Source organism: Streptomyces sp. AK010, from assembly GCF_014207295.1.
Taxonomy (GTDB): Bacteria; Actinomycetota; Actinomycetes; order Streptomycetales; family Streptomycetaceae; genus Streptomyces; species Streptomyces massasporeus.
Genome location: NZ_JACHCX010000002.1, coordinates 542118 through 583569, shown reverse-complemented (window position 1 = coordinate 583569; position 41452 = coordinate 542118). Strand labels below are relative to the sequence as shown.

Below are 41452 nucleotides of genomic sequence, written 5' to 3'. Positions count from 1 at the left end.
GCCCCGGGACGAGCGAGCAGGTCGCCCCGATCGCCCTCAGCACAGCAGGCCACCAGAGGAGCGAACAGGTCACCACGACCACCCGCGGCACAGCAAGCCCCGGGACGAGCGAGCAGGTCGCCCCGATCGCCCTCAGCACAGCAGGCCACCAGAGGAGCGAACAGGTCACCACGACCACCCGCGGCACAGCAGGCCCCGGGACGAGCGAGCAGGTCGCCCCGATCGCCCTCAGCACAGCAGGCCACCAGAGGAGCGAACAGGTCACCACGACCACCCGCGGCACAGCAGGCCCGGACGACCCGCGGCACGGTAGGCGCCGGACGACCCAGGACACAGCAGGCGCCGGCCGAGCCGGGAGCCGCTCCCCCGTTCGGCCCATCCCCACCCTCCTCCCGCCCTCCATCCGCGCCATGGTCGTAGGAGCAGTGCGCGCGGGGCGTTCCTACGTCAGGAGGGGTGGTTGCTGCCGTGGGCTACAGGGTCGGTCCTGGCATGGGGGCTTCCGCCAGCGGGCGTGGCCTGGTGCGGCGGCGTCGGCGGAGGTGGGTGCGGATCACGGCGTTCGGGGCCACGACCCTCCTCGTGGCGGCCGTCGGGGTCGGCTGGGCCGTCTACGCCAAGCTCAGCGGGAACATCACCCCCGACGAGGCCGCCGCCGCCGAGCTCGCGAAGTACGACAAGGAGCGGCCCACCTCCCTGGTCAAGGACGCGCGGAACATCCTGCTGATCGGGTCGGACTCACGCGAGGGGCGCGACAACGCCCGCTACGGGCGGGACTCCGGCACCGAGCGGTCCGACACCACGATCCTGCTGCACCTGTCCGCGGGCCGGGGCAGCGCCACCGCCGTCTCCCTGCCCCGGGACCTGATGGTGGACCTGCCGGGCTGCCGCCGCCCGGACGGGACCCGCAGCGCGCCCCGGTTCGCCATGTTCAACCAGGCCTTCCAGCTGGGCGGATCGGCCTGCACGATCCGGACCGTGGAGAAGCTGACCGACGTCCGCGTCGACCATCACGTCGTCGTCGACTTCCACGGCTTCAAGGAGATGGTCGACGCGGTCGACGGCGTGGAGGTGTGCCTGCGGGAGCCGATCGACGACCGGGCCGCCAAGCTGCGGCTGCCCGCCGGGCGCGTGACGCTGAACGGCGAGCAGGCCCTCGGCTACGTCCGCGCCCGCAAGACCCTCGGCGACGGCAGTGACACCGAGCGGATGGAACGGCAGCAGCGATTCCTCGGGGCACTCGTCAACAAGGTGCGCAGCAATGACGTCCTGCTGAATCCGGCGAAGCTGTATCCCGTGCTGGACGCCGCCACGTCGTCTCTCACCACCGACCCGGAACTGGCCAGCTTGCGCGGTTTGTACGAGCTCGTGCGCGGCCTGCGCGACATCCCCATGGAACAAGTGCAATTCCTGACCGTCCCCCGGGAGTCGTATGCGTACGACACCAATCGCGACCAACTCGTGGAGCCCGCGGCGGAGAGGCTCTTCGAGCGGCTGCGGACGGACACGCCGGTGGTCGTCGAGGGCGGCGGCCTGCAACGTCACGCCCCGTTGAGGCTCCCCGACACGCGTGACGGGTCGTACGGGGATTCGTTTCCGGGCCCTTATCGCGGGCCCGCCGTCACCGTTTCTCCTCCACCGACGTTTCGGGGGAACACGGCAGCCGAGGACACCTGTGAGTAAAGCGGGCACCAAGGCCACTCCAAGGCAATGAGCTTCCCACCCAGGAAATGAGCGAATTGCCCAGGTGTAGGGACGTGGAATGCGTCACCGTCGTCGCCCGGCGCGGAATGGGGCGGTTAGTGTGAGCGATCCGGTGCGCCCGGCCCCGAGGGACGGTCCCGAGGTCGCGCACCGAGTGACCGAGACCCGAGCGCCTTGGAGGGGAAGGCGCCGCGTGCCCCGACGGAGGAATCAGGCAACCGTGGACGCGCAAGGCCGTGGGCGGGCGGACGACATCGATCCCGCAGACCAGTGGGTGCTCAACCCGGACACCGGCGATTACGAACTGCGACTGGGGCATTCCGCCCCGCAGTCGGGCGTCCCCGCGCGCCGCAGGCCACGCCCCTCCGAGGAGGCCCCGCCGGCGCGCGGCCGCACGGACGCGCCCGGCCGGTCACGACCCGAGACTCCCGGCCGCGCGGTGCCGCCGCCACGCAGGCGCCGCGGGGCGCCGGACGAGCCGCTGCCGGGACGGCGTGGACGGCGTCCGGCGAAGAATGCCTCGAAGAGCAAGAAGGTCCTGCTGTGGACCGGCGGCACGATGGCGTTCGTGCTGGTCGCCGGTGCGGGCGCCGCGTACCTCTACATCGAGCACCTGAACGACAACATCGCGTCCGTCTCCGACGACGGCGCGAGCACCGGTGGCTTCAGCAAGGACAAGGCCATCAACATCCTGCTGATCGGCACCGACAAGCGCACCGGCAAGGGCAACGGCAGCTACGGCGACGCCGGCAGTGTCGGGCACGCCGACACCACGATCCTGCTGCACGTCTCCAAGGACCGTTCGAACGCGACGGCGCTGAGCATCCCGCGTGACCTGATCACCGACGTGCCGGACTGCCCGACGACGCAGGAGGACGGCACGCAGAAGGTCATCCCCGGCACGCAGCAGGTCCGCTTCAACACGAGCCTCGGCCAGGACGGCCGTACGCCCAGCTGCACCATGCGGACCGTGACCGAGCTGACCGGGGTCAAGCCGGACAACTTCATGGTCGCGGACTTCAACGCGGTCAAGACGCTGACCACCGCGGTCGGCGGGGTCGAGGTCTGTGTGGGCAAGGACCTCGACGACCCGGACTCGCACCTCAAGCTGTCCAAGGGCACCCACACCATCGAGGGCGAGCAGGCCCTGGCCTTCGTCCGCACCCGGCACGCCGTGGGCTTCGGCGGCGACCTGAGCCGGATCGGGCTGCAGCAGCAGTTCCTGAGCGCGCTGATGCGCAAGCTGAAGTCCAACGACACCCTCACCAGCCCGTCGAAGATGCTGGACCTGGCCGAGGCGGGCACCAAGGCGCTGACCGTGGACTCGCAGCTGGACAGCATCGGCAAGCTGAAGGACCTCGGTCTGGAGCTGGGCAAGCTCAACACCAAGAACCTGACGTTCACCACCGTTCCGGTCATCGACAACCCGGCCGAGAAGGTGAAGTCCACGGTCGTGCTGAACGAGTCGACGGCCCCGCAGGTCTTCGACATGATCAGGAACGATGTCTCCTTCACCGCCGTCAAGGAGCAGAAGAAGAAGGAGGCCGCCGCGGTCGCCGCCCGGCTGAAGGGCACCAAGGCCCCCGCCTCCGAGGTGCGGGTGCGTATCCTCAACGGCGGTGCCGTCGCGGGCAGCGCGCAGGAGACGCTGAGCTGGCTGCAGAACGAGGAGGGCGTGACCAAGTCGGAGAACGCCGGCAACGCGCCCGCCTCGCTGGCGAAGACCACCCTCGAGTACGCGCCGGACCAGGCCGACCAGGCCCGCCGTCTCGCCGACCTCATGGGCCTGTCCGGGTCCGCGATGAAGCCGGGCGAGAGCGTGACCAACGACCAGGGGCTGCCCGCGATGACGCTCACCCTCGGCAAGGACTTCGAGGGGGCGGGGGTCTCCCTCACCACACCATCAAAGGCGCCGGAGGGCGTGCAGAAGTCCACCGCCGACAAGGTGGAGTGCGCCAAGTGACGTGAATTTCCTTCGTGTTCGCCGAGGTTCCTTCAAACAAATGGGCGGGATTGCCCAGTTGTAAGAACATGGAATTCCTCACCCACGTCGCTTGACGCCGAAGTGTGCGGATAGTGTGTGCGATCCAGTGCTCTCACCCATGAGCTCCGTCCTGGGGGCGTGCACTGCTTGACCAGCACCGTGCGTCTTCCGGGGGAGGGCGCCGCGTGGCCCGACGGAGGAATCAGGCAACCGTGGACGCGCAAGGCCGTGGGCGGGCGGACGACATCGACCCCGCAGACCAGTGGGTACTGAACCCGGACACCGGCGAATACGAACTGCGACTGGCCCCTTCCGCAGCGCAGTCGTCCGTACCCGGCCCCCGTGGTTCCGGTGGCCGCGGCCCGGCCGTAAGAGCCGGCGCGGCCCGTACCGGCCGGACCGCCCCCGCAAGCCGTTCCGGCGCGGCGGCTCCCGGTGACGATGCCCCTTCCCCGCGCAGACGCACCGGCGCCCCGGCCGAGGCGGCCGCGGGGCGCCGCGGGCGCCGTCCGGCGCCGAAGAAGGGGAAGGGCAAGAAGGTCCTGATGTGGACCGGCGGCTCCCTGGCCTTCGTGCTCGTCGGGACGAGCGCGGCCGCGTACCTCTACTACGAGCACCTCAACGACAACATCACGTCCGTCTCCGACGACGGCGCCGGCACCGGCGGGTTCAGCAAGGACCGTGCCATCAACATCCTGCTGGTCGGCACGGACAAGCGCACCGGCAGGGGCAACGAGGGCTACGGCGACAAGGACAGCGCCGGGCACGCGGACACCACGCTCGTCCTGCACGTGTCCAAGGACCGGTCGAACGCGACGGTGCTGAGCATCCCGCGCGACCTCATCACCGACATCCCGGACTGCCCGACGACGCAGGAGGACGGCTCGGAGAAGGTCATCCCGGGCCAGCAGCGCACGCGCTTCAACAACAGCCTCGGGCAGGAGGAGCGGACGCCGAGCTGCACCATGCGCACGATCACCGAGCTGACCGGGCTGAAGATGGACCACTTCATGGTGGCCGACTTCAACGCGGTCAAGACGCTGACCAGCGCGGTGGGCGGAGTCGACGTCTGTCTGGCCAAGGACATCAAGGACCCCGACTCCAAGCTCGACCTGCCCAAGGGCGAGCACACGATCGAGGGCGAGGAGGCGCTGGCCTTCGTCCGCACCCGGCACTCCGTGGGCTTCGGCGGCGACCTGAGCCGGATCGAGCTGCAACAGCAGTTCCTGGGCTCGATGATGCGCAAGCTGAAGTCCGACGACACCCTGACCAACCCTTCGAAGATGATCAAGCTGGCGGAGGCGGGTACCAAGGCGCTGACCGTCGACTCCCAGATCAGCACGATCAAGAACCTGGCCGATCTCGGGGCGGAGCTGGGCAAGTTCGACACGAAGAACCTCACGTTCGCCACCGTGCCCGTCGTCGACAACCCGGCGGAGAAGATCAAGGCCACGGTGGTCCTGAAGGAGCCTCAGGCCCAGCAGTTGTTCGCGATGGTCCGGGAGGACGTGTCGCTGACCGAGGTGAAGCAGGAGAAGAAGAAGGAGAAGGCCGCCGAGGCCGCCCGGCTGAAGGGCACCAAGGCACCGGCCTCCGAGGTGCGGGTGCGGATCCTCAACGGCGGAGCCGTCGCCGGCAGCGCCCAGGAGACCCTCAGCTGGCTGCAGGTCCAGGAAGGCGTGACCAAGTCCGAGAACGCGGGCAACGCCGAGCAGCCGCTGGCGAAGACCACACTGGAGTACGGGCCCGACGAGGCGGACCAGGCGCGTCGGCTCGCGGAGATCATGGGCCTGTCGGGGGCTGCGCTCAAACCGGGCAAGAGCGTGACCAACTCCCAGGGCGTCCCCGCGATGACGCTGACCCTGGGCAAGGACTTCGAGGGTGCGGGCGTGCCGCTCACGACTCCGGAGAAGGTGCCGGACGACGTGCAGAAGGCCACGGCCGACAAGGTCGAGTGCGCGAAGTGACCTGAGCGTCCCGTTCTGCGTCTCACAGGTGGACGGAACATGCCCGGACGAATCGGCCGGGTGTACATCCGACCGGGCATGTCAGTGGTCCAACCAGGAGCGGGGACGACCGTGCTCCGGCGGAGCGGCGGGGGAACCCGGGGTCCGGACGGACACGGGTCACCCGTGATCCGAACACGACGCGGGGCGGTCCCGTGGGTCGGCCGTAGGGGTGGGAGGCAGGGGTATGGCGCAGAGTGACGTGCGCGGAGGCAGCACACGGCGCGATTCGGGCGGCCTGGCCCAGGACGAGCGTCCGGGGACGGCTGCGCCCGCCGGGGGCGGGGACGAGGGGGGCGGGGGCGGCCACGGCGGACGGCGTGGCGGTGGCCGCCGGATATTGCGCTGGTCCGCGATCGTGCTGTCGGTCCTGATACTCGGGACGGCCGGCGCCGGATACCTCTACTACCGCCATCTCAACGGCAACATCGACAAGGGCAAGCGCAACGCCGGCGAGTCCGACGTCACGAAGACCGGGCCCAACGCGGACGGCCAGACCCCGCTCAACATCCTGCTGATCGGTTCCGACAGCCGGAACTCCGCGGAGAACGTCAAGCTCGGCGGCGGCCGGGACATCGTCGGCAGCAAGCCCCTGGCGGACGTGCAGATGCTCCTGCACGTCTCGGCGGACCGCGCGAGCGCGTCCGTGGTGAGCATCCCGCGGGACACCCGGGTGGACATCCCGAAGTGCATCGACCCCGACACCGGTGAGACCTACCCGGCCAAGAACACGATCATTAACGAGACGCTCCAGCGCGGCGGCCCGGGCTGCACCCTCGCCACCTGGCAGAACCTGACCGGCGTGTACATCGACCACTGGATGATGGTCGACTTCGCCGGAGTGGTGGACATGGCGGACGCGATCGGCGGCGTCCCGGTCTGCGTCGACCAGAACGTGTGGGACCGGCCGCTGCCCGGCCAGCGCGGCGGCTCGGGGCTGAAGATGAAGGCCGGCACGCACAAGGTGCAGGGCAAGCAGGCGTTGCAGTGGCTGCGCACCCGTCATGCCTGGGGCAGTGACCCGCTGCGCGCCAAGGCGCAGCACATGTACATGAACGCGATGATCCGGACGCTGAAGGAGCAGAACGTCTTCACCGACACCGGCCGTCTGATGGGCCTGGCCGAGTCGGGCACCAAGGCGCTGAAGGTGTCCGAGGAGATCGGCACGGTCAAGGAGCTGTACGACGTCGCCATGCAGCTGAAGTCCGTCCCGACCAACCGCATCACGATGACGACGATGCCGTGGATCGAGGACCCCCTGGACCGCAACCACCTCGTGCCCAAGCCCGAGGACGCCGACAAGATGTGGGCGATGCTCCGCGACGACGTCTCCTTCGACAAGGCCGGGAAGGCGCGCGCGGTCGCCGCGGCCGCGGGTTCGTCCCCGGCGTCGGTGAAGGCCACGGGGCCCGCCGCCGCGCCGGCCGCGGGGCTGTCGGTCTCCGTCGTCAACGGGACGGCCAGTGACGAGCAGGCCGCCGTTCCGCAGCGGGCCGCCGCGATCGTGGCCGCGCTGCAGCAGGAGGGCTTCACCCGGGCCGTCGCCTCCGGGCAGCAGGACCCGCACGCCCGGACCCAGGTGACGTACCCGAAGAGCACCGGGGAGCAGGGCCGGGCCAACGCGCTGTCGGTGGCGGAGGCGGTCGGCATCCCGAGCGGCCAGGTGCGGGCCACGGACGACGTGACCACCACGCTGACCATCGGCAGCGACTGGCGGGAGGGCACGACCTACCCGAAGCAGAAGGCTCCCGAGGCGGGCGACCTGCCCGATTCCGCGGACGCGCTGAGCGCGGACAAGAAGGAGTGCATGGACGTGTACCGGCCCTACCGGTGGTGACGACGTCCGCTGCATGAAGCGGGGCCCGCCGTCCTCCCGGACGGCGGGCCCCGCTTCGCAGGCGCGGGCCGGTCAGCGGCGCAGGGCCTCCGCCGGCTGGATGCGGCTGGCGCGCCAGGCCGGGTAGAGGCCGGCGAGCACCCCGGTGGCGAGGCCGACCAGGGGGGCGGTCACCACGACGACTACTTCATCACTTCGGGCAACGGCCAGAACCAGGCCGTCGGCGACAACGCCGCCTCCCTGTTCTGCAACATGGGGCCGCTGTTCACCTGTAGGACCTACTTCAACGCCGGCTACTCCGGCTACTCGTTCAAGACCCTCGGCGGCAAGCGCGTCAGCCTGCCGACCTGGCTGAAGAACAACAGCGCCTCCAGCGAGTCCTACTGCTCCGGCGGCTGCAGCGGCCCCGGCTGCTGATCACCGCGCGGCCGCGGGCCACGCACACCGTGGGTCCCCTTCCCGGTCGGGAAGGGGACCCACGGCCACGTCACGTCCTGTCAGATCAGCTCGCGGCGGCGTCCGCCCGCACGGCGGGGCGCCGGGAGGCGATGACCTTCCGCGCCAGCGCCCGCGGGCTGGTCAGGAAGCCCCAGCCCCACGACATGTGCATCGTGGCCAGCGCCACGGGGATCTGCAGCCGCGCCCTCAGCGGCAGGCCCTTGCCCGCCGGGAGCGAGCCGAGCAGGATCGCCGCGAGATAACCGCCGGGCACGACGAAGCCCCACGGCGTCAGCAGGGCGCCCACCAGGATCCCGGCCCCGATCGCGCACACGGCGGCCGGCGGGGCGAGGTAGCGCAGGTTGATCGAGCCCTCGTGGAAGCGGGCGACCACGTGCCGCCAGCGGCCGTAGTCCTTGTACTGCTTGGCCAGCGCCTTCATGCTCGGCCGCGGCCGGTACGACACCTTCAGCTCGGGCGAGAACCAGATCAGGCCGCCGGCCTCACGGATGCGGAAGTTCAGCTCCCAGTCCTGGGCGCGGATGAACTCCACGTTGTAGCCGCCCTGCTGCTCCAGCGCCTCGCGCCGGAACACACCGAGGTAGACGGTCTCGGCCGGGCCGGCCTGGCCGCCGGTGTGGAAGGCGGCGTTGCCGACCCCGATCTTCGAGGTCATCGCGGCGGCGACCGCGTGCTCCCAGTCGTTCTCGCCCTCGGCGTGCATGATGCCGCCGACGTTCTGCGCGCCGGTCTCCTCCAGGAGCCGTACGGCGGTCGCGATGTAGTTCGGCGAGAGCATGCCGTGCCCGTCGACGCGGACGACGATCGGATGCCGGGAGGCGTTGATCGCCGCGTTCAGCGCCGCGGGCGTACGGCCGGTGGGGTTGGGGACGGTGTGGATACGCGCGTCTTCGGCCACGAGCTCGGCGGCGATCTCGTCCGTGCGGTCCGTGGACGGACCGAGGGCGATCACGACCTCCATCTCGCCGGCGTACTCCTGCGCGAGGATCGCTTGGACTGCTCCCCGCAGATGCCGCTCCTCGTTGAGGACGGGCATGATCACGGAAACGGCGGGGTGCCGCACGTCGGGATTGGCGTTCATAGGGGCCTCACGTTACCGCGAACGGGGGACAGCGGTGCGCGCCGTCGGGGCGGTGGCGCGGGCCGCAGATCGTATCGGCCTACGGTTTCACGTATCCCACGTACGGCCGTCGTCCGGAGGTGCCCCATGCCCACGCCGCCGCGGTCCCCTCGGTCCACCGCCGCTCCCCGCCGCCGCCCGCAGTCACCCGCCCCCCGCCGTGCTCCGCGCAGGCCGGCGCCGCCCGCGCGGCGGCCGCGCTGGGCCATGCGGGCGGTCACCACACTGTCCGTGGTGGTCCTCGCCTCCGCCGGTCTCGGGCACGCGGTCATGACCAGCCTGGACGCGGACATCACCCGGGTCGACCCCTTCAAGGACATGAAGAACCGCCCGCAGGCCGGCCACGGCATGAACATCCTCTTGGTCGGCACCGACGGCCGCGAGAAGATCGGCGAGGAGGAGCGCCGAAAGTACCGGCTGGGCGGCGCGCCCTGCCACTGCACCGACACGATCATGATCGTGCACATCTCCGAGGACCGGGAACGGGCCAGCGTGGTGAGCCTGCCGCGCGACTCGTACGCGGTGACGCCGGCGCATGTCGACCGGGTGTCGGGCAAGCGGCACCACGGGCACCCCGTCAAGCTGAACGCCGCGTACGCCGAGGGCGGGCCGCAGCTGACCGTGCGCACCGTCGAGAGCATGACGAAGGTGAAGATCGACCACTACCTGGAGGTCGACTTCACCAGCTTCATGAAGACGGTGGATGTGGTCGGGGGCGTGCAGATCTGCACGGTCGCCCCCCTCAAGGACAGCTACACCGGCCTGAACCTGCCGGCCGGGCGGCACACCCTCGCGGGCGGGCAGGCCCTCCAGTTCGTCCGCGCCCGCCACGTCGACGGGGCGTCCGACCTGGGCCGCATGAAGCGGCAGCAGCGCTTCATGGCGGCCCTCGTGGAACGGCTCACCTCGTCCGGGCTCCTCCTCAACCCGATGAAGTTCCGGGACGTGACCCGCGCGGTGCTCGGCTCGGTACGCGCCGACAAGGGCTTCGGCACGGACGAGATGCTGGACCTGGGCCGCGCCATGCGGAACTTCTCCCCCTCCTCCTCCGAGTTCACGACCGTCCCGATCGGGCGGATGGGGTTCGCCGTGAAGGGCGTCGGCTCGACGCTGAAGTGGGAGCCGGTGAAGTCGGAGCGGCTCTTCCAGGCCCTGCGCAAGGACCAGCCGCTGTCCGTGCACCGGCCGCGCGGCGCCGCGGCCCGGGTCGTCCCGGTCGCCCCGCAGCAGATCCGCGTCCAGGTGGAGAACGGCACCGGCACGCCCGGCCTCGGAGGCCGCGTGGACGCGGCCCTGGCCTCGACGGGTTTCCGCACGACCCACGCCCCCGTGAACGCCGCCACCCGTGACGTGAAGCGCACGGTCGTCGCCTACGACCCCCGCTGGGACCGCTCGGCCAGATCCCTGGCGACCGCCCTGCCGGGCAGCGAACTGCGGGCGGTCAAGGGCCTGGGCGCGACCCTGAAGGTGATCGCGGGGGCCGACTTCGAACGCGTACAAAAGGTGCGGGCCGAGGATCCGGGGCGGGGCGAGTTCGGGGTGGTGCGGGGGGATGAGGTGGCGTGCGGCTAGGAGCCGGGGCCGCGCGGGTTGGTCCGGGTCGGCGCGGTCGGGGTGGTGCGGGGGGATGAGGTGGCGTGCGGCTAGGAGCCGGGGCCGCGCGGGTTGGTCCGGGTCGGCGCGGTCGGGGTGGTGCGGGGGACGGCGTGGCATGCGGTCATGCGGCCGGGCGGCCCAGGTCCGTCCGGGCCGGCTGGGCCGGTCCGGGGGGACGGCGTGGCGCGGCCTGAAGGTTGGGCGACGCGAGTGGGCCCAGGGAGGCGAGCCGACGCGCGGCCTTAAGGCCCGGCCACGCCGGTGCACTCAGCCGAGCGAGGCGGCATTCGGCCTGGGGCCCGGCCGCGCTCGTCAGTCCTCGAAGCCCTCTGCCGCTCGCTTCTCGCGGAGGTCCATGATCGCGCGGCGGCGGGCCAGGCGGTGGGTGCGGCGGATCTGGGCCTCCTGGTAGCGGCGCTTGTCGCGCTCGGTCTCCGGGAGGACCGGCGGAACCCGGCGGGGCTTGCCGTCGGCGTCGACCGCGGCGAAGACGAGGTAGGCGGAGCCGACCTGCGTGGCCGGGGCCGACTCGTTCCAGCGTTCGGCCAGGACCCGGACGCCGACCTCCATGGACGTCCGGCCGGTCCAGTTGACCTGGGCCTTGACGTGCACCAGGTCACCGACGCGGACCGGCTCCAGGAACGCCATCTCGTCCATGGACGCGGTGACCGCCGGCCCGCCGGAGTGCCGCCCCGCCACGGCCCCCGCCGCGTCGTCGACCAGCTTCATGATCACCCCACCGTGCACGGTCCCCAGAAGGTTCGTGTCGTTGTGGGTCATGATGTGGCTGAGGGTGGTGCGGGACGCCGAAGTCGGCTTGCCCGGGATATCCGTACCGACGGAATCCGCAGCTGGGGCCTGGTCTGTCATGGCCCCTACCTTATGCCGAGGGGGCATGCGGGGGATTTGTGTCAGCTTCGCCACAGCCCTGCTCTGATTTTCCGACGACTCTTGTATGGGCCACTACGGAGACCGGCACACTGGGGCGCATGAATGACTGGCCCGAGGGATACACCGGCGACAACCGCGGCAGCCGCTACGGACGCGGCAGCTCGAGCGCACAGCCCGAGAGCGCCCGTGTCATGCGGCAGGTCCGCCGCGGTCCGGCGGCATCGCCCGGGCAGGCGGGACACGGCGGCGCCCCGCCGTACGGCGGCGGAGTGCCGCAGCAGCCGTCGTACGTGGACGGAGGTGGCCACGGCCCCGGCCACGGTTACGACAGCGACTACAACACCGGCCAGGTCTACGGCTCCCCCGGCGGCAGAGGCCCCGGCCGCCCGGGCGGCGGCATGTACGAGCCGCGCCCCGCCCCGGACTGGCGCCGCCGTATCAAGGTGACGGCCATCACGCTCGTGACGCTGCTGGTGGTGACGAGCGTCGGCACGTACTTCTGGGCCGACTCCAAGCTCAACCGCGACGTCGACCTGTCGAAGGTCATCGACCGTCCGGAGGCCGGCGGGGGCACGAACTACCTGATCGTCGGCTCCGACAGCCGCAAGGGCATGTCGGCCGAGGAGAAGAAGAAGCTGCACACGGGGTCCGCCGAGGGCAAGCGCACGGACTCGATGATGATCCTGCACACCGGCGGCGGCGCCCCGACGCTGATCTCGCTGCCGCGCGACTCGAACGTCACGATCCCGTCGTTCAAGGGCTCCGACTCCGGCAAGTTCTACCCGAACACCGGCCGCCAGACGAAGCTGAACGCGGCCTACGCCGAGGACGGCCCGGAGCTGCTGGTGCGCACGGTGGAGGCCAACACGGGCCTGCACATCGACCACTACGTGGAGATCGGCTTCGCCGGCTTCGCGAACATCGTGGACGCGGTCGGCGGCGTCGAGATGGACATCCCGCAGGACATCAAGGACACCAAGTCCGGCGCGGACCTCAAGAAGGGCAAGCAGACGCTGAACGGCGAGCAGGCCCTCGCCTTCGTCCGCACCCGTTACGCGCTCGCCGGCTCCGACCTGGACCGCACGAAGAACCAGCAGAAGTTCCTCTCGGCCCTGGCCAACCAGGTCGCCACCCCGGGCACGGTCCTCAACCCCTTCAAGCTGTACCCGACCATGAGCGCCGGCCTGGACACCCTCGTGGTCGACAAGGACATGAGCCTGTTCGACCTGGCGTCCATGTTCTGGGCGATGAAGGGCGTCAGCGGCGGCGAGGGCAAGTCGATGAACATGCCGATCGCGGGCAACACCGCCAACGGCAACCTCCAGTGGGACACCGCGAAGGTGAAGACCCTGGTGAACCAGCTGAAGAACGACGAGCAGGTCACCGTCTCGGGCAACTGAGCGGACACCGCCCCGGGCGACCGGGCGGGCGGACGGCGGAAGGGGGGGCACCCGGGCCGGGTGCCCCCCCCTTCCGCTGCCTGCGGCGGTTCTCACATCGACGCGGCCGACATCGAGCGGCACATCTCGGCGCAGCGGCGACACGCCTCGGCGCAGCGCATCATCTGCGCGTCGTCCGGCATGGACATACACGCCTCGGCGCACATGTCACAGGCCCGGGCGCACATCGCGCACATCTCGGCCATCAGGGGCGAGCGGCGCATCATCATGTCGGCGCACATGCGCGTCATCTCGGCGCAGTCCATGACCGTGCGCATGATCTGCATCTGGGCCGGGCCGCCCATCTGCAGGCAGGAGCTCATGGTCTCCTCGCACACGCTGTGGCAGGTCATGCACGCCTGGACGCAGTCCTGCATCTCCTTGCTCAGCGGGGTAGTGGTGGTGGCGGGCTGCTGGGTCATGACGTCCTCCTGGGGGTGGCGGGAGCCGCGGATCGACACCCGCACCTCTCGTCCTACGCCTGTGGCCCCATGAGCACCACAGGGCGGACCCGCCCGTGTGCGGTGCTCTTCCGGTTGTGAGGCACGACGCACCGGCCGCTGCGTGAAACCGCCCGCAGCGGCAAAACGGGGATGCAGGCGCGCCGGGGCCCGGCGTCGCGAGGGCGGGGCGGCGAGAAACACCTACAGGGGGAGACCCGGACATGACACAGCAGACGTACGACGAGACGCGGACTCCGGAGCCGAGAGGTCCCGAGGAGCAGAAACAGCGGCTGCGCAGACGGCTGGAGCGGCTGCTCGGTATCGCGGCGACCGAGGGGAACGAGCTCGTGCCGTTGCGCAACGGCGACGAGATCTTCCCGGCGATGCTGGCGGCCATCCGGGCCGCGGAGCACACCGTCGACATGATGACGTTCGTGTACTGGCGCGGCGAGGTCGCCCACGAGTTCGCCGCGGCCCTGGCCGAGCGGGCCCGCGCGGGTGTCCGGGTGCGGCTGCTGCTGGACGGCTTCGGGGCGAAGGAGATAGAGCGGGACCTGCTGGACGCCATGGACGAGGCCGGCGTGCAGGTGGCCTGGTTCCGCAGGCCCACGCGCCTGTCGCCGATGCGGCAGAACCACCGCTGCCACCGCAAGGTGCTGGTCACCGACGAGCACACCGCCTTCACCGGTGGCGTGGGCATCGCGGAGGAGTGGTGCGGCGACGCGCGGAACCCGGACGAGTGGCGCGACACCCACGTCCAGGTGCGCGGCCCCGCCGTGGACGGCATCGCCGCGGCCTTCGCCCAGAACTGGGCCGAGTGCCACGACGACCTCTACGACGAGCACGACCGCTTCACCCCCCAGGAGCAGCCGGGCCGGGCCACGGTCCAGGTCGTGCGGGGCTCGGCCGCGTTCGGCTGGCAGGACATGCAGACGGTCCTGCGGGTCCTGATCACCTCGGCGCAGGAACGCCTGCGGCTGGCGACGGCCTACTTCGCCCCCGACACCTACTTCATCGACCTGCTGGCCGCGGCGGCCCGCCGCGGGGTCCGGGTCGAGATCCTGCTGCCCGGCCCGCACACCGACCAGCGGGCGTGCCTGCTGGCCGGGCGGCAGCACTACCAGACGCTGGTCGACGCCGGTGTGGACGTGCGGGAGTACCAGCCGACCATGCTCCACACGAAGATCATCACGGTGGACGGGGTCTGCTCCCTCATCGGGTCCACCAACTTCAACCGCCGCTCCATGGAGCACGACGAGGAGGTCGTCCTGACCGTCCTCGACGAGGACTTCACCGCGCGGCTCGACGACGACTTCGAGGCCGACCGCAAGCGCAGCGACCCGATCGACCCCGCCCGCTGGAAGCGCCGCCCGCTGTCCGAGCGTCTGGCCGAGGCGGCGGTGACTCCGATCCGCCGTTTCCTGTGAGACACGTCGGCCCCCGGCACGAGCCGGGGGCCGAGGAGCGTCCGCAGGGACGGGTCACGGCAGGTTGCGCGCCATGACGATGCGCTGGACCTGGTTCGTGCCCTCGTAGATCTGGGTGATCTTGGCGTCGCGCATCATGCGCTCCACCGGGTAGTCGCGCGTGTAGCCGTAGCCGCCGAGGAGCTGGACCGCGTCCGTGGTGACCTCCATCGCCACGTCCGAGGCGAAGCACTTGGCGGCGGCACCGAGGTAGGTGAGGTCGGCGTCGACGCGCTGCGAGGCGGCGGCGGCCTGGTAGGTCAGGGCGCGGGCGGCCGAGATCTTCATGGCCATGTCGGCGAGCATGAACTGGATGCCCTGGAAGTCGGCGATCGGCTTGCCGAACTGCTTGCGCTCCTGGACGTAGCCCTTGGCGTAGTCGAGGGCGCCCTGGGCGATGCCGAGGGCCTGGGCGGCGATGGTGATGCGGGTGTGGTCGAGGGTCTTCATCGCCGTGGCGAAGCCGGTGCCCTCCTCACCGATCATGCGGTCGGCGGGGATGCGGACGTTGTCGAGGTAGACCTCGCGGGTCGGGGAGCCCTTGATGCCGAGCTTCTTCTCGGGGGCGCCGAAGGAGACGCCCTCGTCGGACTTCTCGACCACGAAGGCGGAGATGCCCTTGGAGCGCTTGGTGGGGTCGGTGACCGCCATCACCGTGTAGTACTCGGACTCGCCGGCGTTGGTGATCCAGCGCTTCACGCCGTTGAGGATCCAGTGGTCGCCGTCGCGGACGGCCTTGGTCTTCATGCCGGCGGCGTCGGAGCCGGCGTCCGGCTCGGAGAGGCAGTAGGAGAACATGCCCTCGCCCTTGGCGAGCGGGGTCATGTACCGCTTCTTGAGGTCCTCGGAGCCGGAGAGGATCACCGGCAGGGAGCCCAGCTTGTTCACGGCCGGGATGAGGGAGGAGGAGGCGCAGACCCGGGCGACCTCCTCGATCACTATGACGGTGGCCAGCGCGTCCGCGCCGGAGCCGCCGTACTCCTCGGGTACGTGCACGGCGTGCAGGTCGTTCGCGACCAGCGCCTGGAGGGCCTCGCGCGGGAAGCGGGCCTCCTCGTCCACCGCGGCGGCGTGCGGCGCGATCTTCGCCTCGGCCAGGGAGCGGACGGCGTCACGGAGCATGTCGTGCTCCTCGGACGGGCGGTACAGGTCGAAGTCAGCCGATCCGGCCAAGGTCTCTCACGCTCCAAAACGCTGCGATGCTGACGCTAACTACCGTTAAGTAATCAAAAGTTTATGGGGTCGCCCACGCGAGTGATACGTGAGCTAGGCGACAGCGGAGAAGTTGCCCAGTGAAGCGTGCCGCCATGCCCCGGCTATGCTCGGGCGCGCACCGCATGCCGTAGACCCCTGGAGTACCCATGGCCCTGAAGATCACCGTGATCGGCACCGGTTATCTCGGCGCGACACACGCGGCGGCCATGGCCGAGCTGGGCTTCGAGGTGCTCGCCCTCGACGTGGTGCGCGAGAAGATCGAGAAGCTGGAGCGCGCCGAGGCCCCGATGTACGAGCCGGGCCTGGAGGAGCTGCTGCACAAGCACGTCGCCGGCATCGAGGGTTCCAGCGGCCGGCTGCGCTTCACCCAGGACTGGGCGGAGATCGGCGCCTTCGGCGATGTGCACTTCGTCTGCGTGAACACCCCGCAGCGACACGGCGAGTACGCCTGCGACATGAGCTACGTCGACGCCGCGATCGCCTCGCTCGCGCCGCATCTGCACGCTCCGGCGCTGGTGGTCGGCAAGTCGACCGTGCCGGTCGGCTCCGCGGACCGCCTCGCGTCCTACCTGACCGCGCACGCGCCCGCCGGGGAGGACGCCGAGCTGGCGTGGAACCCGGAGTTCCTGCGCGAGGGCTTCGCCGTCGACGACACGCTGCACCCCGACCGTCTCGTGGTGGGCGTGCGCAGCGAGCGGGCCGAGAAGCTGCTGCGGGAGGTGTACGCGACGCCGATCGCCGAGGGCTCGCCGTTCGTGGTGACCGACTTCCCGACCTCGGAGCTGGTGAAGACCTCCGCGAACTCCTTCCTCGCCACGAAGATCTCGTTCATCAACGCGATGGCGGAGGTGTGCGAGGCCGCGGGCGGTGACGTCGCCAAGCTGGCGGAGGCCATCGGCTACGACGACCGGATCGGCAGGAAGTTCCTGCGGGCCGGGATCGGCTTCGGCGGCGGGTGTCTGCCGAAGGACATCCGGGCGTTCATGGCGCGCGCCGGTGAGCTGGGCGCGGACCAGGCGCTGACGTTCCTGCGGGAGATCGACTCGATCAACATGCGCCAGCGCGGGCAGATGGTGGAGCTGGCCCGGCAGGCGCTGGGCGGCGGCCCGTTCCTGGGCAAGCGGGTGGCGGTGCTGGGCGCGACCTTCAAGCCCGACTCGGACGACGTGCGGGACTCGCCCGCGCTGAACGTGGCCGGGCAGATCCACCTCCAGGGCGGCCAGGTCACGGTCTACGACCCGAAGGGCATGGACAACGCCCGCGATGTGTTCCCGACGCTCGGCTACGCCGACTCGGCGCTGGACGCCGTGCGCGGGGCCGACATCGTGCTGCATCTGACGGAGTGGCGGGAGTTCCGCGAGCTGGACGCCGAGGCGCTCGGCGAGGTCGCCGCGGCGCGGGTCATCCTGGACGGCCGCAACGCCCTGGACCCGGAGCTCTGGCGCAAGGCCGGCTGGACGTACCGGGCGATGGGGCGTCCCAGGGCCTGAGCGCGAGACGCGTCACACAGGCGACGCCGGTTCGGCCGAGGCTCAGTCGGCCGAACCGGCGTCTTCGTGCATTCTGCACCACCGGGCTGTGCGGCGGGCCGTCTATACCTCTTTGGGCCGGTAGCGGCTGTACCACTGCGGACCGGAAGCCGCTGCACCTGTGAACCCGGCGGCGGCCTGATCCCCTCGTCGGCCCCGAAGCCACTGCACCTCTGTGGGCCGGAGGCCGCTTGACCTCGTCCGCCCCGAAGCCACTGCACCTCTGTGAACCCGGCAGCGGCCTGATCCCATCGGACCCGAAGCCACTACACCTCTGTGGGCCGGAGGCCGCTTGACCTCGTCCGCCACGAAGCCACTGCACCTCTGTGAACCCGGAGGCCGCTTGACCTCGTCGGCCCCGAAGCCGCTGTACCTCTGTGGGCCAGCGACGGCTATACCTCCTTGGCCCGGTAGCGGCGCATCTTCGCGCGGGCTCCGCAGACCTGCATGGAGCACCAGCGGCCGCGGCCTGCCGGGCTGCGGTCGTAGTAGGCCCAGTGGCAGTCGGCGGCGGCGCAGGCCTTGAGGCGGGTCCAGGTTCCGGCGACCAGGGCCTCTGCGACGGCGGCGGCCACGCGCGCGTGCAGGGAGCGGCCGTCGGCGGGGGCGAGGGCGGCCGAGCCGTCCGCCGCGTCGACGGTGACGAGGAGCGGGGCCTCGGCCAGGAGCGCGCCGAGCGGGGTGACTTCGCGGTGCGGCGGGTGGCCGGCGTGGGCGAGCAGGGTCGCGCGCAGGGACTCGCGCAGGGTGCGGGCCCGGTCCGTCTCCTCAGCGGTGATACCGAAGCGCTCCCGGCCCTCGGCTGTGTCCAGCGCGTCGGCGCCGGATTCCATGTCCAGCGTGTTCACCAGGGCCTCGACCAGGGTCAGGCCTCCGGGCGCGGGCGATCTCTCCGTCATGGCTGGACCGTACCTCTCACGATTCCCCTTGCGAGGTTACCGCCAATGGGGGAGCATGCAGTAACGGTTACTGGTTATCCGCCTCTGCGGGTAACGCCGACCTCGAGGAGGAAGTCATGGCTCTCGCCAAGCTGGGTGTCGTCGTCCTGGACTGTCCCGACCCGCGGGCACTGGCCGGCTTCTACGCCGAGGTGCTCGGCGGCACGCCGACGGTGGAGACCGACGGGGAGGACGAGTGGGTCGACCTGAAGGTGCCGGGCGGCACACCACTGGCCTTCCAGAGCTCCGCCGGGTACGTGCCGCCGCGGTGGCCGTCGCCCGACGGTTCGCAGCAGTTCCACCTCGACCTCGTCGTGGACGACCTGGACACGGCCGAGAAGGGAGTGCTGGCACTCGGCGCGAAGCCGCTGGACGCGGAGGACCGGGAGCGGAGCTTCAGGGTTTACGCCGACCCGGCCGGGCACCCGTTCTGCCTCTGCAGCAGCTGACACCGGAGGCCGGCCCCATGTCCGCCGTGGCCCGTTTCCGTTCCGTGGTCGTCGACCGCCCCGAACCCCGCGAGCCGGCCCGCTTCTACGCGCGGGTCGGCGGCGGCACACCGGAGGACGACGACCCCGACTGGGTGGTGCTGCGCGTCCCCGGCGGGCCCCGGCTCGCCTTCCAGCGCTCCCCCGGCTACACGGCGCCGGAGTGGCCGCGGGCCGACCGCAACGCCCCGCACTTCCACCTCGACTTCGACGCCGGTGCGACCTGGGACGAGATCGACGCGGCGGAGGAGCGGGTGCTGACGCTGGGCTCGCGGGTGCTGGACAAGGAGGACGACGAGAAGAAGGACTTCCGCGTCTACGCCGATCCGGTGGGGCACCCGTTCTGCCTGTGCCGGATCGAGCACGACTGACCCCGGCACGACCGGGCCGAGCACGACCGGCCGAGCACGACTGACCCGAGCACGACCGACCTGACGGGACCCTTCCCGGCGGCAGGCCCGTCCAGCGACAGGCCCGTCCGGCGGCAGGCCCGTCCGGCGGCAGGCCCGTCCGGCGGCAGGCCCGTCCGGCGGCAGGCCCGTCCGGCGGCAGGCCCGTCCGGCGCCGGGCCGCTACCCGTCCAGCTCCGAGATCGTCGCCGTGGACGGCTCGCGCCGCTGCTGGACGGCGCGGGCCGTGAAGTCGGCGCCGCGCAGAACGCGCTGGACATTGCCCCAGGTCAGCAGTGCCACGTCCGCCTCCTCCCAGCCGCGCCTCAGCAGCTCGGCGATCAGCCGCGGATAGCAGGAGGTGTCGCCGAGCTCCTGCGGGTGCGCGGCTCCGGAGTCGTACGTGCCGGACAGTCCGACACAGTGCGCTCCGGCCACGGCACGGACGTGGTCGAGGTGGTCGGCGACATCGCGGACGGTCGGGCCGGTCTGCTCGGCGGTCAGCGGCACCAGGCACAGCCCCTTGGCCGCGCCCAGCTCCGCCAGCAGGTCGTCGGGGAGGTTGGCCGGGTGGGGGCGCAGGCTCCGGGCCGCGGAACGGCTGCACAGCACGGGCGCCCGGGACAGGCTCAGGACGCGGTGCAGGGTCGGGGCGGAGGCGCCGGAGAGGTCCGCGATCACGCCGAGGCGGTTCATCTCGCGTACGACCTCCTCGCCGAACCGGGTCAGGCCCGCCTCGCTCGCCCAGGACACGCCGGTCAGCGTGAGGACGCGCAGGCCGAGCAGGTGCAGCTGGCGCAGGATGCCGAGCGAGTCGCCCAGGGCCGGGGCGCCGACGGGCCCGAGGAGCACGGCGACGCGGCCGCAGTTGCGGGCGTCCGCGACCTGCCCGGCCGTGCAGGCCGGCCGCAGGCCCTCCTCACAGGTCCGGACGACGGTCTTCGCCAGGTCCAGCTGCTCCAGGGTGGCGCCGACGGCCCGGTCGCCGTCGAGGCCCTCGGGCAGGTGCAACGACCAGAACAGCGCGCCCACCTGGCCGCTGCGCAGCCGGGGCACGTCCGTGTCGACGGTGCTCTCGCCGTCCTCCAGGTCGTACCAGGACAGGCGCTTGAGCGCCCAGGGCAGTCCGTTGTAGCCGTCGGCGACCGGGTGCGCGGCCAGGATGGCGCGGGCCCGGGTCATGGGCGCGTCGTCCGGGTCGGAGACGGGCTCGTAGGACTCCGCCGTGACGACGCCCTCGTCGGGGTACGGCTCGGCCAGTGCGTCGAACTCGCCGGCGGCCGCGGCGGCGGTGCGCAGGTCGTCCTGGAGGTCTGCCATGGCGGCTCCGTACGGTCGTTCGTGGGGTACGGTCACCGTCGCACGGAGCGGGGAGTGGTTCCTGGTGGGCGGGGCGTTCGGAGTACGGCGCGGGCCTCGCGAGCGCGTGCCCTCAGGGCAGCCGGGCCGCGTCGATCACCTCGTCCAGGGTGTCCCGGGAACGGACTAGGTCGGCGATCATCCGGTCGATGCGGGCGCGCTCGGCGGTGAGGTCGGCGACCAGCTTCGGCGTGGCGACGACGGAGGGGCTGCCGTCGGTGTCCCGCATGCAGGGCAGCAACTGGACGATCTTCTCGCTGCCCAGCCCCGACCGGCTACACCGACTACCCCGCCCTCGACGCTCAGCCCGCGGGCGCGTCCAGCGACTCGATCGTGGCGTTGGACGGCGGCCGCGTCGCCTGAAGCCCCCGGGCGACGTCCTCCGCCGCGTCCAGCACCCGGACCGCGTTCTTCCAGGTCAGCTTGGCCAGGTCGGCCTTGGACCAGCCGCGGTCGAGCAGTTCCGCGAGGAGGTTCGGGTAGCCGGAGACGTCGGCGAGGCCGTCGGGCGTGAAGGCCGTGCCGTCGTAGTCGCCGCCGATGCCGAGGTGGTCGACGCCGGCCGCCTCGCGCATGTGGTCCAGGTGGTCGGCGACCGTCGACACCGTCGCGACCGGGCGCGGGTGCCGCTCCTCGAAGGCGCGGTGGACCTTCATGGCCTCCGCGGTGGTGTCGAGGTGGTGGAAGCCGTGGGCGCGCATGTTCTCGTCGGCCGCGGCGGTCCAGTCCACGGCCGCCTGGAGGACGAACTTCGGCACGAACGTCACCATCGCGATGCCGCCGTTGGCGGGCAGCCGCTCCAGGACGTCGTCGGGGACGTTGCGCGGGTGGTCGCACACGGCCCGGGCGGAGGAGTGGGAGAAGATCACCGGGGCGGAGCTCGCGTCGAGCGCGTCCCGCATGGTCGTCGCCGCCACGTGGGAGAGGTCGACGAGCATGCCGAGCCGGTTCATCTCCCGGACGACCTCACGGCCGAACGCGGTGAGGCCGCCGGCCTTCGGCTCGTCGGTCGCCGAGTCCGCCCAGTCGACGTTGTCGTTGTGCGTGAGGGTCATGTACCGCACACCGAGGCCGTACAGGCCGCGCAGGGTGCCCGGGGAGTTGGCGATGGAGTGCCCGCCCTCCGCTCCCATGAGGGAGGCGATACGCCCCTCCCCGCGCGCCGCCTCCATGTCGGCCGCGGTGAGCGCGGGACGCAGGTCCTCGGGGTGGCGGGCCAGCAGCTGCCGTACGCAGTCGATCTGTTCGAGCGTGGCCGCGACCGGGTCGGGCGAGTCCGTGCGGACGTACACCGACCAGTACTGAGCGCCGACCCCGCCGGCGCGCAGCCGGGGGATGTCGGTGTGCAGATGGGCGCTCTGGTCGGCGGCGATGTCGCGGGCGTCGAGGTCGTAGCGGACCTGCTCGCGCAGCGCCCAGGGCAGGTCGTTGTGACCGTCGACGACCGGGAACTCGCGCAGGAGTTCCCGGACCGCCTCCCGGGAGGTCACCGCCGTCACTTCCCCGCGCCGAAGCCGAAGCCGCCGGCGCCCTCGACCTTGGAGCGCAGGCGCTTGCCCTTCTCGGTGGCCTGGTCGTTCAGCTCCTGCTGGAAGTCGCGCATCCGGCCGCGCAGTTCCTCGTCGTGTGCGGCGAGGATGCGGGCCGCGAGCAGACCGGCGTTGCGGGCCCCGGCGACGGAGACCGTGGCGACGGGGACACCCGCCGGCATCTGCACGATGGACAGGAGGCTGTCCATGCCGTCGAGGTACTTCAGCGGCACGGGCACGCCGATGACGGGCAGCGGCGTCACCGAGGCGAGCATGCCGGGCAGGTGGGCGGCGCCGCCCGCACCGGCGATGATCACCTTGAGCCCGCGGGCGTCGGCCTGCTCGCCGTAGGCGATCATCTCGCGCGGCATGCGGTGCGCGGAGACGACGTCGACCTCGTAGGCGACCTCGAACTCGTCGAGGGCCTTGGCGGCGGCCTCCATGACGGGCCAGTCGGAGTCCGACCCCATGACGATGCCAACAACAGGGCTCATTCGGTGATGGTGCCTCTCAGGTAGCCGGCTGCGTGACGGGCGCGCTCCAGCACGTCGTCCAGGTCGTCGCCGTAGGTGTTGACGTGTCCGACCTTGCGGCCGGGCTTCACGTCCTTGCCGTACATGTGGATCTTCAGCTGGGGGTCGCGGGCCATGCAGTGCAGGTACGCGGAGTACATGTCCGGGAAGTCCCCGCCGAGGACGTTGACCATGACCGTCCACGGGGCCCGCGGGCGCGGGTCGCCGAGCGGGAGGTCCAGGACGGCCCGCACGTGGTTGGCGAACTGGCTGGTGACGGCGCCGTCCATCGACCAGTGGCCGGAGTTGTGGGGGCGCATCGCGAGTTCGTTGACGAGGATCCGTCCGTCGCGGGTCTGGAACAGCTCGACCGCGAGGTGCCCGACGACGCCGAGCTCCTTGGCGATGTTCAGCGCCATCTCGGAGGCCTCCAGGGCGAGGGCCTCGTCGAGGTCGGGCGCCGGGGCGATGACCGTGTCGCAGACGCCGTTCACCTGGCGGGACTCGACGACCGGGTAGGCGACGGCCTGACCGTGCGGGGAGCGGACCACGTTGGCGGCGAGCTCGCGCAGGAAGTCGACCTTCTCCTCGGCGAGCACGGGGACACCGGCCTTGAACGGGTCGGCGGCCTCCTCGACGGAGTCGACGACCCACACGCCCTTGCCGTCGTAGCCGCCGCGGACGGTCTTGAGGACGACCGGGAAGCCCTCCCCCTCGGCCGCGAAGGCGGCTACGTCCTGCGGATCGGACACGATCCGGTGTCTGGGGCAGGGGATGCCGATCGCGTCGAGCTTCGCGCGCATCACCCCCTTGTCCTGGGCGTGCACGAGCGCGTCCGGACCGGGACGGACGGGGATGCCGTCCGCCTCCAGGGCCCTGAGGTGCTCGGTGGGTACGTGTTCGTGATCGAAGGTGATCACATCGCACCCCCGGGCGAACTCGCGCAGCGTGTCGAGGTCGCGATAGTCGCCGACGACGACATCGCGCACGACCTGCGCAGCGGAGTCCTGCGGGGTGTCACTGAGGAGCTTGAACCTGATGCCCAGCGGGATGCCCGCCTCGTGTGTCATACGAGCGAGCTGGCCACCGCCGACCATGCCGACTACCGGGAACGTCACGCCCCCAGGGTATCGGCCGCGCCGGAGTGGCCGGTTTCCTGCCCCTCACCGGGCCCGCCCGGACCATCTCCCGCCACACGCCGGCATGCGCAGGAAGATCGCGCGGGAGGGTGGTTAGCATGGCTGGGTTGACGCCGACGACCGGACGGGGGCCTGCACGACCATGGGACATGGTGCATCTCGGCTCCGACGGATGGTCCGCGAAGTCGCCAAGTTCGGCGCGGTGGGCGGTGTCGGGGTGCTGGTCAACCTCGCCGTCTTCAACCTGGTGCGGCACACCACCGACCTCCAGGTGGTGCGCGCGAGCGTCATCGCGACCGTCGTGGCGATCGTCTTCAACTACGTGGGCTTCCGCTACTTCACCTACCGCGACCGCGACAAGAGCCGCCGCACGCGTGAGATGACTCTCTTCCTGCTGTTCAGCGCGATCGGCCTGGTCATCGAGAACGGCGTCCTGTACGCGGCCACGTACGGCTTCGGCTGGAACACCCCGCTCCAGAACAACGTCTTCAAGTTCCTGGGCATCGGCATCGCGACCCTGTTCCGCTTCTGGTCCTACCGCTCCTGGGTCTTCCGGGCGCTGCCCGCCCGCGAGACGCCCGCTCCCCCGGCCCCGGTCCTCCGGAACGAGCCGGCCGTCCCCCCGAAGACGAAGCAGCAGGTGCCGTAGCCCTCCGGGCCCGGCCGCCGCCCCTAGCGGACCGTCGGTTCCTCGTCGTCCTCGGGCTTGTGCAGGGGAGTGCGGGACAGGAACAGGCCGAAGATCGGGGGTTTGGTCTGGAGCATCTCCAGGCGGCCGCCGTCGGCCTCCGCCAGGTCGCGGGCCACGGCCAGGCCGATGCCCGTGGAGTTGCGGCCGCTGATCGTCCGCTCGAAGATCCTGGCGCCGAGGTCGGCGGGGATGCCGGGACCCTCGTCCGTGACCTCGATGACGGCCTGGTTGCCGGTGACGCGGGTGCGCAGGGCCACCGTGCCGCCGCCGTGCATGAGGGAGTTCTCGATCAGCGCGGCCAGGACCTGCGCGACCGCGCCGGGCGTGCCCACCGCGCGCAGATGCCGTTTGCCGGAGCTGACGATCGCCCGGCCCGCGCTGCGGTACGCCGGGCGCCACTCCGCGAGCTGCTGCTGGATGACCTCGTCGAGGTCGAAGGAGACGGCGGAGCCGGTGCGCGGATCGCGGGAGTTCGTCAGCAGCCGCTCCACGACGTCCGTGAGCCGCTCGACCTGCGTCAGCGCGATCGTCGCCTCCTCCTTCACCGTGTCCGGGTCGTCGGTGAGGGTGATCTCCTCCAGCCGCATCGACAGCGCCGTCAGCGGCGTGCGCAGCTGGTGGGAGGCGTCCGCGGCCAGTCGGCGTTCGGCGGTCAGCATGCGGGCGATGCGCTCGGCGGAGCCGTCCAGCACGTCCGCCACCCGGTCCAGCTCGGGCACCCCGTACCGCTTGTGCCGGGGCCGTGGATCGCCCGAGCCGAGCCGCTCGGCCGTCTCCGCGAGGTCGGTCAGCGGCGACGCCAGCCGGTTCGCCTGGCGGACGGCCAGCAGGACCGCGGCCACCACCGCGAGCAACGCGACCAACGCGATGATCAGCAGGGTCCGGCCGACCTCACGGGTCACCGAGGAGCGCGGCTCCTGGACGGTGACGGTCTCGCCCTCCTCGCCGGGCGCGGTCGCGCTGATGACGTCCCCGGCGGGCTTCGTGCCCACCTCGATGGGCGATTCCCCGGGGATGCGGATCACCGCGTAGTAGCGGTCCTGTGTGACCTGGTCGCGCAGCACCTCCGCGTCGACCTGCTGCGCCCCGAAGAGCCGGCTGTCGACGATGCTGGCGAGCCGGACCGCTTCGGACTCCACCCGTTCCTGGGCGCTGTTGCTGATCGTCCGGGTCTCGACGATGACGAGGGAGACGCCGAAGACGGCGATCACGACGAGCACCACGGCGAGCGTGGACTGGATCAGTCGGCGACGCATGTCCTGTTACCCGAGCCCGCCTCGCGGCTCAGCTCTTCTCGAAGCGGAAACCCACGCCGCGCACGGTGGCGATGTAGCGGGGGTTGGCCGCGTCGTCGCCGAGCTTCTTGCGCAGCCAGGAGATGTGCATGTCGAGGGTCTTGGTCGACGACCACCACGTCGTGTCCCAGACCTCCCGCATCAGCTGGTCGCGGGTGACGACCCGGCCCGCGTCGCGCACCAGCACCCGCAGCAGGTCGAACTCCTTGGCGGTGAGCTGGAGCTCCTCCTCGCCCATCCAGGCGCGGTGCGACTCGACGTCGATGCGCACGCCGTGCGTGGCGGGCGGCTGCTGCGGCTCGGAGGCGCCGCGCCGGAGCAGGGCCCGCACGCGCGCGAGCAGTTCGGCGAGCCGGAACGGCTTGGTGACGTAGTCGTCGGCGCCCGCGTCGAGCCCGACGACGGTGTCCACCTCGTCGGCGCGCGCGGTCAGGATGAGGATCGGGATGGCGTGGCCTTCGCCCCGCAGGCGGCGGGCCACCTCCAGGCCGTCCATGCCGGGCAGACCGAGGTCGAGCACGACCAGGTCGACTCCGCCCTGCAGTCCGGCGTCGAGAGCGGTGGGTCCGTCCTCGCGGACCTCGACCTCGTAGCCCTCCCGGCGCAGAGCACGGGCCAGCGGCTCCGAGATGGACGCATCGTCCTCGGCGAGCAGTACACGGGTCATGAGGTGATGGTAGACCTGCGACGCCCTGAGCTGGGGTGTGACCGGAAGCCTTGATTCTTACCGTTGGCATACCCGGTTCTTACATACCGCGGGTACGCGCACGAACCTCTGCCTGTGGGGTGCGATCCTGGTAAGGACCTTGGAAACCGGGCGCACGGTTCCATCGACACCTGTGATCCGCGTCTCAAGCCCTTCCATATGCGGCGGTGTCCTGCCGTATGGTGATTCAACGCCTGTAGCACCACGGCGACCTTCGGAGGCCGTTTGCCCTGAGGGTCTCTTTTGTGTGCGGGCCGGTTCTCGCCGGCCCCCAACGTGAAACGACCTGTGGCCGGGCCTCGTAGCGCGGCGACGCGCGTAGAGGTGTGGATCCCGGTGGCGACCGCCCACCGCTTCGTGACCCGGAGCGGACCCCCTTAGGCGTCGGGCGGACGGCCGTACCCACCGGTGCCGGCAGCCCCCCACCGGGCGCACCACCGCTGCCGCGGGGCGCGTCCCGAGCAGCAAGGAACGACCATGGCGTCCAGCCTGACGAAGGACTCGGCCCGACCGGGCACCCCCGGTGCCGAGAAGACCTTCTTCGGCCACCCCCGCGGACTGGCCACTCTGTTCATGACCGAGATGTGGGAGCGATTCTCCTACTACGGCATGAGGGCCCTGCTCCCGCTGTACCTGGTGGCCCCGGGTGGCCTGCATCTGCCGGCGGGCACCGCGACGGCGATCTACGCCGTGTACCTGTCGCTGGTGTACCTGCTCACCCTGCCCGGCGGCTGGTTCGCCGACCGTGTGCTCGGCCCTCGCAAGACGGTCGCCGTCGCGGGCGTGGTCATCATGATCGGCCACCTGTGCCTGGCGCTGCCCGCCGCCGCGAGCTTCTACGTCGGCCTGGGCCTGGTCGCCATCGGTTCCGGTCTGCTGAAGGCCAACATCTCCACGATGGTCGGCCACCTCTACGACGGCCCGGAGGACCCGCGCCGCGACGGTGGCTTCACGGTCTTCTACATCGGCATCAACCTCGGCGCCTTCATCGCGCCGCTGGTCATCGGCACCGTCGGTGAGAACGTCAACTGGCACCTGGGCTTCGCGCTGGCCGCGCTCGGCATGGCGCTGGGCCTCGTCCAGTTCCTGCTCGGCAGCCGCCACCTGGACGCGAAGAGCAGCCTGGTCCCGACCCCGCTGACGCCCGCCGAGAAGGCGTCCACCCTGCGCAAGGGCCTGATCTGGCTGGCCATCGCCGTGGTCTTCTACGGCCTCGTCGGCGGCACGGGCCACTTCACCCTGAACTGGGCGCTGATCCCGCTCACGCTCCTCGGCCTGATCGTGCCGATCCTGGTCATCTCCCGCATCATGCGCGACAAGGACCTGGACTCGGGCGAGCGGTCGAAGGTCTCGGCGTACATCTGGTTCTTCGTCGCCGCCGCCGTGTTCTGGATGATCTACGACCAGGGCGGCTCGACCCTGTCGCTGTTCGCCGAGAAGAGCGCCGACAACACGATCTTCGGCTGGGAGTTCCCGGTCTCCTGGTACCAGTCGGTCAACCCGGTCCTGATCATGGCGCTGGCGCCCGTCTTCGCCTGGCTGTGGCTGTGGCTGAACCGGCGCGGCAAGGAGCCCAGCACCATCGTGAAGTTCGCCTCCGGTCTGGTGCTGGTGGGTGCGTCGTTCTTCCTCTTCCTCGCCCCGCTGTCGATCGCCGAGGGCGGTCACAAGGCCGCGGCGATGTGGCTGGTCGCGATCTACTTCGTGCAGACCGTCGGTGAGCTGACGCTGTCCCCGGTGGGTCTGTCCGTGACGACGAAGATGGCTCCGGCGAAGTACGCCTCGCAGATGATGGGCGTCTGGTTCCTCGCGGTCACCGCGGGAGACTCCGTCACCGCGCTGCTGTCCAACCCGGCCGTCGGCGGGGTCAACCTCGACAAGACGGGCTTCGTGGCGCTGGAGGCGGCGCTCGCCGTGGTCGCCGGCTTCGCGGTGTACATGTACCGCAAGAAGGTCAAGGCCATGATGGGCGACGTCCGCTGATCACCGCCGCCTGACTCCTCGAGAAGGGCCGTCGCACCCCGGGTGCGGCGGCCCTTCCTCATGTCCCGGTCGAACTCGGAGGGTCGGCGTCCGGGGCGAACCAGGGCTCGGCGGAGGCCCGGCGGACCACCGGCGGCCACACCCGGCGGGGCGGGCGGGCCGCGTGGCCGGGGCGGCGCGGTCGCAGGTGGTCGATCACGGCCAGGCCCGCGCGGAACAGCGCCACCGGCACGACGAGCAGGACGAGGACCCAGAACAGGGTCACGCCCCAGGGCCGTCCCACGCCCCAGGGGTGCTCGGCGAGCACCTTGCCGCCGTACTTCAGCGACACGGTGTAGTCCCCGTGCGCCCCGGCCCCGAGCTCCACGGGCAGCTCGATGCGGGCCCTGCCGCCCGGGCGGACCGTGCCGCGCCACCGCTGGTCCTGCCACTGCGGGGCGAACACGCCGTGCGAGGTGCCGACCCGGAAGACCGGGTTCTTCACGGGGGACGTGCCGACGTTGCCCACGGTGACCACGAGGGTCCGGGCGGGCGGGGAGCCGAACCAGGTGAGCAGACCGCCGGAGCCCCGCAGCCGGGTGTCCGCGAGCAGGGACAGCCGGCCGCCGGCCGCGTCGGCGGGCAGCGGCTCGACGGCGTGCCCGGCGACCTGGAGGGCCGCGTCGGCCTCGGCCCCGCGTCCGGTCACCGTGGCCACGTGGACCACGCAGGGGCACGGCACGGGCGGCTCCACGACCGGCAGTTCGCGGCGGAAGCGCCCGTCGGCACCGGTCGTGACGGCCCGGCCGTCGGAGTTGGCGCAGGAGTTGGTGCCGCCGGTCACCCCCCGCTTCGGCTCGGCCTGCCCGCACACGAGCAGCGTCAGCAGGGCACGGGGCCGCCAGCCGCTGCCGCTGACGGTGATCGAACCGCCCGTTCCCGCCTGGGAGTCGGACAGCTCGACGGCGGGCCGGTCCGCGGCACCGACGGGCCCGGCGCCGGCCAGGACCAGCAGCAGCGCGAGCAGAACCGGCAGGGACACGTACGGAAGACGGACGGCGGGCTGCACAGGCGGCTCCAGCGGTCGTGCGGTGCGGGCATGCGGCCGGACCGGGCGGGGGTGGTGCTGCGGCTCGCGGGGCTGCGGCTTACGGGGCTGCGGCTTGCGGGGCTGTGGCTTGCGGGCCTGTGGCTTACGGGGCTGCGGCTTGCGGGCCTGTGGCTTACGGGGCTGCGGCTTGCGGGCCTGTGGCTTACGGGGCTGCGGCTTGCGGGCCTGTGGCTTGCGGTGCTGCGGTGCGGTGCGCAGGTGCGGTCGGATCGGCGGCAGTGGTCGTGCGGGGCTGCGGTGCGGTGCGCCTGTGCCGCCGGGCCGGCGGCTCCGGCGGTCGTGCGGTGTCGGCGTACGGCCAGGCCGCCGGCGTGCGGTGCTGCGGATCGGGCGGACGACCAGACCAGCAGCGCTCAGTTCTGCCATCCGGGCCGACGACCAGACCAGCAGCGCTCAGTTCTGCCATGCGGGCCGACGACCAGACCAGCAGCGCTCAGTTCTGCCGTCCGGGCGTACGGCCAGAACTGCGGCGTGCGGGCGGTGTGCGGCCAGATTGACCGCGCGCGTCCCGCGCTCGGCGGCGCACCGGCCAGGAGGGGCGCGTGGCGGTCAACGGCCCGCCCGAGCCCCCTGGTGACGCCGCGTCAGCCACAGCGCACCCGCCGCGCCGGCGAGCAGGACCGTGCCGCCGAGGGTGCCGAGCGCGACGGCCGAGTCCTCGGGCCCGGTCTGCGGAAGTCCGGCACCGGTGTCCGCGCCGGAGCCGCCGCCCTGGGCGGAACCGCCGGCGCCGCCACCGCTCCCGGCGCTGACGTCCAGGGTGAGGGACGGGCCCGGGTCGTTCGTCGGGGTACACGTGGTCGTCGTGCCGAGCGCCTTGATGGTCAGCACACCGGCCGTGAAGGTGACCTCGCCGCTCTTCTTCGGCGTGTACGTGCCGCTCAGATCGCTGATCTTGATGGGCGTGTTGGCGGGAATCGCGGCGTCGTTGGCGGGGCCGGACACCGCCAGGGTGCCGCTGTCGGCGCCGCCCAGGGCGACGGTGGCGCTCGGCGTCATCGCGCCCTTGCCCAGTTCGACCGGGCTGGAGGAGACGCCCTTCTGCCAGGACATGGTGATCCGGTAGCCGCTGCCGCTCTTGACGCCCTTGATGTCGATGGGCGAGACGGCACTCTTGTCGCCGATCGGCGTCTTGCACTGGTAGTTGACGTCGACGACCTCGGCCCGGGCGACGGGGGCGGCCATCCACACCGCCGAGCCTGCCAGGGCCGCGGCGGACGCGAGTGCGGCGGTTCGTTTCCGGTACGACACGGTGCCGCTCCCCTTCCTGTTCCTGACGACGTATCAGATCGGGCGGTCAAGGTACGCCCGGGGCCGTGAGGAAGGAAGACACAGTGCGCGCCGGATCCGCGGGGATCCGGCGTGGGACGAGTGACGTATGAGGGGATGCGCGGCGAGGATCCGGCGCGGGGCGGTCACCCGTTCGGACGCACCCCAGGACGCCCACCGAGGCCCGAGATCAGCACGTACACCCGAGATCGGACAGGAATGCCCGTGATCGGACAAGCGCACCCCGAGGGCGGTCGATTACATGCCGTGACCGAACGCGGACTCCCCGCGATCAGGCGGGTGCGCCCAGTTCCGCCCAGACCGTCTTGCCGGAGACGCCCGGCGTACGGACGACGCCCCAGTCCAGGCACAGGCGCTGGACGATGAACATGCCGTGACCGCCCGGGCGACCCGCGCGGTGCGGGGTGCGGGGGGCGGGCTGACCGGTGCCCCGGTCGACGACCTCCACACGGATCACCTTGTTGTCGCAGGTGATCCGCAGCTGGTCCGGCCCCTCGGCGTGCAGACAGGCGTTGGTGACCAGCTCGGAGACGACCAGCAGCACGTCCTCGGCGGCGGCCCGCTGGTCGGCGGAGGCCGCGGGGAGCCAGCCCCACGCGTACAACGCCTGGCGGGTGAAGTCGCGGGCCAGCGGAACCACGCCGCTCTCGTCCTCGAAGCTCAGCCGGCGCACCTGACGACCGCCCGGCGGCGCCGCGGCCCCGGACGGCACGTCCACGCCCTCGCCGGCCGCACCGGCCGCCGCTACGCCACCCTCGGACGCCCCGGAAGCGCCGCTGGGCTCCGGCCCGCGGTCGCCCGGCGGGTAAGGCCGGGTGGTGCTCATCAGCGCTTCACCTCACCGATTCACCAGTTCACGATTGAAAAACTTCACTACACAGTCGGCCACGCAGTGCGCGGCACGTCGGTTGCGCGGCGCCCCCGCCACCCTGGCGACCGACAGGTTCAGGATGTCTCCTGCCCTGGCAGACCGACTGAACACCCATGCATTCGGCACGAAAGACGTGACGGGGCCGGGACGCCGGTCACACAGGGATGGCCGAGGCACCGCGCGCCGACGCACGCCGGTCAGTCCGACTCGTCGGCCAGGGCCGCCTCGAGCGTGTCGTGGACGCTGAAGACCGCATCCGCGCCCGTGATCTCGAACACGCGCGCCACCACCGGCTGCATGCCGGCGAGCGAGACGCCGCCACCGGCGGCCTCTGCCTTCAGCCGCGCCCCGAGGAGCACGTTGAGTCCCGTGGAGTCACAGAACTCCAGGCGTGCGCAATCGATGACCAGGCGCTTGAATCCCTTGGCGAGGCAGTTTTCGAGTGGCTCACGCAACAAATCGGCGGTGTGGTGATCCAACTCACCCGCCGGGGTCACGACGGCACTAGAGCCCTCTTCCCGCACCTCCACCAGAAGCCGGCCAGACTGTGCGCTGCCGACCGTCCCGCGGTCCATGCCGTCTCTCTCTCCCGACGTCGAGGTGGTTGCTGACGCCCTCGAACACTACGCCTTCCCTGCACGGTCCGACACCCGAACAACTACACGCAAACGGACATATACCCACAGAACGCACTTGCGGTGGGCTCAGGAAAGCGGGTAGGCCTAGTAAGGACACGTACCCGACACGGCCGGCTTTGGAGGCGCCGCACACCGCAGTGCACCTAACGGCTCCGGCAGCCATATGCCGAGAACGATGGAGGACATCATGTCACCCCGGCTCGACGGATCGCCTACCCGCAAAGCGACGTCGACACCCCGTCCGGAACATCTGGAACCCATCGAGCAGGTCGAGATGCTCGTCACACAGGACGGCTTTCTCGCCGGACTTCCGGACATCCCCCCGTACGAGGAAGTCGACGCGGTCGACGCGCGGGCGCTGTCCAAGACCCTCTTCGAGCGTCTGGAGACGCTGGAGGAAGGAACCCACGAGTACTCGTACGTTCGCAACACGCTCGTCGAACTGAACCTCGCGCTGGTCAAGTTCGCCGCCTCCCGGTTCCGCTCCCGCAGCGAGCCGATGGAGGACATCATCCAGGTCGGCACCATCGGCCTGATCAAGGCGATCGACCGCTTCGAGATGTCCCGCGGTGTGGAGTTCCCCACGTTCGCGATGCCGACCATCATCGGCGAGATCAAGCGCTTCTTCCGTGACACCTCGTGGTCCGTGCGCGTTCCGCGCCGGCTCCAGGAGCTGCGGCTCGACCTGGCCAAGGCCGGGGACGAACTGTCCCAGAAGCTCGACCGCGCCCCCACGGTGGCCGAGCTGGCGGAGCGTCTCGGGATCTCCGACGACCAGGTCGTCGAGGGCATGGCGGCGTCGAACGCCTACACCGCCTCCTCGCTGGACGCCCAGCCGGAGGAGGACGACTCCGAGGGCGCGCTCGCGGACCGCATCGGCTACGAGGACCACGGGCTCGAAGGCATCGAGTACGTCGAGTCGTTGAAGCCGCTGATCGCGGAACTCCCGCCGCGCGACCGGAAGATCCTGTCCCTGCGGTTCGTCGCGGGCATGACCCAGTCGGAGATCGGCGAAGAGCTCGGCATCTCGCAGATGCACGTCTCGCGTCTGCTGTCGCGGACGCTGGTACGGCTGCGCAAGGGGCTGACCGTCGAGGAGTGATCCTCGATCCTGGTGTACGTGTCCCTCGGGGGCGGGCCGGACGGCCCGCCCCCCGGGCGCGTGCCACCGGTGGTCGGCGGAGGCCCCCTCAGGAGTTGAGGAACAGCGCCGCCGTCGGCAGCAGCGGGGCCGTCAGGCTCAGCAGCCAGTAGGTGTGCGGGGCGAGTGCCGTCCGGCGCCGCAGCGGCCTGTTGGCGAGCCACCGGATCAGGCCGTAGAGCGTGACGACGGGCACGACGATCACGAGCCAGAGGGCCATGCCGTCGCTCTCGGTGGGTTCCCGCACGGTCCAGCCGGCCTCGGCGAGCGGCCCGTTCGCCGCGAGGTGCCAGAGCAGCCAGAACGGCACCACGCCCGGGATCCCGAGCAGCACGTTCACCACGAGTGGTGCCGCCCAGTGCTTCGACAACCGTCCCCGCCTCATGGGTCCCCGCCCTCCGCCGATGCCGGTCGTCGTCCGACGCGGCATCGCATGATCGCGGGCCGGTGATCACACCACGCGTTCTCCGCGCCGCCACACCCCGCTGACCAGCGGGACGCCGGGGCGGTACGCCAGGTGGACGTGGCTCGGGGCGTCCAGGAGCGTCAGGTCCGCGTACGCGCCCGGGGTGATGCGGCCGACGTCGCCGCGCCTGAGGGCCGCCGCGCCGCCCGCGGTCGCCGACCACACGGCCTCGTCCGGGGTCATCCCCATGTCCCGTACGGCCAGGGCGATGCAGAACGGGACGGACGAGGTGAAGGACGAGCCGGGGTTGCAGTCCGTGGACAGCGCGACCGTGACACCCGCGTCCAGCAGCCGCCGCGCGTCCGGCCATGCGGCGCGCGTGGAGAACTCGGCACCGGGCAGCAGGGTGGCGACCGTACGGCCGCCGGCCAGGGCGTCCACGTCCGCGTCCGTGAGGTGGGTGCAGTGGTCGGCGCTGGCCGCGTCGAGCTCGACGGCGAGCTGCACACCGGGGCCGTAGGAGAGCTGGTTGGCGTGGATGCGGGGGTGCAGGCCCTTCGCCTTGCCGGCGGTGAGGATCGCGCGGGCCTGGTCGCCGTCGAAGGCGCCCTTCTCGCAGAAGACGTCGATCCAGCGGGCGTGCGGGGCGCAGGCGTCGAGCATCTCGCCGGTGACCAGGGCGACATAGCCCGCCGGGTCCTCGGCGTGGTCCGGCGGGACGATGTGGGCGCCGAGGTAGGTGACCTCGTCGGTGTGGGCGGCGGCGATGCGCAGGGCGCGGGCCTCGTCCTCGACGGTCAGGCCGTAGCCGGACTTGGTCTCGAACGTGGTGGTTCCCTGGCGGAGGGCTTCGGCGAGGTAACGGGTGACGTTGGCCTCGAGTTCCTCGTCGCTCGCCGCCCGCGTCGCCGCGACGGTGGTGCGGATGCCGCCGGCGCTGTACGGCCGCCCGGACATCCGGGCGTTGAACTCCTGCGTCCGGTCGCCCGCGAAGACGAGGTGGGAGTGGGAGTCCACGAAGCCGGGCAGGACCGCCCGGCCACCGGCGTCGACCCGATTGTCAGTGGCTGGTGCTTTGCTTTGATCACCGGTCCACACGACGCGGTCGCCCTCGATGGCGACGGCCGCGTCCCGGACCAGTCCCAGGGGGGAACCGTCACCGAGGGAGGGGTCGTTGGTGACCAGACTGGCGATGTTCGTGATGAGCGTGCTTGCGGTGCTCGCGGAGTGGGCGGGGCTGACGGTCGTCGCGTTGCTCATGGCGTCCTTGGTGGCCTGGGCGGCGGTGGGGTCGGGTTCGGGGGCGGAGCCGGGCCGCGCGGGCGGGCGGCCCGGGGTCATCCGCGCAGGGCTTCGACGGCGTCCGCGAGGGCTCGCGGCACGTCCGGTACGAGGGAGTGGACCCCGTCCCGTACGACGTGCCGACCACCCACGACCGTATGCGACACGTCTGCTGCCGACGCAGCGAATACGGCCGTCTCGGCCCCGAGCCGTGGAAGCGGCCCTGCCGTCCTGACCGAGTCGAGCGCGATGGTGGTGAAGTCGGCGAGCGCGCCGGTCTCCAGGGCACCCGCGCCCTCCCAGCCGAGGGCCGCGTGACCGTCGGCCGAGGCCGCCCGCAGCAGGGCCGCCGCCGTCCAGTGACCCCGGGTGCGGGTGCGCAGCCGCTCGTTCAGCTCCATGGCCCGCGCCTCTTCGAGCAGGTCGATGACGGCGTGGCTGTCGGAGCCGAGGGAGAGCGGGGAGCCCTCGTTCTGCAGGGCGACGGCCGGTCCGATGCCGTCCGCGAGGTCCCGCTCGGTGGTCGGGCACATGCAGGTGCCGGTGCCGCTGCCGCCGATGAGGGAGATGTCCTCGGCGGTGAGGTGGGTGTTGTGGACGCCGGTGGTGCGCGGTCCGAGGACACCGTGCAGGGCGAGGAGCTGGGTCGGGGTGCAGCCGTGGACCTCCTGGCACGCCTCGTTCTCGGCGGTCTGCTCGGACAGGTGCACATGGAGCGGGGCCCGCCGCTCCTCGGCCCACCGTACGACGGTCTCCAACTGGTCGGCGGGCACGGCCCGTACGGAGTGGATCGCCGCTCCGATCCGTGCGTGATCCCGTTCCTTGAGAAGTGAACAGCGTGCGGCCCAGGCCTCGGCGTCGCCGTCGGAGAAGCGGAGCTGGTGGGCGGTGGGCGGCTGTCCGAAGCCGGAGGAGAGGTAGGCGGTGTCGAGGAGGGTGATGCGGATGCCGGCCTCGGCGGCGGCCGCGATGAGGGCCTCGCCCATGGCGTTGGGGTCGGCGTAGGGGGTGCCGCCGGGGGCGTGGTGGACGTAGTGGAACTCGCCGACGGCCGTGATGCCGGCCAGCGCCATCTCGGCGTACACGGCGCGGGCGAGGGCGTGGTAGCGGTCCGGGGTGAGCCGGCCGGCCGTGGCGTACATGACCTCGCGCCAGGTCCAGAAGGTGCCGGAGCCGACCTGGACGGTGCCGCGCAGGGCGCGGTGGAAGGCGTGGCTGTGGGCGTTGGCCAGGCCTGGCATGGTGAGCCCGCGCAGGACATCGGCGCCGGGAGGCGGGGCGGGGGTGCCGGTGCGGACAACGGTGATGCGGCCGTCCGCGACGTCGAGGGTCACGCCCGATTCGACATGCTTACCGAGCCAGGCGTGCTCCAGCCAGTACGTCCGCGAGGCTGCTGTCGTCACCTGCACGCCAGTCCTTCCAGTACGTCGGCGAGTGCGAGTACCCCGGCGACGCAGTCGTCCTCGCTCGCGGACTCGGCCGGGGAGTGGGAGACGCCGGTGGGGTTGCGCACGAACAGCATGGCGGTCGGGATGCTCCCGGACAGGATCCCGGCGTCGTGTCCCGCGCCGGTGCCGAGGACGGGGACCGTGAGGCCGGTGTCCGTGCCGAGGATGCGGGCGAGTTCGTCGCGCAGGGCGTGGTCGAACTCGACGACGGGGGTGAAGGACTCGCGGACGATGTCGAGGTCGATGCCGTGGGCGGCCGCGTACTGCCGGGCCGCCTTCTCGATGCCGCCGACCACGGTGTCGAGGCTCATCTGGTCCTCGGCCCGGGAGTCGAGCCAGCCGCGCACGAGGGAGGGGATGGCGTTGACGCCGTTGGGTTCGACGGCGATCTTGCCGAAGGTGGCGACGGCCCCGGCGAGTTCGGCCTCGCGCCGGGCGGCGAGGACGGTCTCGGCGTAGGACAGCATGGGGTCGTGGCGGTCGGCGAGCCGGGTGGTGCCGGCGTGGTTGGCCTCGCCGCGGAAGTCGAACCGCCAGCGGCCGTGGGGCCAGATCGCGCTTGCGAGGCCGACCCGGTCGCCGGACAGGTCGAGGGCCCGGCCCTGTTCGACGTGCAGTTCGACGAAGGCGCCGATGCGGGCGAGCCGTTCGGGGTCCGGTCCGATGGCGTCCGGGTCGTGTCCGGCCGCCTCCATGGCCCGGGGCAGCGTCACGCCGTCGCCGTCGGTGAGGCGGTGCGCCTGCTCTCGGGTGAGCTGCCCGGCCGTGAGCCGGGACCCGACGCAGGCGAGCCCGAACCGGGCGCCCTCCTCGTCGCCGAAGTTCACGATGGCGAGGGGCCGGGTGAGGCGGGCGTCCCTGCGGCGCAGCTCGTCCAGCGCGGCGAAGGCGGACACGACGCCGAGGGGGCCGTCGAAGGCTCCGCCGTCCGGCACGGAGTCGAGGTGCGAGCCGGTGACGACGGCGTCGCCCTCGGCGGGGTCCCCGAGCCAGGCCCACTGGTTGCCGTTCCGGTCGACCTCGTGACGCAGCCCGCGGGCCGTGGCCTGCTCTTCGAACCACGCCCGGCATTCACCGTCGATCGCGGTCCAGGCGAACCGCCGGTAGCCGCCGGAGTCGGGGTGCCGCCCGAGGGGGAGCAGCTCGCGCCACATCTGGTGGAAGGAGCCGCCGGTGTCCTGGGTCACGCCGGGTCGCCTTCGCGCATCGGGACGCGGACGCCCCGCTCCCCCGCCACCGACTCCGCGATGTCGTACCCGGCGTCGACGTGCCGGATGACGCCCATGCCGGGGTCGTTGGTGAGCACCCGGCGGATCTTCTCGCCCGCGAGCGCCGTGCCGTCGGCCACCGTGACCTGCCCGGCGTGGATGGACCGTCCCATCCCGACGCCGCCGCCGTGGTGGATCGACACCCAGGACGCGCCGGAGGCGACGTTCACCATGGCGTTCAGCAGCGGCCAGTCGGCGATCGCGTCGGACCCGTCGAGCATGGCCTCGGTCTCGCGGTAGGGGGACGCGACCGAACCGCAGTCGAGGTGGTCGCGGCCGATGACGACCGGCGCGGCCAGCTCCCCGCTCGCGACCATGTCGTTGAACCGCTCACCGGCCTTGTCCCGCTCGCCGTAGCCGAGCCAGCAGATCCGGGCGGGCAGGCCCTGGAAGTGGACGCGTTCGCCGGCCATCTTGATCCAGCGGGCGAGGGACTCGTTCTCCGGGAAGAGGTCGAGGATCGCCTTGTCGGTCTTGGCGATGTCGGAGGCGTCGCCGGACAGGGCGGCCCAGCGGAAGGGGCCCTTGCCCTCGCAGAACAGCGGGCGGATGTAGGCGGGGACGAAGCCGGGGAAGGCGAAGGCGCGGTCGTATCCGGCGAGTTGGGCCTCGCCGCGGATGGAGTTGCCGTAGTCGAAGACCTCGGCGCCGGCGTCCATGAAGCCGACCATGGCCTCGACGTGCCGGGCCATGGACTCGCGGGCCCGGGTGGTGAAGCCGGCCGGGTCCTTGGCGGCGGCGTCGGCCATGTCCTCGAAGGCTACGCCGACCGGCAGGTAGGCCAGGGGGTCGTGGGCCGAGGTCTGGTCGGTGACGATGTCGATCGGGGCGCCCTCGGCGAGCATCCGCGGGAGCAGTTCGGCGGCGTTGCCCAGGAGGCCGATGGACAGCGGCTTGCGCTGGTCGCGGGCCTCGGTGGCCAGCTGGAGCGCCTGGGCGAGGCTGTCGGCCTTCACGTCCAGGTAGCGGTGCTCGATGCGCCGGTCGATGGCGCGGGGGTCGCAGTCGACGCAGATCGCCACACCGTCGTTCATCGTCACGGCGAGCGGCTGGGCGCCGCCCATGCCGCCGAGGCCGGCGGTCAGGGTGATGGTGCCGGCCAGCGTTCCGCCGAACTTCTTCGCGGCGACGGCGGCGAAGGTCTCGTAGGTGCCCTGGAGGATGCCCTGGGTGCCGATGTAGATCCAGGAACCGGCGGTCATCTGCCCGTACATGGTCAGGCCGAGGTGTTCGAGGCGGCGGAACTCCTCCCAGTTGGCCCAGTCGCCGACGAGGTTGGAGTTGGCGATGAGGACGCGCGGGGCCCACTCGTGGGTCTGCATGACGCCGACGGGCCGGCCGGACTGGACCAGCATGGTCTCGTCCTGCTTCAGCCCCTGCAGCGTGCGCACCATGGCGTCGAAGGAGCGCCAGTCGCGGGCGGCCTTGCCGGTGCCGCCGTAGACGACGAGCTTGACGGGGTGCTCGGCGACCTCGGGATCGAGGTTGTTCTGCAGCATCCGCAGGGCGGCTTCCTGCTGCCATCCCAGGGCGCTCGGTTCCGTGCCGCGCGGTGCTCGGACGGGGCGGGGTCCTGACATGGTCTGCCTCCTGGTGGGTGCGTGGTGCTCCCGGCGGTTTGTTGCTGTGACTATTCACATCCTGAACGCCTGAATAGAGCTAGTCAATACGTGGGGGGTGTCGGCACGGCGCCGTCGTGGATGTTTGGCTGGATGCATGGGCGCACACATCGAGGCGGACAAGGCGGACGACACCGGGGCCCGGCGGGCCGCGCGGCGGGACGAGGCGGTGCGGGCCGCCGTGGAGCAAGGGCTGCTCGGGCCCGACAGCCCCATCGTCGGGCTGCTGGACGTCACCGGCATCCGGGAATCGGCGGCGGAGCTGCGGGCCGCGTTCGAGGCGGTGGTGGAACCGGGCACGCCCGTGCTGCACGCCTTCGCGGTGAAGGCGACCCCCCTGGTGCCGGTCCTGCGGCTGCTGCGCGAGGAGGGCGTCGGCGCGGAGGTCGCGAGCCCGGGTGAGCTGGCCCTGGCCCGGGCGGCGGGCGTGCCGCCGGAGGCGACGGTGCTCGACTCGCCCGCGAAGACGCCGGCCGAGCTGCGCGAGGCCCTGTCCCTGGGCATCGCCGTCAACGCGGACAATCCGCAGGAGCTGACCCGGATCGACGCCCTGATGCGGTCCTCGACCAGCCGCTCCCCGCTGGGGATCCGGGTGAATCCGCAGGTCGGCGGCGGTTCCATCGAGGCGCTGTCCACGGCGACGGCCACCTCGAAATTCGGGGTGGCGCTGCGTGACGAGGGCGCCCGGCAGTGGGTCGTCCAGGCGTATCTGGACCGGCCGTGGCTGACCCGGCTGCACGCGCACACCGGGTCCCAGGGCATCCCGCTGGCCCTGATGGCCGAGGGCGTGGCGGAGACCTACGCGCTGGCGGAGGAGATCAACCGGCGGGCCGGGCGGCGGCAGGTCGACACCCTCGACATCGGCGGCGGCCTGCCGGTGAACTTCGCGTCGGAGGCGACGACACCGACCTACGCCCAGTACGCGCGGCTGCTGGCCGAGGAGGTGCCGGGGCTGCTCGACGGGCGGTACGGGCTGGTCACCGAGTTCGGGCGGTCACTGCTCGCCAAGCACGGGACGGTGGTGGCGCGGGTCGAGTACGCGAAGGCATCCGGCGGGCGGGCGGTGGCGGTGACGCACGCCGGGGTGCAGGTGGCCGCGCGGACGGTGTACGCGCCGGGGAGCTGGCCGTTGCGCATCTCCGCGTACGACGCGAAGGGGCGCCCGAAGGAGGGGCCGGTGGTGGTGCAGGACGTCGCGGGACCGGCCTGCTTCGCGGGGGACCTGCTGGCGGAGGGACGCTCCATGCCGTTGCTGGAGCAGGGGGACTACGCGGCCGCGCTGGACACCGGGGCGTACTACTTCGCCCATCACTACGGGTACAACTCGCTGGTGCGGCCCGGGGTGTACGGGTTCGGGCCGGGCGGGCGCTTCGCGGTGGTACGGCGGGCGCAGACCGTGGAGGAGGTCGTCGCGGAGTCGGGTGGGGCGCAGGTGGACGCGTTGACGCGAGCGTGGCGGGAGGTTCCGTAGGGTCTCGGCCTCGGGTGCGGCGGGGCGGGAGGTGCCGCGGGAATCCGGCCTCGGGTGCGGCGGGGCGGGAGGTGCCGCAGGTTTCCGGCCTCGGGTGCGGCGGGGCGGGAGGTGCCGCAGGTTTCCGGCCTCGGGTGCGGCGGGGCGGGAGGTGCCGCGGGATTCCGGCCTCGGGTGCGGCGGGGCGGGAGGTGCCGCAGGTTTCCGGCCT

35 protein-coding genes and 1 pseudogene are annotated in these 41452 nt (G+C 71.6%); 15 read left to right on the top strand and 21 right to left on the bottom strand.

The genetic code is table 11. The features are described from left to right. Positions 1-492 precede the first annotated feature (492 nt). The 5 genes from HDC93_RS05985 (at position 493) to HDC93_RS05965 (ending at position 7948) form a co-directional block, all read left to right on the top strand. On the top strand, positions 493-1683 hold the full coding sequence (locus HDC93_RS05985; RefSeq protein WP_185007856.1) for an LCP family protein: 1191 nt from the start codon (positions 493-495) through the stop codon (positions 1681-1683). 241 nt (positions 1684-1924) lie between these two features. Then, a complete protein-coding gene (locus HDC93_RS05980) occupies positions 1925-3667 on the top strand; it encodes an LCP family protein (RefSeq protein ID WP_185007854.1) in 1743 nt (580 codons plus the stop codon). 233 nt (positions 3668-3900) lie between these two features. Then, positions 3901-5655 carry an LCP family protein gene (locus HDC93_RS05975; RefSeq protein ID WP_185007852.1) on the top strand — a complete coding sequence of 585 codons (1755 nt, stop codon included), beginning with the start codon at positions 3901-3903 and terminating at the stop codon, positions 5653-5655. Positions 5656-5881: 226 nt separating this feature from the next. Continuing rightward, on the top strand, positions 5882-7531 hold the full coding sequence (locus HDC93_RS05970; RefSeq protein WP_185007850.1) for an LCP family protein: 1650 nt from the start codon (positions 5882-5884) through the stop codon (positions 7529-7531). Between the two features lie 252 nt (positions 7532-7783). Continuing rightward, positions 7784-7948: a hypothetical protein gene (locus HDC93_RS05965; protein ID WP_185007848.1), complete on the top strand. Its 165-nt coding sequence runs from the start codon at positions 7784-7786 to the stop codon at positions 7946-7948. Between the two features lie 85 nt (positions 7949-8033). Here the strand turns inward: HDC93_RS05965 and HDC93_RS05960 are convergent, their stop codons facing one another. Then, positions 8034-9071, bottom strand: coding sequence for a glycosyltransferase family 2 protein (locus tag HDC93_RS05960; protein WP_185007846.1), 1038 nt, complete (start codon positions 9069-9071; stop codon positions 8034-8036). A 126-nt stretch (positions 9072-9197) separates the two neighbouring features. Between HDC93_RS05960 and HDC93_RS05955 the strand changes: the two genes are divergently transcribed. Next, complete coding sequence (locus tag HDC93_RS05955; protein ID WP_185007844.1) at positions 9198-10682, top strand: LCP family protein; 1485 nt, start codon at positions 9198-9200, stop codon at positions 10680-10682. 336 nt (positions 10683-11018) lie between these two features. Here HDC93_RS05955 and HDC93_RS05950 read toward each other — a convergent pair whose 3' ends face one another. Further along, positions 11019-11576 (bottom strand): acyl-CoA thioesterase, encoded by a 558-nt coding sequence (locus HDC93_RS05950; protein WP_260419420.1) that lies wholly within the window; start codon positions 11574-11576, stop codon positions 11019-11021. Between the two features lie 119 nt (positions 11577-11695). Between HDC93_RS05950 and HDC93_RS05945 the strand changes: the two genes are divergently transcribed. Continuing rightward, positions 11696-12997: an LCP family protein gene (locus tag HDC93_RS05945; RefSeq protein ID WP_185007840.1), complete on the top strand. Its 1302-nt coding sequence runs from the start codon at positions 11696-11698 to the stop codon at positions 12995-12997. 92 nt (positions 12998-13089) lie between these two features. Here the strand turns inward: HDC93_RS05945 and HDC93_RS05940 are convergent, their stop codons facing one another. After that, positions 13090-13458 (bottom strand): four-helix bundle copper-binding protein, encoded by a 369-nt coding sequence (locus HDC93_RS05940; RefSeq protein WP_185007838.1) that lies wholly within the window; start codon positions 13456-13458, stop codon positions 13090-13092. Between the two features lie 242 nt (positions 13459-13700). On the opposite strand from HDC93_RS05940, the gene HDC93_RS05935 reads away from it, so the two are divergent. Continuing rightward, positions 13701-14906, top strand: a complete 1206-nt coding sequence (locus HDC93_RS05935; protein WP_185007836.1) for a phosphatidylserine/phosphatidylglycerophosphate/cardiolipin synthase family protein — start codon at positions 13701-13703, stop codon at positions 14904-14906. 54 nt (positions 14907-14960) lie between these two features. On the opposite strand, the gene HDC93_RS05930 is transcribed toward HDC93_RS05935, so the two are convergent. After that, a complete protein-coding gene (locus HDC93_RS05930) occupies positions 14961-16118 on the bottom strand; it encodes an acyl-CoA dehydrogenase (RefSeq protein WP_185007834.1) in 1158 nt (385 codons plus the stop codon). Between the two features lie 188 nt (positions 16119-16306). Between HDC93_RS05930 and HDC93_RS05925 the strand changes: the two genes are divergently transcribed. Next, positions 16307-17650 carry a UDP-glucose/GDP-mannose dehydrogenase family protein gene (locus tag HDC93_RS05925; RefSeq protein ID WP_185007832.1) on the top strand — a complete coding sequence of 448 codons (1344 nt, stop codon included), beginning with the start codon at positions 16307-16309 and terminating at the stop codon, positions 17648-17650. A gap of 431 nt (positions 17651-18081) precedes the next feature. On the opposite strand, the gene HDC93_RS05920 is transcribed toward HDC93_RS05925, so the two are convergent. After that, a complete protein-coding gene (locus HDC93_RS05920) occupies positions 18082-18588 on the bottom strand; it encodes a CGNR zinc finger domain-containing protein (RefSeq protein ID WP_185007829.1) in 507 nt (168 codons plus the stop codon). A gap of 116 nt (positions 18589-18704) precedes the next feature. Between HDC93_RS05920 and HDC93_RS05915 the strand changes: the two genes are divergently transcribed. Next, positions 18705-19076, top strand: coding sequence for a VOC family protein (locus tag HDC93_RS05915; RefSeq protein WP_185007827.1), 372 nt, complete (start codon positions 18705-18707; stop codon positions 19074-19076). A 17-nt stretch (positions 19077-19093) separates the two neighbouring features. Continuing rightward, complete coding sequence (locus tag HDC93_RS05910; protein ID WP_185007825.1) at positions 19094-19486, top strand: VOC family protein; 393 nt, start codon at positions 19094-19096, stop codon at positions 19484-19486. A gap of 201 nt (positions 19487-19687) precedes the next feature. On the opposite strand, the gene HDC93_RS05905 is transcribed toward HDC93_RS05910, so the two are convergent. From HDC93_RS05905 to HDC93_RS05885, 5 genes and pseudogenes are all read right to left on the bottom strand, one after another. Next, positions 19688-20824 (bottom strand): dipeptidase, encoded by a 1137-nt coding sequence (locus tag HDC93_RS05905; protein ID WP_185007824.1) that lies wholly within the window; start codon positions 20822-20824, stop codon positions 19688-19690. A gap of 112 nt (positions 20825-20936) precedes the next feature. Continuing rightward, positions 20937-21131: pseudogene (locus HDC93_RS05900) on the bottom strand (MerR family transcriptional regulator); the annotation flags it as partial. Between the two features lie 34 nt (positions 21132-21165). Then, a complete protein-coding gene (locus HDC93_RS05895) occupies positions 21166-22353 on the bottom strand; it encodes a dipeptidase (RefSeq protein WP_185007822.1) in 1188 nt (395 codons plus the stop codon). A 5-nt stretch (positions 22354-22358) separates the two neighbouring features. After that, positions 22359-22886 carry a 5-(carboxyamino)imidazole ribonucleotide mutase gene (gene purE, locus HDC93_RS05890; protein ID WP_185007819.1) on the bottom strand — a complete coding sequence of 176 codons (528 nt, stop codon included), beginning with the start codon at positions 22884-22886 and terminating at the stop codon, positions 22359-22361. Beyond that, complete coding sequence (locus HDC93_RS05885) at positions 22883-24022, bottom strand: 5-(carboxyamino)imidazole ribonucleotide synthase (protein ID WP_185007817.1); 1140 nt, start codon at positions 24020-24022, stop codon at positions 22883-22885. The genes purE and HDC93_RS05885 overlap by 4 nt, the downstream gene beginning before the upstream one ends. A 163-nt stretch (positions 24023-24185) precedes the next feature. Between HDC93_RS05885 and HDC93_RS05880 the strand changes: the two genes are divergently transcribed. Beyond that, a complete protein-coding gene (locus HDC93_RS05880) occupies positions 24186-24692 on the top strand; it encodes a GtrA family protein (RefSeq protein WP_185007815.1) in 507 nt (168 codons plus the stop codon). Positions 24693-24715: 23 nt separating this feature from the next. Here HDC93_RS05880 and HDC93_RS05875 read toward each other — a convergent pair whose 3' ends face one another. Continuing rightward, complete coding sequence (locus HDC93_RS05875; protein WP_185007813.1) at positions 24716-25990, bottom strand: HAMP domain-containing histidine kinase; 1275 nt, start codon at positions 25988-25990, stop codon at positions 24716-24718. 28 nt (positions 25991-26018) lie between these two features. Continuing rightward, the gene (locus HDC93_RS05870; RefSeq protein WP_030844734.1) at positions 26019-26696 is read right to left on the bottom strand and encodes a response regulator transcription factor; all 678 of its coding nucleotides are present in this window, start codon (positions 26694-26696) and stop codon (positions 26019-26021) included. Positions 26697-27212: 516 nt separating this feature from the next. On the opposite strand from HDC93_RS05870, the gene HDC93_RS05865 reads away from it, so the two are divergent. After that, the gene (locus tag HDC93_RS05865; RefSeq protein WP_185007811.1) at positions 27213-28718 is read left to right on the top strand and encodes an oligopeptide:H+ symporter; all 1506 of its coding nucleotides are present in this window, start codon (positions 27213-27215) and stop codon (positions 28716-28718) included. Between the two features lie 58 nt (positions 28719-28776). Here HDC93_RS05865 and HDC93_RS05860 read toward each other — a convergent pair whose 3' ends face one another. From HDC93_RS05860 to HDC93_RS05845, 4 genes are all read right to left on the bottom strand, one after another. Next, positions 28777-29766, bottom strand: coding sequence for a hypothetical protein (locus tag HDC93_RS05860; protein WP_185007809.1), 990 nt, complete (start codon positions 29764-29766; stop codon positions 28777-28779). A 591-nt stretch (positions 29767-30357) separates the two neighbouring features. After that, positions 30358-31059: an LPXTG cell wall anchor domain-containing protein gene (locus HDC93_RS05855; protein ID WP_185007807.1), complete on the bottom strand. Its 702-nt coding sequence runs from the start codon at positions 31057-31059 to the stop codon at positions 30358-30360. 310 nt (positions 31060-31369) lie between these two features. Next, positions 31370-31924 carry an ATP-binding protein gene (locus HDC93_RS05850; RefSeq protein ID WP_185007805.1) on the bottom strand — a complete coding sequence of 185 codons (555 nt, stop codon included), beginning with the start codon at positions 31922-31924 and terminating at the stop codon, positions 31370-31372. Between the two features lie 242 nt (positions 31925-32166). Further along, complete coding sequence (locus HDC93_RS05845; RefSeq protein ID WP_185007803.1) at positions 32167-32544, bottom strand: STAS domain-containing protein; 378 nt, start codon at positions 32542-32544, stop codon at positions 32167-32169. A gap of 238 nt (positions 32545-32782) precedes the next feature. Between HDC93_RS05845 and HDC93_RS05840 the strand changes: the two genes are divergently transcribed. After that, the gene (locus tag HDC93_RS05840) at positions 32783-33709 is read left to right on the top strand and encodes an RNA polymerase sigma factor SigF (protein ID WP_260419419.1); all 927 of its coding nucleotides are present in this window, start codon (positions 32783-32785) and stop codon (positions 33707-33709) included. 88 nt (positions 33710-33797) lie between these two features. On the opposite strand, the gene HDC93_RS05835 is transcribed toward HDC93_RS05840, so the two are convergent. The 5 genes from HDC93_RS05835 to hutU form a co-directional block, all read right to left on the bottom strand. Next, complete coding sequence (locus HDC93_RS05835; RefSeq protein WP_185007799.1) at positions 33798-34133, bottom strand: hypothetical protein; 336 nt, start codon at positions 34131-34133, stop codon at positions 33798-33800. Between the two features lie 66 nt (positions 34134-34199). After that, the gene (hutI, locus tag HDC93_RS05830) at positions 34200-35495 is read right to left on the bottom strand and encodes an imidazolonepropionase (RefSeq protein WP_185007797.1); all 1296 of its coding nucleotides are present in this window, start codon (positions 35493-35495) and stop codon (positions 34200-34202) included. After that, positions 35492-36844: a formimidoylglutamate deiminase gene (locus HDC93_RS05825; RefSeq protein WP_185007795.1), complete on the bottom strand. Its 1353-nt coding sequence runs from the start codon at positions 36842-36844 to the stop codon at positions 35492-35494. The genes hutI and HDC93_RS05825 overlap by 4 nt, the downstream gene beginning before the upstream one ends. Further along, positions 36835-38037, bottom strand: a complete 1203-nt coding sequence (locus tag HDC93_RS05820; RefSeq protein ID WP_185007969.1) for an allantoate amidohydrolase — start codon at positions 38035-38037, stop codon at positions 36835-36837. Before HDC93_RS05820 ends, HDC93_RS05825 begins: the two co-directional genes overlap by 10 nt. A gap of 29 nt (positions 38038-38066) precedes the next feature. Beyond that, positions 38067-39731: a urocanate hydratase gene (hutU, locus tag HDC93_RS05815; protein ID WP_185007793.1), complete on the bottom strand. Its 1665-nt coding sequence runs from the start codon at positions 39729-39731 to the stop codon at positions 38067-38069. A gap of 136 nt (positions 39732-39867) precedes the next feature. On the opposite strand from hutU, the gene HDC93_RS05810 reads away from it, so the two are divergent. Continuing rightward, positions 39868-41241, top strand: a complete 1374-nt coding sequence (locus HDC93_RS05810) for a diaminopimelate decarboxylase (protein WP_185007791.1) — start codon at positions 39868-39870, stop codon at positions 41239-41241. The last annotated feature ends 211 nt before the right edge of the window (positions 41242-41452 follow it).

Coding starts and splice junctions, on each gene's coding strand:
- HDC93_RS05845 (WP_185007803.1), bottom strand. CDS start 32,544: ATGGACCGCGGGACGGTCGGCAGCGCACAGTCTGGCCGGCTTCTGGTG.
- HDC93_RS05905 (WP_185007824.1), bottom strand. CDS start 20,824: ATGGCAGACCTCCAGGACGACCTGCGCACCGCCGCCGCGGCCGCCGGC.
- HDC93_RS05955 (WP_185007844.1), top strand. CDS start 9,198: ATGCCCACGCCGCCGCGGTCCCCTCGGTCCACCGCCGCTCCCCGCCGC.
- hutI (WP_185007797.1), bottom strand. CDS start 35,495: ATGACCCCGGGCCGCCCGCCCGCGCGGCCCGGCTCCGCCCCCGAACCC.
- HDC93_RS05960 (WP_185007846.1), bottom strand. CDS start 9,071: ATGAACGCCAATCCCGACGTGCGGCACCCCGCCGTTTCCGTGATCATG.
- HDC93_RS05965 (WP_185007848.1), top strand. CDS start 7,784: ATGGGGCCGCTGTTCACCTGTAGGACCTACTTCAACGCCGGCTACTCC.
- HDC93_RS05835 (WP_185007799.1), bottom strand. CDS start 34,133: ATGAGGCGGGGACGGTTGTCGAAGCACTGGGCGGCACCACTCGTGGTG.
- purE (WP_185007819.1), bottom strand. CDS start 22,886: ATGAGCCCTGTTGTTGGCATCGTCATGGGGTCGGACTCCGACTGGCCC.
- hutU (WP_185007793.1), bottom strand. CDS start 39,731: ATGTCAGGACCCCGCCCCGTCCGAGCACCGCGCGGCACGGAACCGAGC.
- HDC93_RS05945 (WP_185007840.1), top strand. CDS start 11,696: ATGAATGACTGGCCCGAGGGATACACCGGCGACAACCGCGGCAGCCGC.
- HDC93_RS05940 (WP_185007838.1), bottom strand. CDS start 13,458: ATGACCCAGCAGCCCGCCACCACCACTACCCCGCTGAGCAAGGAGATG.
- HDC93_RS05810 (WP_185007791.1), top strand. CDS start 39,868: ATGGGCGCACACATCGAGGCGGACAAGGCGGACGACACCGGGGCCCGG.
- HDC93_RS05870 (WP_030844734.1), bottom strand. CDS start 26,696: ATGACCCGTGTACTGCTCGCCGAGGACGATGCGTCCATCTCGGAGCCG.
- HDC93_RS05820 (WP_185007969.1), bottom strand. CDS start 38,037: ATGTGGCGCGAGCTGCTCCCCCTCGGGCGGCACCCCGACTCCGGCGGC.
- HDC93_RS05920 (WP_185007829.1), bottom strand. CDS start 18,588: ATGACGGAGAGATCGCCCGCGCCCGGAGGCCTGACCCTGGTCGAGGCC.
- HDC93_RS05925 (WP_185007832.1), top strand. CDS start 16,307: ATGGCCCTGAAGATCACCGTGATCGGCACCGGTTATCTCGGCGCGACA.
- HDC93_RS05910 (WP_185007825.1), top strand. CDS start 19,094: ATGTCCGCCGTGGCCCGTTTCCGTTCCGTGGTCGTCGACCGCCCCGAA.
- HDC93_RS05880 (WP_185007815.1), top strand. CDS start 24,186: ATGGGACATGGTGCATCTCGGCTCCGACGGATGGTCCGCGAAGTCGCC.
- HDC93_RS05865 (WP_185007811.1), top strand. CDS start 27,213: ATGGCGTCCAGCCTGACGAAGGACTCGGCCCGACCGGGCACCCCCGGT.
- HDC93_RS05950 (WP_260419420.1), bottom strand. CDS start 11,576: ATGACAGACCAGGCCCCAGCTGCGGATTCCGTCGGTACGGATATCCCG.
- HDC93_RS05840 (WP_260419419.1), top strand. CDS start 32,783: ATGGAGGACATCATGTCACCCCGGCTCGACGGATCGCCTACCCGCAAA.
- HDC93_RS05970 (WP_185007850.1), top strand. CDS start 5,882: ATGGCGCAGAGTGACGTGCGCGGAGGCAGCACACGGCGCGATTCGGGC.
- HDC93_RS05985 (WP_185007856.1), top strand. CDS start 493: ATGGGGGCTTCCGCCAGCGGGCGTGGCCTGGTGCGGCGGCGTCGGCGG.
- HDC93_RS05935 (WP_185007836.1), top strand. CDS start 13,701: ATGACACAGCAGACGTACGACGAGACGCGGACTCCGGAGCCGAGAGGT.
- HDC93_RS05915 (WP_185007827.1), top strand. CDS start 18,705: ATGGCTCTCGCCAAGCTGGGTGTCGTCGTCCTGGACTGTCCCGACCCG.
- HDC93_RS05875 (WP_185007813.1), bottom strand. CDS start 25,990: ATGCGTCGCCGACTGATCCAGTCCACGCTCGCCGTGGTGCTCGTCGTG.
- HDC93_RS05850 (WP_185007805.1), bottom strand. CDS start 31,924: ATGAGCACCACCCGGCCTTACCCGCCGGGCGACCGCGGGCCGGAGCCC.